This window comes from Oryzihumus sp. JJN4-3R (genome assembly GCF_057747915.1).
The window spans coordinates 1,813,333-1,869,076 of sequence record NZ_CM173229.1; the positions used below are offsets into that span (position 1 = coordinate 1,813,333).

The window sequence follows — 55,744 nt, forward strand, 5'->3', positions numbered from 1 at the left end:
TCCAGGACGCCGACCAGGAGCACCGACGTCGCCGGGGTGCCCTCCGCCGCCGCGTCCGGCAGCCAGGTGTGCACCGGCCACAGCGGAGCCTTGACCGCGAACGCGAAGAAGAAACCGAGGAACATCAGCCGCTCGACCGTGGGGTCGAGGTGCAGCCCGGTCAGGTGCGTCAGCAGGAAGCCCTCGGGCCCGCCGGGACCGTGCAGGTAGAGGGCGATGACCGCCACCAGCATGACCAGGCCGCCGAGCAGCGAGAACAGCAGGAACTTGACCGCGGCGTACTGGCGCTGGGGGCCGCCGAACGAGCCGATCAGGAAGTAGACCGGGACCAGCATGGCCTCGAAGAGGACGTAGAAGAGGAACACGTCCGTCGCCGCGAACACCCCGACCATGAACGCCTCGAGGACGAGCATGAGGGCGAAGTAGGTCTGCATCCGGCGACCGGGCTCGGGCACGTCACGCCAGGCGGCCAGCAGGCAGACCGGGGTCAGGATGACCGAGAGCAGGATCAGCACCAGCGAGATGCCGTCGACCCCGACCGCGTAGCTGACGCCGAACTGCGGGATCCACGAGTGCTGCTCGGCGAGCTGGAACCGCGCCGTCGAGTCGGCGTTGAACTGCAGGGCTGCCCCGACCGCGACCACGAGGGTCACCAGGGAGAAGCCGAGGGCGACCTGACGCGCCCTCGCCCCGGCACGCTCCGGCAGGAAGGCCACCACGAGCGCGCCGACCACGGGGATCAGCAGGGTCGTGGTCAACCACGGGAAGCTGGACATCACTGGACCACCCACACGGCACCGAGGATCACGACGACACCGGCGAGCATCGTCAGGGCATAAGAGCGAACAAAACCGTTCTGGACACGGCGGACCCGCGCGGACGTCCCCCCGATGAGGGCAGCCAGGCCGCCCACGGCACCGTCGACCCCCTTGCCGTCGACGAAGACGAGCGAGCGGGTGAGGTGGATGCCGGGGCGCATGAGCACGCCCTCGTTGACCACGTCCTGGTAGAGGTCCTGGCGCGCGGCGCGCGTCGCGAGCGAGCCGACCGGCGCCAGCACCGGCACCGGCTCCCGCCAGTAGCGCAGCCAGGCCAGGCCGACCCCGGCGGCGACGAGCAGCAGGGTCACGGTCATGAGGAGAGGGACGGCCACGACCGGACCCGCGCCCTCCTCCGGTGCGCCCACGACCGGCTCGAGCCAGCTGGTCATCACACCGGTCGGGCCGATGGCCAGGCCCAGCAGCGCCGAGCCGACGGCGAGCACCATCATCGGCACGGTCATCACCAGCGGGGACTCGTGCGGGTGCACGTCCTCGGTCCAGCGCTTCTTGCCGTGGAAGGTCATGAAGAACAGCCGCGACATGTAGAAGGCGGTGACACCGGCGCCGAGCAGCGCCGCGCCACCGAAGATCCAGGGCTGCCACCCCTCGCCCACGAAGGCGGCCTCGATGATCTTGTCCTTGGACCAGAAGCCGGAGAACGGCGGCACACCCAGGATGGCCAGCCAGCCGAGCCCGAAGGTGACCCAGGTGATCTTCATGACCCCGGAGAGCCGCCCGAAGCGGCGCATGTCGACCTGGTCGTTCATGCCGTGCATGACCGACCCGGCGCCGAGGAACATCCCGGCCTTGAAGAAGCCGTGCGTGAGCAGGTGGAAGATCGCGAACGCGTAGCCGACCGGGCCGAGGCCGGCGGCCAGCATCATGTAGCCGATCTGGCTCATCGTCGAGGCGGCCAGGGCCTTCTTGATGTCGTCCTTCGCGCAGCCGACGATCGCCCCGAACAGCAACGTGATCGCGCCGACGATGGCGACGACGAGCTGCGCGGTCGGTGCGCCGTTGAAGATCACGTGGCTGCGCACGACGAGGTAGACACCGGCGGTGACCATGGTCGCCGCGTGGATGAGCGCGGACACCGGCGTCGGGCCGGCCATGGCGTCACCTAGCCAGCTCTGCAGCGGGAACTGGGCCGACTTGCCGCAGGCGCCGAGCAGCAGCATCAGGCCGATCGCCGTGAGGACGCCCTTGTTGGCGGTGGCGGCGCCGGCGTCGACGCCGGCGAAGCTGACCGTCCCGAACGTGACGAACATCAGCATGATCGCGATGGACAGCCCGACGTCACCGACGCGGTTGGCCACGAAGGCCTTGTTGGCCGCCGAGGCGTAGGCCGGGTTCCAGTTCCAGAAGCCGATCAGCAGGTATGACGCCAGGCCCACGCCCTCCCAGCCCACGAAGAGCAGCAGGTAGGAGTCGGCAAGCACCAGCAGCAGCATCGACGCCACGAAGAGGTTCAGGTAGGCGAAGAAGCGCCGCTTGTCCGGGTCGTGCTCCATGTAGCCCAGGGAGTAGACGAGGATCAGCGACCCCACGAACGTCACCAGCAGGACGAAGGCCACCGACAGCGGGTCGACCAGCAGCCCGGCCTCCAGCCGGAACGACCCCGCCGGCACCCACGAGAACAGGTGCAGCGACTGGGCACGCTCCGCCGCCGGACGGCCGATCATCGAGATGGCGAGGATCGCGCCCACCACGAAGCCGGCCCACGACAGGCCGGTCGCCAGCAGCGGTCCGAACCGGTCGGTGCGACGGCCGCCGAGCAGCAGCACCGCCGCGCCGAGCATGGGGAGGGCGACCAGCAGCCACGCCAGTGACGTCACGCCACTGGCGCTCTGGACCGCGGCGGCGACAGTGCCCGCCGTTGCAGAGGAAATCACCTGGTGCGCTCCTTACAGCTTCAGCAGGTTGGCGTCGTCGACCGAGGCCGAGCGTCGGGCACGGAAGATGGCCATGATGATCGCCAGGCCGACGACCACCTCGGCCGCCGCCACGACCATCACGAAGAGCGCGACGACCTGGCCGTCGAGCGTCCCGTGCATGCGGGCGAACGTCACGAACGCGAGGTTGGTCGCGTTGAGCATGAGCTCGACGCCCATGAAGATGACGATGGAGTTGCGGCGCACGAGCACCGCCGCGGCGCCGATCGCGAACAGGATGGTCGCCAGGTAGATGTAGTTGACCAGGCTCATCGGGCCCGACCCTCCTCGATCTCTCGCTCGATGGCCTGCTCGGCCTCCTCGTAGCGCTCCGGGGTGAGGACCTGCTCGCGCGCGGTGAGCACGCGCGATACGGACAGCTCGCTCGGGGTGCCGTCCGGCAGGAGGGCGGGCGTGTCGACCGCGTTGTGCCGGGCGTAGACGCCCGGGGCGGGCAGGCCGGCGAGGTTCCGGCCCTCACGGAACCGGCGCTCGGACCACTCGCGCTGGGTGAGCTTCTCGGTGAGCCGCTCGCGGTGCGCGAGGACCATGGCGCCGAGCGCGGCGGTGATCAGCAGGGCGCTGGTGACCTCGAAGACCCACACGTAGGGGCCGAAGATCAGGTTGGCCATCCCCGTGACGTTGCCGTTGGCGTTGGCCCGGTCCAGCCCCGCCGGTGCGCCGAAGGCCACCTGGCCGATGCTGCTGGCCAGCAGGCCGCCGAGGCCCAGCGCGAGCAGCATCGCCACCCACTTCTGGCCCTTGATCGTCTCGACCAGGGAGTCTGCCGAGTCGACGCCGACGAGCATCAGCACGAACAGGAACAGCATCATGACCGCGCCGGTGTAGACGAAGATCTGCACGATGCCGAGGAAGTCGGCGTTCTCGGCGATGTAGAAGACCCCGAGGTTGATCATCACCAGGGCCATCGCCAGCGCCGCGTGGACCGCCTTCTTGGCGAACAGCAGGCCCAGCGCCCCGATCACGCTGATCGGGCCGAGGACCCAGAAGAGGAACGCCTCACCGCCGCTGGTCATCGGGTGACACCGCCTTCCTCGGCCGCGACCTCGTCGCGGGTGGTGTGGAGCTCGACCCACTGCTTCTGGGACGGCGTGGCCGTGGCGACCTTGCCTTGGTAGTAGTCGCGCTCCTCCAGGCCCTCGACCATCGGGTGGGGCGGCTGGAGCATGCCCTCCTGGAGCGGGGCGAGCAGCTGCTGCTTCTCGAAGATGAGCTTGCCGCGGGAGTCGTCGGCCAACTCGTAGAAGTTGGTCATCGTCAGCGCGCGGGTCGGGCAGGCCTCGATGCACAGGCCGCAGAAGATGCAGCGCAGGTAGTTGATCTGGTAGACGCGGCCGTAGCGCTCACCGGGCGAGAACCGCTCGTCCTCGGTGTTGTCCGCGCCCTCGACGTAGATGGCGTCCGCGGGGCACGCCCACGCGCACAGCTCGCAGCCGACGCACTTCTCCAGGCCGTCCGGGTGGCGGTTGAGCTGGTGCCGGCCGTGGTAGCGCGGCTGGGTCGGCCGCTTCTCCTCGGGGTACTCCTCGGTCTCCAGCTTGCGGAACATCGTGGCGAAGGTGACGCCGAATCCGCCGACGGGTGCGAAGAGCTCGGAGAGAAACCCCGGCTTCTTGTCCGTCTTGTCAGCCACGGTTGGCCTCCGGGTTGGTCGTGGACGTGGGGGCGGCCGTCGCGGCCACCTGCAGGCTGGGCTCGCGCAGTCGCTGACCGGGCAGCGGCGGCACCGGGTAGCCGCCCGCGAACGGGTCGATCTCCTCCGGCACCTCGACCACCGACGCGCGCTCCCGCTCGGCGCGGCGACCGTCCCACACCCAGGCGGCGGCCAGGGCCACCACCGCGATGACGCCGACCACGATCAGGGTGGCGGTGCGGGTGTTGCCGCCGAAGAACTCCAGCTGGGCGCCGCGGATGAAGGCCACGGCAACGACCCAGGCCAGGGTCACCGGGATGAGGAACTTCCAGCCGAACCGCATGAACTGGTCGTAGCGCACGCGGGGCAACGAGCCACGCAGCCAGACGAAGAAGAACATGAACAGCCAGAGCTTGACGACGAACCAGAGCAGGCCCCACCAGCCGTGGTTGAACATGCCGTCGTTGATGGCGGCGATGCCGGGAGGCGCCTGCCAGCCGCCGAGGAACATCGTCGTGGCCAGGGCCGAGACGGTGAACATGTTGACGTACTCGCCCAGGAAGAACATCGCGAACTTCAGCGAGGAGTACTCGGTGTGGAAGCCACCGGTGAGCTCACCCTCGCCCTCGGCGAGGTCGAACGGCAGGCGGTTGGTCTCGCCGACCATCGTGATGACGTAGACCCCGAAGGAGAAGAACGCCGGGATGATGAACCACAGGCTCTTCTGCGAGGCCACGATCTGCGAGGTCGACATCGACCCGGAGTACATGAACACCGCCACCAGCGACAGGCCCATGGCGATCTCGTAGGAGATGACCTGGGCGGTGGAGCGCAGGCCACCGAGCAGCGGGTAGGTCGAGCCGGAGGACCAGCCGGCCAGGACGATGCCGTAGACGCCGACGCCGGCCACAGCGAGCACGAGCAGCACCGCGACGGGGATGTCGGTCAGCTGCAGCGGCGTCCGGTGGCCGAACATGCTCACGGTCGGTCCCAGCGGGATGATCGCGAAGGACACGAACGCCATCGCGCCGGCGATGACCGGGGCGAGGATGAAGACCGCCTTGTCGGCGTTCTTGGGGGTCAGGTCCTCCTTCAGCGCCAGCTTCACCCCGTCGGCCAGGGTCTGCAGCAGGCCGAAGGGGCCCGTGCGGTTGGGGCCGGGACGCTGCTGCATGCGGCCGATCACGCGACGCTCGAACCAGATGACGAGCAGCGTGTTGACCAGCAGGAAGACGAAGACGAGCAGCGCCTTGACCAGCGACAGCCACCACGGGGTGTCGCTGAAGTCCGCGACCGGCTGGTCGAGGGTCGGGACGAGGGACGTCATGCCCGTCGTCGCGAACGCGCCGGCGAGGCTCATGCGGCACCACCCTTGGTCAGCGTGACGACGGCACCGGCGTCGACGCCCAGCGTCGAGCGGACGGCACAGCCGCGGGAGTTGGTCGGCAGCCAGACCACGTGGTCGGCCATGTCGGTGATCACCGCGGGGACGGTGATGGTGCCGCTCGAGGTCGACACGGTGAGCGGCTCTCCGTCGACGACCCCGACGACACCCGCCGTGGTCGCCGACACCCGCGCGACCGCGGCCGGCGCGGTGCCGGCGAGGAACGGCTCGCCGTCCTGCAACCGGCCCTCGTCGAGCAGGTGGTGCCACGTGGCCAGGACGGCCTGCCCGCCATCGGTCCACGGCACCTCGGCCGGGGCGACGGTCGGGGCAGCGGCGCGAGGGCCGCTCCACGGGCCGAGCCGCTCCATGTCGGATCGGGCCGCGGCCAGGGTCCGGACGTCGAGGAGCTCGCCGAGCTCGTCGCCCAGCAGGTCCAGCACCCGGTGGTCGCTCATCGCGTTGGTGTCCAGGGCCGCCTCGAACGGGCGGACCCGGCCCTCCCAGTCGACGAACACACCGGCCTTCTCGGCGTGCGGAGCCACCGGCAGGACGACGTCCGCGCGCTCGGTCACGGCGCTCTCGCGCACCTCGAGGGAGACGACGAAAGCGCGGGCCAGGGCGTCCAGCGCCTCGGAGGCCTGCGGCAGGTCCGCCGGGTCGACGCCACCGACCACCAGTCCGGAGAGGTTGCCGGCGAGGACCGCCGACAGCATCCCGGTGGTGTCGCGGCCGACGGCCTCGGGCAGGCCGACGACCCCCCAGGCCTCGCCGACCTCGGCGCGGGCGGCGCTGTCGGTGACCGGCCGGCCACCCGGGAGCAGGTTGGGCAGGGCGCCGGCCTCGAGCGCCCCGCGCTCACCGGCGCGACGCGGCACCCAGGCCAGGCGGGACCCGGTGGTGCGGGCCAGCGCGGCGGCGGCGGACAGGGCACCGGGCACGGAGGCCAGACGCTCGCCCACCAGCAGCACGGCACCGTCGGCGGACAGTGCCTTGGCGGTCTCGACGACCTCGATCCGCTCCTCGGCCAGCGCGGTCAGGACCTCGGCCTCGGTGCCGGGGGCCGCGGGGATCAGCGTGCCGCCGAGCTTGGCCAGGCCCCGGGTCGCGAACGGTGCCACGGAGAAGACGCGGGTCTTGTGCTTGCGGAACGCCTTGCGCAGCCGCAGGAAGACCATCGGCGACTCGTCCTCGGGCTCGAAGCCCACGAGGACCACGGTCGGCGCGGTCTCCAGGTCGGCGTAGGTGACCGCTCCCCCACCCGGACCGGTCGCGACGACGTGGTGGGCGAGGAACTCCGCCTCCTCCGCCGAGTGCGGGCGGGACCGGAAGTCGATGTCGTTGGTCTGCATCGCGATCCGGGCGAACTTGCTGTAGGCGTAGGCGTCCTCGCCGCTGACCCGGCCGCCGACGAGCACGCCGACGCCCTTGGCGGCGCGGGCCGCCTCCAGGCCACGGGCGGCGACGTCGAGCGCCTCCGGCCACGACGCGACGCGCAGGTTGCCGTCCTCGTCACGCACCAGCGGCTCGGTGATGCGGTCGGCCTGGGTGGCGTAGGTGAACGCCCACCGTCCCTTGTCGCAGTTCCACTCCTCGTTGACCGCCGGGTCGTTGACCGCCATGCGGCGAAGGACCGTGCCACGACGGTGGTCGGTGCGGGTGGCGCAGCCGCTGGCGCAGTGCTCGCAGACGCTGGGCGTGGAGACGAGGTCGAAGGGGCGCGACCGGAAGCGGTAGGCCGCGCCGGTCAGGGCGCCCACCGGGCAGATCTGCACGGTGTTGCCGGAGAAGTAGGACTCGAACGGCTTCTCCTGGTAGATGCCGATCTGCTGGAGCGCACCGCGCTCGACCAGCGCGATGAACGGGTCACCGGCCACCTGGTCGGAGAAGCGGGTGCACCGGGCGCACAGGACGCACCGCTCACGGTCGAGCAGCACCTGCGAGGAGATGTTGATCGGCTTGGGGTAGGTGCGCTTGACGTCCTCGAAGCGGCTGCGGGCGCGGCCGTTGGACAGCGCCTGGTTCTGCAGGGGGCACTCGCCGCCCTTGTCGCAGACCGGGCAGTCCAGCGGGTGGTTGATCAGGAGAAGCTCCATCACGCCCTGCTGCGCCTTGTCGGCGACCTTGGACGTGTGCTGGGTCTTGACCTCCATGCCCTCGCTGACCGTCATGGTGCAGGAGGCCTGCGGCTTGGGCATCGGGCGCAGCGAGCCGTCCGGACCGGGCATCGCCACGTCCACGAGGCACTGGCGGCAGGCGCCGACCGGCTCCAGCAACGGGTGGTCGCAGAACCGCGGGATCTGCACGCCCATCTGCTCCGCGGCGCGGATGACCAAGGTGTTCTTCGGGACGCTGACGGGCACCCCGTCGATGGTCAGGTTGACCAGGTCCGTGCTCGTGGTCGCAGTCATGCGGACACGGTCTCCTTCGCGAAGAGCGTCGAGGCCTTCCGGTCGAACGGGCAGCCACCGTGCTCGAGGTGGGCGAGGTACTCCTCGCGGAAGTGCTGGATGCTGCTGGTGATCGGGCTCGTGGCACCGTCACCGAGCGCGCAGAACGACCGGCCGAGGATGTTGTCGCAGATGTCGAGCAGCTTCTCGAGGTCCTCCTCGCTGCCCTCGCCGTGCTCCAGGCGGGCGAGGATCTGCTTGAGCCACCACGTGCCCTCCCGGCACGGGGTGCACTTGCCGCAGGACTCGTGCGCATAGAAGTCGGTCCACCGCTCGACGGCGCGGACCACGCAGGTGGTCTCGTCGAAGATCTGCAGGGCTCGCGTGCCGAGCATCGACCCGGCCGCCGCGACGGACTCGAAGTCCAGCGGCGTGTCCAGGTGCGCCTCGGTGAACAGCGGCGTCGAGGAGCCACCGGGGGTCCAGAACTTCAGCTTCTTTCCGCCGCGCATGCCGCCGGCCATCTCGAGCAGCTCGCGCAGCGTGATGCCGAGCGGCGCTTCGTACTGGCCGGGGTTGGTCACGTGCCCGGAGAGGCTGAAGATGCCGAAGCCCGTGGACTTCTCGGTGCCCATGTCGGAGAACCACTCGGCCCCGCGCAGCAGGATCGGCGGCACCGAGGCGATCGACTCGACGTTGTTGACGACGGTCGGCCGCGCATACAGGCCGGCGACGGCCGGGAACGGCGGCTTCAGTCGCGGTTGGCCGCGACGGCCCTCGAGGGAGTCCAGCAGCGCCGTCTCCTCGCCGCAGATGTAGGCGCCGGCGCCGGCGTGGACCGTGACGTCGAGGTCGAAGCCGGTGCCCATGATGTTCTTGCCGAGGTAGCCCGCGGCATACGCCTCCTCGACCGCGCGCAGCAGGCGACGGTAGACGTGGACGACCTCACCGCGCACGTAGATGAAGGCGTGGTTGCAGCCGATCGCGTAGGACGTGATCGCGACGCCCTCGATGAGGAACTGCGGCGCCGCCATCATCAGCGGGATGTCCTTGCAGGTGCCCGGCTCGGACTCGTCGGCGTTGACGACGAGGTAGCGCGGACCGCCGTCCGGCGGGGGCAGGAAGCCCCACTTCATGCCGGTCGGGAAGCCCGCGCCGCCACGCCCGCGCAGGCCGGAGTCCTTGGTCATCTGCACGAGGTCGGCCTGGGACATGCCCAGGGCCTTCTTCAGGGCCTTCCAGCCGTCGTGCTTCTCGTAGGTCGCCAGGGTCCACGACTGCGGGTCGTCCCAGAACGTCGTCAGGATCGGCGTCAGCTGCGTGCTCACTTCTCCGCCTTCCCCGCCTCGTCGCCCTCGTCGAAGAGGGTCGCCGGCTCGTCCGCCTTGCTGGTGGGCACCTCACCGGGCGCGTTGGCCGGGGTGTCCGTGGAGGTATGCCGTCCGGCCGCCGTCTGCGCCGAGCTGGCCGAGGTCTGCGCCTGGCTGCCGTCACCCGGCGCGGCCCAGCCGCGCTCGCGCGCGACCTGCAGGCCGCGCAGGGAGGCCGGGCCGGCCCCGATGCCCTCGTCGGCGAGGCCGTCGTGGAAGCCGGCGAGCACCCGGGAGACCTGCTTGAAGCTGCAGACGCTCGCGGGGCCGCGGGTCGGCCTGACCTCACGGCCGGCGCGCAGGTCGTCGACCAGTGCCTTGGTGGAGTCCGGGGTCTGGTTGTCGAAGAACTCCCAGTTGGCCATGACCACCGGGGCGTAGTCGCAGGCGGCGTTGCACTCGACCCGCTCCAGCGTGATCTTGCCGTCGGGGGTGGTCTCGTCGTGGCCGATGCCGAGGTGCTCGCTGACCTCGTCCCAGATCTGGTCGCCGCCCATGATCGCGCAGAGCGTGTTGGTGCAGACCCCGACGGTGTACTCGCCGTTGGGGTGGCGCTTGTACTGGGTGTAGAAGGTCGCGACGCCGCTGACCTCGGCCGTGGTCAGCTCCAGGACCTCGGCGCAGAACTCGATGCCGCGGGTGGAGACGTAACCGTCCACCGACTGCACGAGGTGCAGCAGCGGCAGCAGCGCCGAGCGCTTCACCGGGTAGCGCCCGATGACCTCCTGCGCGTCACGGTGCAGGCCGGCGAGGACGTCGTCCGCCCACGGCTCGGCCACCGGCGCCGGCACGGCGCCGTAGTTCGGGTTGCTCGTGGTGCCGCTCAACGGTCCACGCCTCCCATCACGGGGTCGATCGACGCGACGGCGACGATGACGTCGGCGACCTGGCTGCCTTCGCACATCGCGGCCGTGGCCTGCAGGTTGTTGAACGACGGGTCGCGGAAGTGCGCGCGGTAGGGGCGGGTGCCGCCGTCGGAGACGACGTGGCAGCCGAGCTCGCCCTTGGGGGACTCGACCGCGACATAGGCCTGCCCCGGCGGGACGCGGAAGCCCTCGGTCACCAGCTTGAAGTGGTGGATGAGGGACTCCATCGAGCTGCCCATGATCTCGCGGATGTGGTCCAGGCTGTTGCCCATGCCGTCGCCGCCGATGGCCAGCTGGGCCGGCCACGCGATCTTCTTGTCCTGCACCATGACCGGGCCGGGCGTGACCTGGAGCCGGTCGACGGCCTGCTCGGCGATCTTCAGCGACTCGTACATCTCGTCGATGCGGATCCGCAAGCGGCCGTAGGCGTCGCAGCTGTCGCGGGTGATGACCTCGAAGTCGTAGGTCTCGTAGCCGCAGTAGGGGTCCAGCTTGCGCAGGTCGTGCGGCAGGCCGGCCGAGCGCAGCACCGGGCCGGTGATGCCGAGGGCCATGCAGCCGGTCAGGTCGAGGTAGCCGACGTCGACGGTGCGGCCCTTGAGGACGGGGTTCTCGTTGAGCAGCAGCTCGAGCTCGCCGAGGCCCTTGCGGATCGCGGGGATGGCGTCGCGGATCTTGTCGATCGCGCCCGGGGGCAGGTCCTGGGCCACGCCGCCGGGGCGGATGTAGGCGTTGTTCATGCGCAGGCCGGTGACCATCTCGAAGATGGACAGGATCCGCTCGCGCTCGCGGAAGCCGACGGTCATGACGGTGGTGGCGCCCATCTCCATGCCACCGGTGGCCAGGGCCACGAGGTGGGAGGAGACCCGGTTGAGCTCCATCATCAGGACGCGGATGATGCTGGCCCGCTCGGGGATCTGGTCGGTGATGCCGAGCAGCTTCTCCACCGCGAGGCAGTAGGCCGCCTCGTTGAACAGCGGCGTGAGGTAGTCCATGCGGGTGCAGAAGGTCACACCCTGGGTCCAGTTGCGGAACTCCATGTTCTTCTCGATGCCCGTGTGCAGGTAGCCGATGCCGGCCCGCGTCTCGGTGACGGTCTCACCGTCGAGCTCGAGGATGAGCCGGAGCACGCCGTGGGTGGACGGGTGCTGCGGGCCCATGTTGACGACGATGCGCTCCTCGTGGAGCGCCGAGGCCTCGTCGACGATGGTGTCCCAGTCGCCGCCGGAGGCGTTGAAGACGCGCGCGCCCTCGGCGTCGGCCTCGTCGGCCACACCCGTCGCGTAGACGTCGCCTGCATGCATCTGGTCGGTGCTCATCAGTTGTAGGACCTCCGCTGGTCCGGCGGCGGGATGGTGGCGCCCTTGTACTCGACGGGGATGCCGCCGAGCGGGTAGTCCTTGCGCTGCGGGTGGCCGGGCCAGTCGTCCGGCATGAGGATCCGGGTCAGCGCGGGGTGACCGTCGAAGACGATGCCGAACATGTCCCACGTCTCGCGCTCGTGCCAGTCGTTGGCCGGGTAGACCGGCACGACCGAGGGGATGTGCCGGTCGTCGTCGGGGCAGGTGACCTCGACGCGGACGCGGCGCCCACCGTGGGTGATCGAGAGCAGGTGGTAGACGGCGTGCAGCTCGCGGCCGGTCTCGTGCGGGTAGTGCACGCCCGAGACGCCGGTGCAGATCTCGAACCGCAGCGCGGGGTCGTCGCGCAGCACCCGGGCCACGGCCAGCAGGTGCTCCCGGGCCACGAAGAGCGTCAGCTCGCCGCGGTCGACGATGATCTTCTCGATGGCACGGCTGAAGCCCCCGGCCCCCTCGAGCGCCCGCTCCAGGTGGTCGGCCACCTCGTCGAAGTAGCGGCCGTAGGGCCGCTGCGCCGGTGCCGGGAAGAGCACCGGGGCGACCAGCCCGCCATACCCGCTGGTGTCCCCGCTGCCCGAGGCACCGAACATGCCGTGCCGCACCGAGACGACCTCGGGGGTGCCCGGGGCGGTGGGCAGGTTGTCGCGCTCGGCCTCCGTGGCCGCGCCGCCGGTCTCCTGCGCCTTGTCGGCCGGGACCTTCTGCTCCTCGGAGCTCATGCGAGCAGCCCCTTCATCTGGTGCGTCGGCGTCGCCGTGAGCGCGGCCTCCTCGGCGGCGCGGGCGGCCTTGACGCGGTTGACGCCCAGCGGCGCGTTCTGGATCTGCTCGTGCAGCGTGATGATCGCGTTGAGCAGCATCTCCGGCCGCGGCGGGCAGCCGGGCAGGTAGACGTCGACGGGCACGATGTGGTCGACACCCTGGACGATGGCGTAGTTGTTGAACATGCCGCCGCTGCTGGCACAGACACCCATCGCGATGACCCACTTGGGCTCGGGCATCTGGTCGTAGACCTGGCGCACGACGGGGGCCATCTTCTGGCTGACCCGGCCGGCCACGATCATCAGGTCGGCCTGGCGCGGCGTCGCCGAGAAGCGCTCCATGCCGAAGCGCGCGATGTCGTAGTCGGGCGTGCCGACGGCCATCATCTCGATGGCGCAGCAGGCCAGGCCGAACGTCGCGGGCCACACCGAGCTCTTGCGCATGTAGCCGGCCAGCTGCTCGACCGTGGTGAGCAGGAAGCCCGCGGGGAGCTTCTCCTCGATACCCATCAGTCCCACTCCAATCCGCCGCGACGCCACACGTAGGCGTAGGCGACGAAGACCGTGATGATGAACAGCACCATCTCCACCAGCGCGAAGAGGCCGAGCTTGTTGAAGGCCACCGCGAACGGGTAGAGGAAGACGCCCTCGATGTCGAAGACGATGAAGAGCATCGCCGTCAGGAAGTACTTGACCGGCACCTTGCCGCGGCCGCTCGCATGGGGGCTGGGCTCGATGCCGCACTCGTAGGCGTCGAGCTTGGCGCGGTTGTAGCGCTTGGGTCCGGCGAGGGAGCCGGCGACGACCGAGAACACGGCGAAGCCGCCGCCGATCGCGGCCAGGAACAGCAGTGGGACGTAGGGGTTGGTCATCCCGACACGCTCCCCTTTCGGTGGGACGTAGTGCTCACGGCAGTCTGTCGGGAGTCGGCGGTGTTGGCGAGGCCAAATCGCCGCGTCCGCAGGAATCCCGGCCCAAACGCGTCGATGCGAGACGCGAGAACGGTGTTCATGCCGCCGGTGCCATCTTCGACAGGGCGTTGATCAGGTGGTCGCCCGCCGAACCGCCGTGCGGCTCGGCGAGGTTGGCCATGACCTTGAGCAGGAACTTCATGAGGGTCTTGCGCGGCAGGCCGTACTTCGTGGCCAGGCGCATGACCTCCGGGTTGCCGATCGCATGGGCGAACCAGCGGCCCAGCGTGAAGTAGCCGCCGAGCTCGTCCTTCATCACCGTGGCATAGGTGGCGAGGACGCGCTCCCGCCCGGCGTCGGTCGGGCGGGCCAGCGCCTGGGCGATGAGCTCGGCCCCCACGCGTGCGGCCTCGAGGGCGTAGTCGATGCCCTCGCCGTTGAACGGGTTGACCATGCCGCCGGCGTCGCCGACGAGCAGCAACCCGTCGGCGTAGAGCGGGCTGCGGTTGAAGCCCATGGGCAGCGCAGCGCCCCGGATCGGTCCGGCGGACTCGTCGTGCTCGAGGTGCCAGTCGGCGTCGATGTCCTCGACCCAGCGCCGCATGACGTCCTTGTAGTCGGTCTTCTGGAAGGCCGAGGTGGTGTCGAGCGTGCCGAGGCCGACGTTGGTGCGGCCGTCCTCGAGCGGGAAGAGCCAGCCGTAGCCCGGCATGAGGATCCGGTTGCCGGAGTCGTCACGCGTCCACAGCTCGAGGTGGGACTCGAGGTAGTCGTCGCGGCGCGGGGTGCGGTAGTAGGCGCGCACGGCCACGCCCATCACGCGGTCCTCGCGCTTGGGGCGACCGACCGCGGTGGCGAGGCGGCTCGAGACGCCGTCGCTGGCAATGACGACGGGGGCGCGGTAGGTGACGGGGTCACCGGCGGACCGGCCGCGCTCGTCCACCCTCTTGGCGGTGACGCCGACGACCCGGCCGGCGGCGTCACGGACGGGTCCGGTGACGCTGGTGTGCTCCTCGAGCCGGGCGCCGCGGGACTGGGCGTAGCGGGCGAGGGCCTCGTCGAGCTGGGCGCGGGTGCGGACCATGCCGTAGGAGGGGAAGGCGTCGGTCTCGGGCCAGTCGAGCTGCAGCGTGTGGCCGCCACCCTTGATGCGCAGGCCCTTGGTGCGCTGCCAGCCGCTCGTGTCGACGCCGAGGGAGATGAGCTCCTTGGTGGCGCGCGGGGTGAGGCCGTCGCCGCAGATCTTGTCGCGGGGGAACGCGGACTTCTCCAGGAGCAGGACGTCGAGGCCGGCCATGGCGAGGTAGGCAGCGGTGGCAGAACCCCCGGGCCCGGCACCGACGACGATCACGTCGGCGGTCTCGGTGGTGCCCCCGGGCACACCACCGTCCCGGATGTCGCTGCTGCTCGTGCTCACGGCTGTCTCACCATGCCCATCGCTCGCGCGCTTGTGAAGTTCTTCACTAATTTGTGCGGCACTCTACGCCCGCCCGGGGGTGACCTGAACCCGGGGTGGGGGGAGGCGCCGGCCCGACGCGTCGGGCGGGTGTGACAGGGGGCGGACGGGCCCGTCCGACCTGCGGGCGCCGGGACGCCGTGACGGCCGGCGGGGACGGCGCCGTGCGGGCGTCAGCCCGCCTTGGCCGCCCGGTGCAGCGCGACGACCCCGCCGGTCAGGTTGCGCCAGGCGACGTCCTGCCACCCCGCCTCGGTGACGGTGCGCGCGATACCGGCCTGGTCGGGCCACGCCTGGATGGACTCGGCGAGGTAGACGTAGGAGTCGGGGTTGGAGCTGACCCGGCGCGCGATCGGCGGCAGCGAGCGCATGAGGTACTCGCTGTAGACCTTGCGGAACGTCCGGTTCACCGGGTGGCTGAACTCGCACACCACGAGCCGGCCGCCCGGCTTGGTCACCCGCAGGAACTCCCGCAGCGCCGCCAGGGTGTCGGCGACGTTGCGCAGCCCGAACGACATGGTGACGGCGTCGAAGGAGTCGTCGGCGAACGGCAGCCGCAGCGCGTCGGCGGCGGTGAAGCCCAGGTCGGGCCGGCGGCGGTTGCCGACCCGCAGCATGCCCAGGGAGAAGTCGGCCGGCACGACGTGCACGCCGGCGTCGGCGAACGGCTCGCTGCTCGTGCCGGTGCCCGCGGCGATGTCGAGCACGCGCTCGCCGGGCACCGCGTCGACCGCCCGCACGACGGCCCGTCGCCACAGCCGGTCCTGCCCCAGGGACAGCACGTCGTTGGTCAGGTCGTACTTGCCCGCCACGTCATCGAACATGGCGGCGACGTCCTGGGGACGCTTGTCGAGGCTGGCGCGGATCATGGGCCCCATCCTCGCCCATGCCACCCCCGCGCGCGCACGGGCGGCCCACCGGTATGCCGGGTGGCCGGCCCGCGGCCCGCTCACCTCGGGTGGCGCGCCGGGCCGGCGACCGGCGTAGGCCGGGTCACCACGGTCGCGGACCCGGTGGGGAGGACGCAGTCGTAGGCTTGCTCGCCGTGACCCCTGATGCCGCCTCCGCCCCGACGCTGCCGGCGCCCGGGCCGCTCGTGGCGCGCACGATCGCGATCGAGGACCCGGGGGCGTTGCTGCGCCTGCTGCCGGACTCGGTGACCCCGGAGCTGGTCTCCTCGTGGGTGCGCCGCGGGGAGGGCCTGGTCGGCTGGGGACGGACGCTGACCTTCGAGGCGCAGGGCCCCGACCGGTTCGCCGCCGCCGAGCAGTGGTGGCGCGAGGTCGTCACCCACGCGGTGGTGCGCGACGACGTGGTGCTGCCCGGCACCGGCCCGGTCTGCTTCGGGTCCATGTCCTTCAGCGACGACTCCCCCGCCGGCGCGGTGCTCGTGGTGCCCGAGGTCGTCGTGGGTCACCGCGGCTCGCATTTTTGGCTGACCACCATCACCGACGGGTCCACGCTGCCGGGCCAGCACGTGCCCGCGCCTGCCACCGACCCGGACGCCCCCCGCGAGGTGGCCTTCGCCGACGGTGCCCTCTCCGGGGCCGAGTGGTCGGGGGCCGTCGCCGCCGCGGTCGAGCGCATCGCCGCCGGCGAGATGGACAAGGTCGTGCTCGCCCGCGACCTCGAGGTCGACGCCGCCGGGCCGATCGACCCCCGCTGGCTGCTGCACCGGCTGGCCGAGCGCTACGACAACACGTGGGTCTTCGCCGTCGACGGCCTGCTGGGTGCCACCCCCGAGATGCTCGTGCGCCTGGAGAAGGGCCTGGTCACCTCCCGGGTCCTCGCCGGCACGATCCGCCGGACCGGTGACGACACCCGCGACCTGGCCCTCGCCGCGTCCCTGGCCCGTTCCTCCAAGGACCTGGAGGAGCACGAGTACGCCGTGCGCTCGGTCGCCGAGGCCCTCGAGCCGCACTGCACGTCGATGAACGTGCCCGAGGCGCCGTTCGTGCTCCACCTTGCCAACGTGATGCACCTGGCCACCGACGTGGCCGGCGTGCTCGCCGACGGGACCACGTCGTTGGGCCTGGCGGCCTCGCTGCACCCCTCGGCGGCGGTCTGCGGCACGCCGACCCCGGTGGCGGCGGTCGCCATCGCCGAGCTCGAGCACATGGACCGCGGCCGTTACGCAGGGCCGGTCGGCTGGATGGACGCCAGCGGCGACGGCGAGTGGGGCATCGCCCTGCGGTGTGGGGCCTACGCCCCGGATGACGCCAGCCGGATGCGGCTGTTCGCCGGGTGCGGCATCGTCGCGGGCTCCGACCCGGACGCCGAGCTGGCCGAGTCGGACGCCAAGTTCGTCCCGATGCGCGACGCCCTCGACGCCTAGCGCAGCGGGCCGACGTCCGGCTCGGTGACCATGTGCGAGCGGGTGGTGACCGGCGCGGCATACCGCGCGAGCACCACGATGAGCGCGGCGAACCCCGCGACCAGCAGCAGCGCACGGTCCAGGCCGAAGCGGGAGGTGAGCAGGCCGATGCTGGGCGCGCCCAGCAGGAACCCGCCGTAGCCGATGGTGGAGACCACGCCGATCGCCCGCTGCCCACGACCGGGCACCTCGCCGGCGGCCGACATCGTGGCCGGGAAGACCGTGGCCAGCCCCAGGCCCCACAGCAGGCCACCGAGGACGGCGGCGGCGAGCCAGGGCACCAGGCAGACGAGCACCACACCGGTGAACGCGCACAGCCCGCTGACCCGCAGCACCCACACCCGGCCGAACCGCTCGATCGCCGGGCCGCCGGCGAGCCGCCCCACCAGCATCGTGAGGTTGAACGCCGCGAACGTCAGCGCCCCGAACGCCGCCGGGGCGTGCCGGTCGTCGACGAGCAGCAGCGCCAGCCAGTCGTTGGCCGCGCCCTCCCCCATCGCCGTGGACAGGGTGATCAGGCCGATGAGGACCTCCAGTCCGGTGATCCCGGACCGGAGCGGGGTGGTGGGCGCCTCGGCCTCCGGCTCCGGCGCCTCCTCGACCCCGACTTGGTCGCCGACGAAATGGCGCAGGGAGAGCAGCACGACCACGAGGACGACGACGCTCGCGACGGGAAGCTGGACCTTGAGCGGCACCCCGAGCTTGGCGGTGAGCACCCCGACGAGGGCACCCGCCAGCGTCCCGGCGGAGAAGCCGGCGTGCAGCCGTGGCATGAGTGACCGCCCCCGCAGGCGCTCGACGTGGTGGCCCTGCACGTTCATGGCGACGTCCCAGACGCCGGTCGTGGCCCCGATGAACACGAGGGTCGCGGACAGCGCGAGCGGCGACGCGGTCCAGGCCATGACGACCCAGGCGGTCACGTTGACCAGCGCGACGACGGTGATGGTCGCCCGGCTTCCCCAGCGCTCGACCACGCGCCCGGTCCACGGCATCGCCAGCACCGAGCCGATGCCGCCACCGACCAGGGCCAGGCCGAGCTGGGCGCTCGTGGCCCCGACCTGGTCCCGCAGCGCCGGCATCCGCGCATAGGCCTGCGCCATCAGCGCGCCGTTGATGGTGAAGACCGCGACGACGGCAGGGACCGAGCCCCTCACTGGCTGACGCATGGCACCAATCCTGTTGCATGGCCGGTCACGGGCGCGCAAGGCTCCGGCACATGGACAGTGAGCGTCCCACCACCGGCATCGACATCGTCCCGCTCGGCCCGGGCGACCGCGAGCGCCTCCTGGCGGTCGACGCCGCCGCCTTCTTCTTCGACCCGGCCCAGGTCGACCCGGAGCACGTCGTCGCCCACTTCGACTGGTCGCGGACGTTCGGGACCAGCCGCGACGGTGGCACGGGCCTGTGCGGGGTCTACACCGCCTACGACCTGGCGGTGACCGTCCCCGGGCCGCTCGACACCCTCGCCACGGTGCCGATGCCCGGGCTGTCGTGGGTCTCGGTCCACCCCGACCACCGCCGCCGCGGCGTGCTGCGCGCCATGCTCGGCCACCACTTCGGCCAACTGCACGAGCAGGGCGTCGGGCTCAGCGGGCTGCACGCCGCCGAGCCGGGCATCTACGGCCGGTTCGGGTATGCCGTGGCCTCCCTGGAGGCCCACCTGACCCTCGGGCGCGGGGCCACCTTCACGGCACCCTCGCTGGAGGAGGAGGCCGGGCGGCTGGAGACCTGGTTCATGCCGGCCGACTGCGACGAGGCGCGGGCGCGGATCCAGCGGGTCCACCTCGCCAGCGCCGCCCGCACGCTCGGCGCGGTGCACCGCTCGGAGCACCTGGCCGCCCACAGCTTCCGCGACCACCCCGCGGAGCGCGTCGGCCGGGAGCCGCAGCAGGTGATGTTCAGCCACCGCGACGGCGAGCCCACCGGCTACGCCCGGTTCAGCCGGACCCCCACTTGGGAAGCCGGCAGCCCGCGCGGCAGTGTCGAGGTCGTCGAGCTGGTGGCGCTGGACCCCGCCTCCCTGCTGGCGCTCGCCCGGCGCTTGGTCGACTTCGACCTCACGACCACGGTGTCGCTGTGGAACCGCTCGCTGGACGACCCGGTGCTCTGGTGGGCCGGCGGGCCGCGGGCGGTCGAGGTCCGCACCGCCGACGCCCTGTGGCTGCGGCTTGTCGACGTCGGGCGGGCCCTCTCGGAGCGCGGCTACGCGGCCGGCTGCGACGTGGTGCTCGAGGTGCTCGACGAGGTCTGTCCGTGGAACCACCGGCGCTGGCGCCTCGGCGTCGACGACCAGGGCGTCGGGCAGTGCACGCCGACGCAGGACCCTGCCGACCTGCGGCTACCGGAGCAGGTGCTCGGCGCGGCCTACCTCGGCTCGCGCAGCATCGCCGCCCAGGCCGGGCGCGGTCTCGTCGAGGAGCTGCGCCCCGGTGCGGTGCGCCGGCTGTCCCTGGCGATGCGGGCCGACCGCGAGCCGGTGCCCGGCATCTCCTTCTAGCCCAGCGCGGCCGCGGCAGCCTCGCGCAGCCGCGCGTGCAGGTCCCGGTGCCCCTCGCGCGGCACCGGGACCTCGACGACCCGGACCCTCTTGGGGCTCTCGGCAACCGCGGTCGCCAGCTGGTCGCGGGTCACGGCCAACGTGTGGGCCACCCCGTGCGCCCGGCAGAGGTCGGCCAGCGAGGTGCCGGTCGGCGTGCCGAAGATGCGCTCGAAGTCCGCGGCCCGGGCCGGCTCGCCCGGCTCGAGCAGGGTGAAGATGCCGCCGCCGTCGTCGTTGGGCACGACGACCGTCAGGTCGGGGCGCGGCTCCTGCGGCCCGATGAGCAGGCCGTTGCCGTCGTGCAGGAACGTCAGGTCCCCCATCAACGCGTATGCCGGCCGGCCCGGTGCCGCGAGCGCGATCCCCAGCGCGGTGGACACGCAGCCGTCGATGCCGGCCAGCCCGCGGCTGGCCACGACGGTGGTGCCCGGGTCCACCTGCGTGGGGTCCATCGCCAGGTCGACGTCGCGGGCGGCGTTGGAGGAGCCGACGAACAGGACGGCCCCGGCGGGCATCGCGGACAGCACGCTCGCGGCGACGCCCAGCCCCGACGGCCAGGCGGCGTCGATGACCGGCCGGGCGGCGGCGGTGACCCGCGTCGCGGCCTCGCGCCAGGCCCGGGCCCACTCCTGGTCGACGCTGAGGTGCTCGTGGCCGGCGAGCGCCGCCCACGGGTGCACGCGCTGCACCACGTGGCCGGGGTCGGGCCAGTCGGTGCCGCTGGCGACGGCCTCCACGCGCACCCCGGGGTGGCGCAGCAGCGTGGCGACCGCGCGGGAGAGCGTCACCCGCCCCACGAGGAGGACGCGGCGGGGCCGATGCTGTTCCAGCCACTCCCCGGCGGTCAGCAGCAGCGGGCCGTGGGGCAGCACGGCCGAGCGGTCGTAGCCCCCGAACGGCTCGGCGAGCAGCGGCCAGCCGGTGTCCTGCGCCAGCGCGGCGACCTTGGCGGCCGATGCCGGGTCGGGCAGGTCCCCCAGCAGCACGAGGGTCCGGGGCTCGTCCTCCAGCGGCTCGGCGACCGCGATGGAGCGGTCGGTGCGCACCCACGGCTCCCCGCCGGGCCTGCCGTCCAGCGGCTCCGGCCACGGCTCGGCCTCGACGGTCGGCACGAGCGGCTCGCGCAGCGGGACGTTGAGGTGGACCGGGCCGGAGACGCGGCCCAGCGTGCCGGTCGCGGCGGCGCAGGCGCGGCTGATGACCGAGCGCCACACCGCCACCTGGCCGACCCGGCGCTCGGGTGCGCCGAGGTCGTGGAGCCAGCGGACCGGCATACCGAACAGGCCCGGCTGGGTGGTGGTCTGGTTGGCCCCCGTCCCGCGCAGCTCCGGCGGGCGGTCGGCGCTGAGGACCAGCAGCGGGACGGCGGCGTGGTGGGCCTCGAGCACGGCGGGGTGCAGGTTGGCGACCGCGGTGCCGGAGGTGGTGACCACGGGGACCGGGCGCCGGCTGAGCTTGGCGAGCCCGAGGGCCAGGAAGCCGGCCGAGCGCTCGTCGACCCGCACGTGCAGGCGGATCCGGCCGGCCCGGTCGGCCTCCTGCAGGGCGTAGGCCAGCGGCGCCGAGCGCGACCCCGGGCACAGCACCGCGTCTCGGACGCCATGGCGCGCGAGCTCGTCGACGAGGACGGTGGCCAGCGCGGTCGAGGGGTTCACGTGCCCGATCCTGCCGCATCGCCTCGCCGGACGGCCGCGACCGGGCATGTTCGACGGGCAGATGGGTACGGGCAGCGGACCACCACACCGAAGGAGGACCCATGGCACAGCGTTCGGCAACCCGGTTCGGCTACACGCTGATGACCGAGCAGTCCGGCCCCCGCGAGCTGGTGCGCTACGCCGCACGGGCCGAGGAGGCGGGCTTCGACCTCGAGGTCATGAGCGACCACTACTTCCCGTGGCTCGAGGAGCAGGGGCACGCCGGCTACGCGTGGAGCATGCTCGGCGCGGTCAGCCAGGTGACCTCCCGGGTGGAGCTGATGACCTACGTGACCTGCCCGATCATGCGCTACCACCCGGCGGTCGTGGCGCAGAAGGCCGCCACGCTCGGGCTGCTGTCCGACGGCCGGTTCACCCTCGGCCTCGGCGCCGGGGAGAACCTGAACGAGCACGTCACCGGACAGGGCTGGCCCCCGGTCAACGTGCGGCACGAGATGCTCGCCGAGGCGGTGGAGATCATCGACGCGCTGCTCGACGGCGAGGACGTCAGCTACGCCGGGAAGCACTACCGGGTCGACTCGGCCAAGGTGTGGGACGTGCCCGAGCAGCGGGTGCCGATCGCCTGCGCCGTCTCGGGCCGGCAGTCGATCGAGACGCTGGCGCCTCGCTCGCAGGCCATGGTCGCGGTGGAGCCCGACGCCGACCTGGTGCGGGCCTGGGACGAGGTCAAGGGCGGGTCCTCGCGCAAGATCGGGCAGGTCCCCGTCTCGTGGGGCCCGTCGCGGGACGAGGCGATCGCCCGGGCCCACCGCGAGTTCCGCTGGTTCGGCGGCGGGTGGAAGGTCAACGCCGAGCTGCCGGGCCCGGCCGGGTTCGCCGGGGCGACGCAGTTCGTCCGGCCCGAGGACGTGGCGGCCTCGATCCCCTGCGGCCCGGACCTCGACGCGATCGTCGAGGCGGTGCGGCCGTTCTGGGAGGCCGGGTTCACCGACGTGGCGCTGGTGCAGGTCGGGGACGAGACACAGGAGGACTTCCTCAAGGTGGCCGAGGGCGAGCTGCTGCCGGCGCTGCGGGAGGCGGCCGGCTGAGGGTGTCACCGGGGGCGCGCACAATGGGTGACATGGCCCCGATCGAGGTGCTCCGCAGCCAGGTCCAGCGCGCCATCTTCGCCAAGGTCGCCGGCCCCGACGGCCCGGCCCTGCGTGACCGGATCCACGGCACGCCCGGCCCGCGCTGGTTCCCGCCCGGCTCACCGATCCGCCGGGTCCACGCCGACACGGCGATGTACCCCGGCGGCATCCGCGCCCTGCTCCTGCAGTCGCTGCACCCCCTGGCCATGGCCGCGGTGGCCGACCACTCGGGATACCGGTCCGACCCGTGGGGGCGCCTGGCACGCACGAGCGCCTTCCTCGCAGTGACGACCTTCGGGACCGCCGAGGACGCCGAGGCCTCGGTCGCGGCGGTGCGGCGGGTGCACTCGCGGATCAGCGGGGTTGCGCCGGACGGCCGCCCCTACCGCGCCTCCGACCCGCACCTGCTCGCGTGGATCCACGTCGCCGAGGTGGACAGCTTCCTCACCGCGCACCAGACCTACGGCCGCCACCCGCTCACGCCGCAGGAGGCCGACGACTATGTCGCGCAGGCCGGTGAGGTGGCCCGTCGCCTCGGGGCCGACCCGGCTGAGGTGCCCTCGAGCACGGCGGAGCTCGCCTCGCTGCTCGAGGCCTACCGGCCGGAGCTGGAGGGCACGCGGGCGGCGCGGGACACCGCGCGGTTCCTCATGGTCGAGGCGCCGCTGCCGCTGGTGGCCCGGCCGGCGTACGGCCTGCTGTGGGCCGCGGCGGTCGGACTGATGCCGACGTGGGCCCGCGCCCCGCTGCGGCTGCCGCACCTGCCGATCCTGGAGCACACCGCCATCCGTGCGGCCGGGCACACCATGGTCGGCGGCCTGCGCTGGCTGGCCGGGTCCGGGGGCGTCGTCACGGTCGACGAACAGCCGGCCGCCTGAGCAGCGCTCACGGTACGGTCAGCGACGGACCGGCCGGAGACCCCGGCCGCCAGGCCAGGGGGAGGCATGGGTGGACAGCGCGACGTGGACCGAGGTCGGCTCCGAGGAGGAGCTGCGGGAGCTGCTCGGCTCCCCGAGCCAGCGGGTCGCCGAGAAGGTGCGCCCGGAGCTGACCGAGCTCGACCGGCAGTGGCTGGCCACCTCGCCGCTGTGCGTCGTCGCCACCTCGGATGCCCACGGGCGCGTCGACGCCTCCCCCAAGGGTGACCCGAGCGGGCACCTCGTCCACGTCCTCGACGACCACACGATCGCCCTGGCCGAGCGGCCGGGCAACCGCCGCGCCGACGGCTTCCTCAACGTCCTGGAGAACCCGCACGTCGGGCTGCTGTTCCTCGTCCCCGGCCGCGGGGACACGCTACGGGTCAACGGCCGGGCCAGACTCGTGCGCGAGGCGCCGTTCCTGGACGACATGGCCGTCAAGGGCAAGCGGCCGTTCATGGCCATGGTGGTCGAGGTGGAAGAGGTCTTCTTCCACTGCGCCAAGGCCTTCCTGCGGTCCGGCCTCTGGCAGCCGGAGACGTGGCCGTCCGCAGAGGCGATCCCGTCGCGGGCCCGCATCGCCAAGGCGCTGGAGCGGCCGGACACCCCGCTCGAGGAGCTCGAGGCCTACTACGGCCCGGGCTACGCCCGGGACGAGAACCTCTACGGGGCCTGAACCCCGGCGAAGTGCAGCGGGTGCAGGACGTCAGCAGCGGTCGTCGGCACCGAGCACCTCCCAGCACCGCCGCACCCGCTCGGCCCACCAGTGCTGCCGATCCTCCGGTGCCGCCCACCGCCTCAGCAGCAGCGAGTCGACCTCGGCCCCGGCGACGGCCAGCGCTCCCCTGCGGGGCACCATCGAGGGCACCGCGACGTCGCCGGCCATGAGCTCGACGGTGCCCAGCCCGCAGGCGTAGGGCAGCGCGGGCAGCGCGGCCGCGAGCGCCACCCCGGCGGCGATCCCGACCGAGGTGTCGAGGGCGCTGGAGACCACCGTGGGCAGCCCGCACTCCTGCGCGATCGCGAGAGCGGCCCGCACGCCCCCCAGAGGGGCCACCTTGACGACCACCACGTCGGCGGCCCCTTCGCGCGCGACCCGGATCGGGTCGCTCGCCTTGCGGATCGACTCGTCGGCCGCGACGAGGACGTCGACCCCGTCCCGCGCCAGCGCGGTGCGCAGGGCGGTCAGCTCCTCGACGCTCGCGCACGGCTGCTCGGCATACTCCAGGCCGTGTGCCGCGAGCCGGCTCAGTGCCTCCCTCGCCTGCTCGACGTCCCAGCCGCCGTTGGCGTCGACCCGGATCCGCGCCCGCGGACCCATGACGTCCCGGGCCGCCGCCACCCGCGCGAGGTCGTCGGCGAGGTACTGCCCCCGCTCGGCGACCTTGACCTTGGCCGTGGTGCACCCGTCATACCGGGCGAGGACCGCGGCGACCTCGTCGGCGGGGACCGCGGGCACGGTGGCGTTGACGGGCACCGAGGAGCGGACAGGGACCGGCCAGCCCCGCCACCCGGCTTCCACGGCCGCGGCCAGCCAGCGCGCGGACTCGGCGTCGTCGTACTCCAGGAACGGCGCGAACTCCCCCCAGCCGAGCGGCCCGTCGAGCAGCGCCACCTCGCGCGCCATCACCCCGCGGAAGCGCACCCGCATCGGGATCCGCACCACGTGGAGGGCGCCGATCACGTCCTCGAGGCCGGGCGTCCACGGTTCAGCCATGCGCCTATCCTCACTCACGTGACGGACCAGCCGAGCAGCCACCACCGCCCCGACGCCGTGTCGGAGATCTTCGACCCGACCGCCTGGGAGGTCGTCGAGGGCTTCGACTTCACCGACATCACCTACCACCGCGCCGTGGTCGACGGCCCGGGCCGCGGCACGGTGCGGATCGCGTTCAACCGCCCCGAGGTGCGCAACGCCTTCCGCCCGCACACGGTGGACGAGCTGTACCGCGCGCTGGACCACGCGCGGATGACCCCGGACGTCGGCGCCGTGCTGCTGACCGGCAACGGCCCGAGCAGCAAGGACGGCGGCTGGGCGTTCTGCTCCGGCGGCGACCAGCGCATCCGTGGCCGCAGCGGCTACCAGTACGCCGAGGGCGAGACGGCCGACACCGTCGACCAGGCGCGGGTGAAGGCCGCCGGCGGCCGGCTGCACATCCTGGAGGTGCAGCGCCTGATCCGCACCATGCCCAAGGTCGTCATCGCCGTCGTCAACGGCTGGGCGGCCGGCGGCGGGCACAGCCTGCACGTGGTGTGCGACCTGACGATCGCCAGCCGCGAGCACGCCCGGTTCAAGCAGACCGACGCCGACGTGGGCTCCTTCGACGGCGGCTACGGCTCGGCCTACCTGGCCAAGATGGTCGGGCAGAAGTTCGCCCGCGAGATCTTCTTCCTCGGGCGCACCTACTCCGCCGAGGACATGCACCGCATGGGTGCGGTCAACATCGTCGCCGACCACGCCGACCTCGAGCGCGAGGCGCTGCAGGTCGCCGCGGAGATCAACGGCAAGAGCCCGCAGGCGCAGCGGATGCTGAAGTTCGCGTTCAACCTCACCGACGACGGGCTGATGGGCCAGCAGGTCTTCGCCGGCGAGGCGACCCGCCTGGCCTACATGACCGACGAGGCGGTCGAGGGCCGCGACTCCTTCCTGGAGAAGCGCGACCCCGACTGGAGCCCCTTCCCCTGGTACTTCTAGGGATCCGGACAGAACGCGAGGGACCGTGCGGCTGCCGCACGGTCCCTCACGGCGTATCCGCGGCCGGTTCAGTCCGCGACCCGGTGCACCTTGTGCTGGGCCGCCTGCGCCCGCGGCCGCACGACCATCCGGTCGATGTTGACGTGGGCCGGCCGGGTCGCCACCCACGCGACGCAGTCGGCGATGTCGTCGGCGGTCAGCGGCTCGGCCACGCCGGCGTAGACCGCGTCGGCCTTGTCCTGGTCCCCGCCGAAGCGCTTGAGCGCGAACTCGTCCGTGCGCACCATCCCCGGCGCGATCTCGCAGACCCGCACCGGCTGGTCGAACAGCTCCAGCCGCAGCGTGTCCACCACCGCGGTCGTGCCGTGCTTCGCCGCGACGTAGCCGCCACCGCCCTCGTAGGCCACCTGCCCGGCGGTCGAGCCCATCACGACGACCTGACCGCCCGCCGCGACCAGGGACGGCAGCAACGCCTTGACCACCGCGACCACGCCGATGACGTTGACCTCGTACATCGCCCGCCACGCGTCAAGGTCGGCGGAGGCCACCGGCTCCAGCCCGATCGCCCCGCCCGCGTTGGCCAGCAGCAGGTCGCACCGACCGCCCACGGCCGCGGCCAGGGCCGCCACGTCGGCGCTGGAGGTCACGTCGCACACCACCGCGCGGCCGTCGATCTCGGCCGCCAGCGCCTCGATCCTGTCGGCCCGACGGGCGGCGCACACCACCTCGTAGCCCGCGGCCGCGAGCCGGCGGGCCGAGGCCGCACCGATCCCGCTGCTCGCTCCGGTCACCACTGCCAAGGGTCGCGACGTCGACATGCCCGCGAGTATCGCAACCCCACGGCATACCCTCCTGACGTGACCCGCGCCCTCGCTCCGCTGGCCGTCCCGCCGGGGGCCGACGCCCTGCGCGTCCTGCACGGCCTCGCCCGGGCGCTCGACGGCAGCGGGCCGGCGCTGCTGCCCCACGCCGCCGACGCCGAGGCCCCCGCGGTCCCGGCCGACGCGGACGTCCCGGAGGACCTCGCGCTGGCGGTGGGCACCTCCGGCTCCACCGGCCGGCCCAAGCGGGCGCTGCTGACCGCCACCGCGCTGCGCGCCTCGGCGACCGCCACCCACGACCGGCTCGGCGGCCCCGGCCAGTGGCTGCTGGCGATGCCGGCGCACCACGTCGCCGGGCTCCAGGTTCTGGTCCGCTCCCTCGTCGCCGGCACCGCACCGCTGGCCGTGGACACCCGCGACGGCTTCACCGCCGCGGCCTTTGCCGCGGCCACCGCCCGCCTCGACCCCGCCGCCCGGCACTACACGGCGCTCGTGCCCACCCAGCTCGTGCGCCTGCTCCAGGACGCCGAGGGCCGGCAGGCCCTCACCCGGTATGCCGCGGTCCTCCTCGGCGGCGCGGCCACCCCGCCCAGCCTGCTCGCCGCCGCACGCGAGGCCGGCGTCACCGTGGCGACGACCTACGGGATGAGCGAGACCGCCGGCGGCTGCGTCTACGACGGGCGCCCGCTCGAGGGCGTCCGGGTCGACCTCGACGACGACGGCCGGGTCAGCCTGGGCGGCCCGACGGTGGCCCACGGCTACCTCGCCGAGCCGGAGCTGAGCGCCGCCTCCTTCAGCCGCGGTCCGGACGGCACCCGCTGGTTCCACACCGACGACCTCGGCGAGCTCGACGCCGACGGTGTCCTCCACGTGCGCGGGCGCATCGACGACCTGGTCAACACCGGCGGGCTCAAGGTCGCCCCGCGCCTGGTCGAGGACGCCCTGCTCGCGCACGTCGCGGGCGTGGCCGAGGCCGTCGTCGTCGGGGTCCCCGACCCCGAGTGGGGCGAGGCGGTGGCGGCCGCCGTCGTCCTCACCGGGACGGCGACCGCCCCGGAGGTGGGCGCCGTGCGGGACCGGCTGCACGGCATACTCCCCGGCCACGCCCTCCCCCGCCGCCTGCTGGTGGTGTCCGCGATCCCGCTGCGCGGCCCCGGCAAGCCCGACCGGGCGGCGGTTCGGGCGATGTTCGGGGACAGCGGCACGCGGTGAGAGAATCGGTGACCACAGGACCGAGGCCGGGGAGGCGACGAGGATGGGACGCGTGCTGCTGCCACTGCTGGGTCTCGCGCTGACCATCTACGCCGTCGTCGACTGCATCCAGACCGACCAGGAGCAGCAGCGCAACCTGCCCAAGATGGCGTGGGTCGTGCTGATCCTGCTGTTCCCGCCGATCGGCGGGATCGCGTGGTTCATCGCCGGCCGCCCGCGCCGGGGCTACGGCGACCGGGGCCGCGGTCCCGGGCGTCCGGGCACGCCGCTCGGGCCCGACGACGACCCCGACTTCCTGCGCAACCTCTGAGCCTGCCCCCGTCCGCACCCACCACAGAATCACGAGCACCCTCATGGCCACGTTGTCCCAGTGGGTCGCGGGCGCGCGCCCGAAGACCCTGCCCGCCGCCGTCGCCCCCGTCCTCGTGGGGACCGGGGCGGCCGCCGCCCTCGACCGCACCGACGCCGCCTCCGCGCTGCTGGCGTTGCTGGTCTCCCTCGCCCTCCAGGTCGGCGTCAACTACGCCAACGACTACTCCGACGGCATCCGCGGCACCGACGAGGAGCGGGTCGGCCCGGTCCGCCTCGTCGGGCAGCGCCTGGCCATCCCCGGCCACGTCAAGCTCGCGGCGATGTCCTCCTTCGGTGCCGCCGCCGTCTTCGGACTCGCCCTCGTCGCGCTGAGCGAGGCCTGGTGGCTGCTGCTCGTCGGCGCGGCGGCGATCGTCGCGGCCTGGTACTACACCGGTGGCAAGCGCCCCTACGGCTACGCCGGGCTCGGCGAGGTGTTCGTCTTCGTCTTCTTCGGGCTGGTGGCCGTGCTGGGCACGACCTTCACCCAGGCCCACCGGCTGAGCACCGCCGCGTGGGCCGGTGCCGTGGGGGTCGGCGCGATCGCCGCAGCGATCCTCGTGGCCAACAACCTGCGAGACATCCCCGGCGACACCGTCTCCGGCAAGCGCACCCTCGCCGTCCGCCTCGGGGACCACCACACCCGCACCCTGTATGCCGCGCTCCTCGCCGTCGCGCTCGTCGCGGTCGGCGTGGCCGCCCTGTCCGGCTGGACGGCCCTGCTCGCGCTGCCGGCGTTCGCGCTCGCCGTGCCGCTGGTGCGCACCGTCTGGGGCAACGCCAATGGCCGGGAGCTCATCCCGGTCCTGGCCGGCACCGGCCGCTTCGAGCTGGTCTACGCCGCGCTGCTCGCGCTGGGACTCACCCTGAGCTGAGCAGCCGGCCACCCGGCATACCCGGCCTTTCCGGACCGGACGCACCAAACGGCCCGTTTCCGGCCCCTCAGGGCGGTGAAACGGGCCGTTTGGTGCGTCCGGATGGGCGGGCGCCTACACGCGGGCGGAGCCGCCGTCCTCGTCGTCCTCGACCTGCTCGTCGCTCACCCGCTGCGAGGCCCGAGCGGCGCGCTGCTCGGCGCGCGCGGCGATCTTGCGGCTGAACTCCTCGCGCGGGCCGGCGAGGACGAAGTAGGACACGACCATCGAGCCGAGCGCGGCGACGACGACGAGCCAGATCTCACGCAACCCGAGCAGGTAGCCCAGGCAGATGAAGCCCAGGAACAGCAGCAGGCGCAGGACGGTGTAGCGGGCCATCGGTCACATTCCGGAGTAGGAGTGCTGGCCGACGAAGAACACGTTGACGACCATGTAGTTGACGAGGATGCAGCCGTAGCCGGCCAGGCCGAGCCAGGCGGCGCGGCGGGCGGACCAGCCGGTGGTGGCGCGGGCGTGCAGGTAGGCGGCGTAGACCACCCAGATCACGAAGGTCCACACCTCCTTGGGGTCCCAGTTCCAGTAGTGGCCCCAGGCCTGCTCGGCCCAGATCGCGCCGGCGATGAGCGTGAACGTCCACAGCGGGAAGGCCACGATGTGCAGGCCGTATGCCGTGCGGTCAAGCTGGCGCGCGGAGGGCAGGAAGGTGTTGACCCGGGACTGGGCCGCGCTGAGCTGCGCGGGCGCCAGGGCCTCCAGCCACGTCTTGACCAGGTAGAGGATCGTCACGCTGAACGCGATGGTGAAGATCGCGACCGACAGCGTGGCGACGGTGACGTGGATGACCAGCCAGTAGGACTTCAGCGACGGCAGCAGCTGGCTGGCCTGGGTGTAGAAGACCGTGACGGCCAGGCCGAGGGTCAGCAACACCGGGCCGACGACGAACAGGCCCAGCCATCGCAGGTCGCGGCGCAGCGACAGGCCGAGGAAGACCACCATGACGAACGAGCAGCCGACGAGGGAGAACTCGTACATGTTGCCCAGCGGCGGCCGCTCCACGGACAGGCCGCGCAGGGCGGTCGCCGCGACGAGCAGGACCGCGCCGAGCCACGACAGCGAGAAGCCGATGCCGGCGGCCTTGCGGCGACGCTGGGTGGGCTCGACGCCGGTCGCCGCGGTCGCGGCTGCGGTGCCTGCGCTGCCGGAGCCGGCCACGGCAGGGGCGCTGGCACCCGCGCCGACGAGCTCGCGCTCAGGCGTCTCCTGCTCGACCCGCGGCGCGAAGCCGGCGAGGTCGATCGCGAAGGAGATCATCGCGATGGTGAACACCGCCATGGCCGAGTAGAGGCTCAGGTTCGAGTACGACGCGAGCGTCTGGTTCGTCAGGATCTCGTTGCTCATGCTGTGCGCCCTGTCCGTTCTGCGATGGAGGCGAGCAGGTCCTCGACGGCACCCGCCAGCCCGGCGTCCTCACCCTTGGCGAGCCCACCGACGGTCACCACCGTACGTCCCGGCACCGCGCCGTCCGTCGCCGACCCCTGCTGACCTGCGGAGACCTCGCTGACCCGGACGAACACGCGCCGCCGGCGGATCATCAAGGAGGCGATCAGGCCGGCCAGGGCCAGCAGCGCACCCCAGAGGGCGAGGGCCTTGCCCGGGTCGTGGCGGATGGACAGGCCGGCGAAGCGCTGCACGCCGTCGAAGGTGATGCTGCCCCGTCCCCCGGGCAGCTGGTAGGTCTTGCCCGGCGTCAGCCAGATCCGCAGCGGCGCGCGCTTGGCGTCGGTCAGCTGGGTCATCTTCTCCGTGGAGAGGGTGTAGACCGACTGCGGCCGGCCGCCGGGGTAGAGCTCGCCCTCGTAGACGCCCAGCGCCAGGGCCGGGTTCTTCAGGTCCGGGAAGGCCGAGGACGGGCCGAAGGTCTTGTCGATGTAGGCCGTGGGCAGGAAGAAGCCGAAGAAGCCGAGCTGCTTGCGGCTGGCCGCCGACACCTTCACCGCACCGACCGACTTGTAGTTGTTGTCCTGGGTCAGGAACGGCGTGGCCTGGTGGTAGAGCACCTGGCCCTTGGCGTCGCGCACCGTGACGACCGGCGCGTAGCCGTTGCCGAGCAGGAACACCGAGGCGCCGCCGAGCGTCAGCGGGTGGTTGACCTTGAGCACCTGCTTCTGCGGCGCGGCGTCGGGGGTGTCGCGGGTGGTCGTGTATGCCGTGAAGTCCCGCGGTGCACCGCGCTGGGACCCGCCCGCCTTCTCCTCGAAGGACACGTCCAGCTTGTCGACCGCGACCGAGAACGGCGTGAGCGACTCGGGGTCGACCCACGGGCCGGGGTCGATCGTGTCGTACGCCGAGAGGGTGTTGGAGAACGTCTCCCCCGCCGGGACGATCACGTCGCCGCGCCACCCGAAGAGGTGACCGACCGCGATACCGACGATGACGACGATCAGGGCGAGGTGGAAGACCAGGTTGCCCGTCTCGCGCAGGTAGCCGCTCTCGGCGCTGAGCGACTCCGTGTCGTGGGCGTGGACCCTGAACCGCTTGCGGCGCAGCACCTCGCGGGCGGCGGCGAGGGCCTCCGTCGGCCCCACGGCGACGGTGACCTCGGCGTGCTCGGGCAGCCGGTCCAGGCGCCGCGGCGCCTTCGGCGGCCGGGCCCGCATGGCGTGCCAGTGGATCTTCGAGCGCGGCACGACACAGCCGACCAGGGAGATGAACAGCAGCAGGTAGATCGCCGCGAACCAGGGCGAGGAGTAGACGTCGAAGAAGCCGAGCTTGTCCAGCCAGGGCCCGATGCTGCGGTGTTGGGCGAGGTAGTCGGCAACCCGGCCGGCGTCGATGTTGCGTTGGGGCCAGATCGATCCGGGGACGGCGCCGATCGCCAGCAGCAGCAGGAGGAACAGCGCGGTGCGCATGCTGGTCAGCTGGCGCCACGCCCAGCGCAGCAGGCCCAGCGGGCCGAGCCGCGGCAGGGTAACGCCCCGCTCGTCCGCGTCGTCGGGGCGGGTGTCCAGGCGCTCGTCGGAGACGTTGCGGCTCATCTACAGGACCGTCCTGAAGTTCTCGACCAGTCGGGTCTGGAAGGTGGTGGTGACGGTGTCCCACAGCCCGGTCACGAGCAGGACGCCGACGGCGAGCAGCAGCACGCCGCCGGTGATCTGGATGCCGCGGTGGTGGCGCTTGAGCCAGCCGGAGGCGCGTCCGGCGCGGCTGTAGCCGAGGGCGATCAGCAGGAACGGCACGCCGAGCCCGAGGCAGTAGGCCAGGGCGAGGACGACGCCGCGGGCGACGGCGTTCTGGTCCCCGCTGGTCGTCGCGAGGGTCATCACGGCGCCGAGCGTGGGGCCGGTGCACGGCGCCCAGCCGAGGCCGAAGACCATGCCGAGCACGGGGGCGCCGATGAGCCCGGCGCGGGGCCGCCACCGGGGGGCGAAGGTGCGCTGGGTGCCCAGGCCGCCGACGCCGAGGAAGACCAGCGCCATGAGGATGACCAGGACGCCGCCGACGCGCATCAGCGCCGTGCGGTGCTCGACCAGCAGGGCGCCGACGGAGGCGAAGAAGGCGGCCCCGGCGACGAACACCAGCGAGAAGCCGAGGACGAAGAGCACGGCGCCCAGGAACAGCCGGCCACGGCCGCGTCTGGCCAGCGCCACGTCGGACAGACCGGTGACGTAGCCGAGGAAGCCCGGCACCAGCGGCAGCACGCACGGTGAGGCGAAGGAGACGAGACCGGCGACCAGCGCGACCGCGAACGCCACCGGCAGGGCACCGGTGGCGACGGTCGTGCCGGCGTCCGCGAGGACGGACGTCGCCACGGACGCAGCGAGGGTGGCCGAGCCGGTCATCGGGTGGCCTCAGGCCTTCTCGGCGAGGACGTCGTCGACCAGACCCGTCAGGGTCGAAGGGTCGACCGGGCCGAGGACGCGCGCGGCGATCCGGCCACGGGGGTCGAGGACGAGGGTGGTGGGCACGGTCGGCGCCTTGCCCCGCAGCGCGAGGACGGGCAGGCCGCCGTCGTAGGCCAGGGAGGGGTAGGTGATCCCGCGCGAGCGCAGGAAGGCGGCCCCGGCGTCGGGGCCCTCCTTGAAGTCGAGCCCGAGGAACTGCACCGGCTTGCCGCTGGTGGAGTAGGTCTTCCACACCTTCTGCAGGTCGGCGGCCTCGGCCACGCAGGGACCGCACCAGGAGCCCCAGACGTTGACGACGAGCACCTTGCCCCTGGCCTGGTCCATCGCCCACGGCTTGCCGTCGACGGTGGTCCCCTTCAGGGAGATCGCGTCCTCGCGCTTGTCCGCCGAGATCCGCTGCACGGACCCGTCACCGGAGATGAAGCCCTTGCGGTCGCCCGACTTCGCCTGGGCGGCGATGGAGTTGGGGTCGGCACCGCAGGCCGAGACCCCGAGGGCCAGGGCGGCCGCCACCCCGAGTGCTACCAGCCTCACGCGCCCGCCTTCCTGGCCGCGTGGGCCAGCAACGCGCCCGCGGGCTCGCTGTAGGTGATCGACTCGAGCTGGTCGCCGAGGAAGCTCAGCGTCGTCAGGGAGGCGAGGGAGCACTGGCGCTTGCGCGGGTCGTGCCACAGGCGCCGGCCCTCGAGCTTGTTGCGCAGCGTCCACACCGGCAGCTGGTGGGAGACGACGACCGCCTCGTGGCCGCGGGCCGCGGCGCGCGCGTCGGTGACGGCCGCGACCATCCGGGCGGCGATCTCCGCATAGGGCTCGCCCCAGGAGGGGCGGAACGGGTTGACCAGGCGGGGCCAGTGCTCGGGGTGGCGCAGCGAGCCGTCGCCGACGCCGAACGTCTTGCCCTCGAAGTAGTTGCCGGCCTCGATGACCCGGTCGTCGGTGGTGATCGCCACGTCGTGCGCGGTCGCGATCGGGGTGGCGGTCTCCTGGGCGCGCTCGAGCGAGGAGGCGACCACGTGGGTCACGTCGTGGCCGGCGAGGTGGTCGGCCACCGCCTGGGCCATGTCGCGGCCGAGCTCGGACAGGTGGAAGTCCGGCAGCCGGCCGTAGAGCACGCCCGTGGGGTTGTGCACCTCACCGTGGCGCATGACGTGGACGACGGTGCGCACGCCGGAGGCAGACGTCTCGGGGGTCATGCCTCGATTGTCGCAAACGACTCTGTGACGGCCTTGGCCGCGGCAGGCAGGGCGGAGATGACCTTGTCGACCGCCGCGTCGTCGTGGGCGGCGCTGACGAACCACGACTCGAACGCGCTCGGCGGCAGGTGCACGCCCTGGCTGAGCATGGAGTGGAAGAACGCCGAGAACGCCTGGGAGTTCTGGGCTTTGGCGTCCTCGTAGTTGTGGACGGGCTCCTCGCGGAAGAACACCGAGAACATGCTCCCGGCCCACTGCACGACGTGCGGTATGCCGTGCCGGTCCAGCTCCTGGGTGGTCGCCGTCGCTATGGCGGAACTCACGTCCGACAGGCGCTGGTAGACCTCCGGCGTGCAGCCCCGCAGGGTGGCCAGCCCGGCGGCCGTGGCCACGGGGTTACCCGAGAGGGTGCCGGCCTGGTAGACGGGACCGGTCGGCGCGAGCATCGCCATGACGTCGGCGCGGCCGCCGAACGCCGCTGCGGGGAAGCCACCGCCCATGACCTTGCCGAAGGTGAACAGGTCCGGCGCGCCCCCGTCATATGGGCCCTCAACGCCGTACCAGCCCGAGGCGCTGCACCGGAAGCCGGTCATGACCTCGTCGGAGATGAGCAGCGCGCCGTGCTCGCGGGTGATGCGGCGCATCGCCTGGGTGAAGCCGGGCAGCGGCGGGACGACGCCCATGTTGCCGGCGGCGGCCTCGGTGATCACGGCGGCGATCTCGGGGCCGTGCTCGGCGAAGGCCGCCTCGAGGGCCGCGACGTCGTTGTAGGGCAGCACGATCGTCTCGCCGGCGCTGGACGCGGGCACCCCGGCCGAGTCGGGCAGGGCGAAGGTGGCCACACCGCTGCCGGCCGAGGCGAGCAGGGCGTCGACGTGCCCGTGGTAGCAGCCGGCGAACTTCACCACCTTGGACCGGCCGGTGAAGCCGCGCGCCAGCCGCAGGGCGCTCATGGTGGCCTCGGTGCCGCTGCTGACCAGGCGCACCTGCTCGACCGGCTCGACCCGCGCGACGATCTCCTCGGCGAGGGCGACCTCGTTCTCGCTGGGCGTGCCGAAGCTGAAGCCCCTGGTCGCCGCATCCTGCACGGCGGCCAGCACCGACGGGTGGGTGTGGCCCAGGATCATCGGCCCCCACGAGCAGACGAGGTCGACGTACTCGCGCCCGTCGACGTCGCGCAGCCACGGTCCCTGCGCGCTGGCCATGAAGCGCGGGGTGCCGCCCACCGCGCGGAAGGCGCGGACCGGGCTGTTGACGCCGCCGGGGGTGACCCGGGACGCGCGCTCGAGCAGGCTCTGGGACTTCGGGGCCTCGTAGGGGTAAGCCGTCATGCCCCGATTGTCTCAGGCCGGCAGGGCCCCCTCGGCCACCTCCTCGCACGCCCCGGTGGCCTCGATGCCGTCGGCGATGGCCTGCATGGCCGCCCCCATGGCCAGCAGCTGGGCGCGGGTGAGGTGGTCGGTCAGCGCAGCCCGCACGCTCGCGACGTGAAGGGGCGCGATCGCCTGCACCGCGGCATACCCCTCATCGGTGAGGACGAGCTCGACGCCGCGGCGGTCGCCCTCGCACGGCTGGCGGCGCACGAACCCGCGCTTCTCGAGGCGCGCGGCGGTGTGCGTCAGCCGGCTGCGGGACTGCACGACGAGGCTGGCGATCTCGGACATGCGCAGCCGCCGGTTCGGGTTCTCGCTGAGCATCGACATGATCTCGTACTCGCTCAGCTGCACCCCGTGGGCCAGGAGGTCCCGGTCGAGGGCCACCTCGAGCAGGCGGCTCGCGCGCAGGTAGGAGCGCCAGGCCGACTGCTCCTCCTCGTCGAGCCAGCGTGGTGCGGTCAGGTCAGTGGTCATGGAATGTAGTTTACCGTTCAGTGGTTGAAGATTAAACAAAGTCGTCGTACAGTCGACATCAGACGCCACAGGCAGACCCTCACAACCGGCCTGGGACGTGACACGGCAACACAGCAATCACCTCAAAGGGAGTATCTCGATGACCACCTTCTCCGACCTCACGCCCGGCACCTGGGACGTCGACGCCTCGCACAGCGAGCTCGGCTTCGTCGCCCGTCACCTGATGGTCACCAAGGTCCGCGGCCAGTTCAAGGACTTCCGGGCCACTGTCGTCGTCGGCGACCAGCTCGAGGACTCCTCGGTCGAGGCCACCGTCCAGCTCGCCTCGGTCGAGACCGGCAGCCCGGACCGCGACGGCCACCTGCGCTCGGCGGACTTCTTCGACACCGACAACAACCCCGAGATGACCTTCCGCAGCACCAAGGTCACCGCCGACACGCTCGAGGGCGACCTCACGATCAAGGGCGTCACCCGGCCCGTCGTCTTCGACCTCAGCTTCAACGGTGTGGCGAAGGACCCGTGGGGCGGCACCCGCGCCGGCTTCGAGGCCTCCGCGGAGATCAACCGCAAGGACTTCGGCCTGACCTGGAACGCCGCGATCGAGGGCGGCGGCGTCCTCGTCAGCGACAAGGTCAAGATCAACCTCGACATCCAGCTCGTGGCGGCCCAGGTCCCCGCGACCGTCTGACCCGGCGCTGACATCGAAGGGCCGCACCCGATCCTCCCGGGTGCGGCCCTTCGTCATGCCCTCGGCTCAGCCCAGCGCGCGGGCGGCCTCGACGGCGTAGTAGGTGAGGATGTTCTGGGCGCCGGCCCTCCGGATGGAGGTCAGCGACTCCAGGACGACGCGCTCCCGGTCGATCATCCCGGCCGCGGCGGCCGCCTCGATCATGGCGTACTCCCCCGAGACCTGGTAGGCGCTCACCGGCACCTCCGACTCCGCCGCCACGGCGGCGACGATGTCCAGGTAGGGCAGCGCCGGCTTGACCATGACCATGTCCGCGCCCTCGGCGATGTCGAGGCGCACCTCGCGCAGCGCCTCCACCGCGTTGGCCGGGTCCTGCTGGTATGCCGACCGGTCACCTTGCAGGGTCGACTCCACCGCCTCGCGGAACGGGCCGAAGTAGCCCGAGGCGTACTTGGCGGCGTAGGCCAGCACGATCGTGTCGAGGTGGCCGGCGGCGTCCAGGGCGGCCCGGACGTGGCCGACCTGGCCGTCCATCATCCCGGAGAGCCCCAGCACGTGCGCCCCGGCCTCGACCTGCGCGAGACCCATCTCGGCATACCGCTCCAGGGTCGCGTCGTTGTCCACCCGGCCGGCGGCGTCGAGGACCCCGCAGTGGCCGTGGTCGGTGAACTCGTCCAGGCACAGGTCGGCCATGACGACGGTGTCGTCGCCGACGGCGTCCCGCAGCCGGCGCAGGCCGACGTTGAGGATGCCGTCCGGGTCGTCCGCGCCGGAGCCGACCGCGTCACGGGTGGCCGGGACGCCGAAGAGCATGAGCCCGCCGACGCCGGCCTGCACCGCCTCGACCGCGGCCTTCTCCAGCGAGTCCAGCGAGTGCTGGACCACGCCCGGCATCGAGCGGATCGGCTGCGGCTCGGTCGCGCCCTCGCGGACGAACATCGGCAGGATCAGCTCGGCCGGGTGCAGCCGGGTCTCGGCCACGAGCCGGCGCACGGCCGGGCTCTGGCGGAGCCGGCGCGGGCGCTGGGTGGGGAAGCCCATCACTTGGCCTTCCGGCGCGCGGAGGCCTTCCGGGCGCTGGGGCGCAGGACCGGCTCGCCGGCCTCGGCGGCGGCCAGCGCGAGGCCGAGGCCGTACTCGGCCAGCGCGTCGACGAGGGACTCGGCCGACGCCTCGGCGGCCAGGACGTCGACCCGCAGGCCGTGCTCCTCGGCGGTCTTGGCGGTGGCGGGGCCGATGCAGGCCACGACGGTGGCGGTGTGCGGCTTGCCGGCGATGCCGACGAGGTTGCGCACCGTCGAGCTCGAGGTGAACACGACCGCGTCGAACTTGCCGGTCTTGATCGCCTCGCGCACCGGGGCGGCCGGCGGGGCGGCGCGCACGGTCCGGTAGGCCGTGACGTCGTCGACCTCCCAGCCCATCTCCTCCAGGCCGGCCACCAGGGTGTCGGTGGCGATGTCGGCGCGCGGCAGGAAGACCCGGTTGATCGGGTCGAGCACCTCATCGAAGGGCGGCCACTCGGCCAGCAGGCCCTGGGCTGACTGCTCACCGGAGGGCACGAGGTCGGGCTCGAGGCCCCACTCACGCAGCGCGGCGGCGGTGACCCCGCCGACGGCGGCGATCTTCAGCCCGGCGAACGCGCGGGCGTCCAGGCCGAACTCGGCGAACTTCTCCTTGACCGCGCGCACGGCGTTGACCGAGGTGAAGCCGATCCACTCGTAGCGACCGGTCACCAGGCCCTTGATCGCGCGCTCCATCTGCTGGGGCGTGCGCGGCGGTTCGACGCTGATCGTCGGCACGACGTCGCTGGTGGCGCCGTAGGTGGCCAGGCGGTCGGTCATGGGGCCGGCCTGGTCCTTGGTCCGCGGCAGGAGGATGTTCCAGCCGAACAGCGGCTTGGTCTCGAACCAGGACAGCTGCTCGCGCAGCGCCACGGTGGAGCCGACGACGGCCAGGGTCGGGAACTCGACCTGGGCGGACTTCATCGTCGCGGCGACGGTGGCCAGCGTCGTGGTGTGGGTGCGCTGGGTGATCGTGGTGCCACGCTCGGTCAGCGCGACCGGGGTCTCCGGGTCGCGCCCGGCGGCCAGCAGCTCGGCCAGCGCGCGGCCGAGGGACTCGGGGGTCCCGAGCACCACGACGGTCACGTCGGAGGCGACCGAGCGGGACCAGTCCACCTTGGTGTTGTCGCCGGAGACGACGTGCAGCGTCGGCGAGCCTACGGACGTGAGCGGCACCCCGGCATACGTCGGGACGGCGCTGACAGCGCTGACGCCCGGCACCACCTCGAAGCCGACACCGGCCTTCTTGCAGGCCAGCGCCTCCTCGGCGAGGCCGTTGAAGGTCGCCGGGTCGCCGTCCATGAGCCGCACGACGAGACCGCCGTGGGCGCCGTGGGCGCCGGCCGACTTGGCCGCCTTGACCACGAGCTTGGCGCGGGAGGCGTGGGTCAGCGCCTGGCCGTGCTCGCCGTGGCCGGCGTCGACGACCTCGACGCCCTCACGGACGAACGGGGCGATGAAGTCCTCGCGGGCGACCTGGTCGATGACGACGACGTCGGCGGCGGCGAGCAGGTCCAGGGCACGCCTGGTCAGCAGGCCGGGGTCGCCGGGGCCGGCGCCGACGAACGCGACCCGGCCCATCGGCTTGCTGGGACGGCCGGGGTTGGTGGTGGTCGTCTGGCTGGTGGGGACTGAGCGCGTGGGGCTCACAGGGCACGCTCCGGAGCTGTTGGTTCGGGTCGGTCGGAGGGGTCGTGGGGGCGGTCGTCCTCGGGGGTGTGGTGGACGCCCGCCCCATCTGGGTCGGGTGGTCGGTCCTCGCTGGTCGGCGGTCGGAGCCCGACCGCGACGATGTCGTGGGCGCCGTCCTCGAGCAGGACGGCGGCCAGCTCCCGGCCGAGCCGCTCGGCGTCGGCCACGGGGCCGGTGCTCGAGCGGCGCAGCTCGGCGGAGCCGTCCTCGGCGCCGGCGAAGGCGCGCAGTGACAGCTCGGGGCCGTCCTCACCCTCGACGACCTCGGCGAGGGCGCCGATGGGAGCGGTGCAGCCGGCCTCGAGGGCGGCGAGCAGGGCCCGCTCCGCGGTGACGGCGGCGCGGGTGTCGGCGTGGTCGAGCGGGCCCACCGCCGCCGTGGCGACGGCGTCGTCGGTGCGCACCTCGACCGCCAGGGCGCCCTGGCCGGGAGCCGGAAGCATCTGCAGCGGGTCGATCAGCTCGGTGGCCTCCCCCAGCCGGCCCAGCCGGGCCAGGCCGGCGGCGGCGAGGACCACCGCGTCGACCTTGCCGTCGTGGACCAGCGCGAGGCGCGTGTCGACGTTGCCGCGGATGGCGCGCACGTCCAGGCCCAGGCCGAGGGCGCTGAGCTGGGCCGCGCGGCGCGGCGAGCCGGTGCCGACGACGGACCCGGCGGGCAGCTCCCCGAGGGTGAGCCCGTCACGGCCGACGAACGCGTCGCGGGGGTCCTCCCGGCGCGTCACCGCGGCGACGGTCAGCCCGGGCTCGGGCGCCACCGGCAGGTCCTTGAGCGAGTGCACGGCCAGGTCGACCTCGCCGCGCAGCAGCGCCTGGCGGATCGCGGCGGCGAACACCCCGGTGCCACCGATCGTGGACAGAGGCTGGGTCGAGGTGTCACCGAAGGTCGTGATCTCGACCAGCTCGACCTCGTGGCCGAGGGCGCGCAGCTGGTCGGCGACCCAGCCGGACTGGGTCGTGGCGAGGGCGGAGCGACGGGTGCCCAGGCGCAGGCGGCTCATGCGAGGGCACCACCGTTCTCGGGCGGGACGGACACGGAGGCCACGTCGTGCGGGTCCAGGTCGAACAGCTCGCGCAGGGCCTGGGCGTAGTCCCCGCCCTGACCCTCGCCGGCGAGCTCCTTCACCCGGACGGTCGGGGTGTGCAGCAGCTTCTCCACCACCCGGTGGACGGCGAGCTGGACCTCGCCACGGGTGGCCTCGTCGAGCTGGGGCAGGCGCTGCTCGAGCCGCGAGAGCTCGGCGGCCACGACGTCGGCGGCGCGCGAGCGCAGCGCCGCCACGGTCGGCGCCACGGCCTGGGCGCGGCGGCCGGTCAGGTAGGTCGCGACCTCGGCGACGACGAGGTCCTGCACCTGCTGCACCTGCGGGTTCACCGCGCCGGGGGCCAGGTCGTGGCCGAGCTCCTCGAGCCCGACGACCTCGACGGCGGGCACGTCCCCGGCCCGCGGGTCGACGTCGCGCGGCAGGGCGAGGTCGACGAGCACCTGCGGGCGACCGGAGCGCGCCACGGATGCCACCGCGACGGCCTCCGCCCCGATGACGTGCCCGACGGCGCCGGTGCAGGAGATGACCAGGTCGGCCTCACGCAGCGCCTGCTGCAGGTCCTCGAACGGCAGCGACCGGCCGCCGGTGGTGGTCGCGAGGCGCTGGGCCTTGCTGCGGGTGCGGTTGATGACGACGAGGTCGAGGGCACCGGCACGGGCCACGGTCGTGGCGGCCAGGCTGCTCATCGACCCGGCGCCGACGACGAGGACGCGGGTCTGCTCCAGCGGCCCGAGGACGGCCGCGGCACGGGCCAGGCCCGCCTCGACGAGGGACACGCTGACCGTGTCGAGATCGGTCTCGGAGTGGGCGCGCTTGCCCACGCGCAGCGCCTGCTGGAACAGGCTGGCCAGCGTGCCGCCGGCCTGCCCGGCGGACTGCGCCGAGCGCAGCGCCTCGCGCAGCTGGCCGAGGATCTGCCCCTCGCCGACGGCCATGGAGTCCAGGCCGCAGGCCACGGTGAAGGCGTGGGCGATCGCGCGGTCCTCGTAGTGGACGTAGAGGTGCTCGCGCAGGTCCGCCAGCGGCACCCCGGAGGTGGCGGCGAGCGCCTCGCCGATCTCGGTGACGGCGCCGTGGAAGGTCGCCGCCTCGGCGTAGACCTCGAGCCGGTTGCAGGTGGAGACCACGACGGCCTCGTTGACGCTCTCCCCGGAGCGCACCGTGGTGGCGAGCGCCGCCACGCCGTCGGCGTCGAGGGCGACGGACTCCAGCACGGGGATGGGGGCGCTGCGGTGGGACAGGCCGAGGACGACGACGCTCACCGGACCACCTCGCGCAGCGGCGTGCGGCGGGCGGCGAGGGCCTTGCGTTGCTCGTGGAAGGCGAGGATCTGCAGCTCCATGGACAGGTCGACCTTGCGCACGTCGACGCCGTGGGGCACGACCAGGACGCAAGGGGCGAAGTTGAGGATCGAGCGCACCCCGGCCGCGACGAGCCGGTCGCACACGCCCTGGGCCGAGGCGGCGGGCGTGGCGATGACGCCGATCGCGATGCCGTCCTCGTCGGCGATCTGCTCGAGGTCGTCCATCGGGCGCACGCTGACGCCGGCGATGTGCTGCCCGACGACCTCGGGGTCGTGGTCGAGCAGCGCGACGACGCGGAAGCCGCGCGTGACGAAGCCGGAGTAGTTGGCCAGGGCGTGACCGAGGTTGCCCAGGCCGACGATCGCCACGGGCCAGTCCTGGGTCAGGCCCAGCTCGCGGGAGATCTCGTAGGCCAGCAGGTCGACCTCGTAGCCGACGCCGCGGACCCCGTAGGAACCCAGGTGCGAGAGGTCCTTGCGCAGCTTGGCCGAGCGCACCCCCGCCGCGGTGGCGAGCTCCTCGGAGGAGACCGAGGTGATGCCGCGCTCCGCGAGGTCGGTGAGTGCCCGCAGGTACTGCGGTAGCCGGGCAACGGTCGCGTCGGGGATTCCTCGACGGGCTGCGGGGTCGGCGGTCACGTTCGCACCGGCTCCTTCCGTACAGGTCCGGACTTCACAGGCCGGACTGGAGCGCGTGGGTTCACCTCAGGGTAGGTCTTTGTGAACACACGCACAAAGTCGCGAACCGACCCCGCCGTCTGGTAGGTGAGGGACGTCACCGACAATGCGGCGTTCAGGCCCCCAGCGCGGCGCGCAGGCGGCGTTCGTCGACCCTCCAGTAGTCGTGCTGGCGGCCGTCGACGAGGGTCACGGGGATCTGCTCGGCGTACTCCGCCATGAGCGCCTCGTCCTCCAGGATCGAGCGCTCCTCCCAGCCGACGCCCAGCTCGGCGGTCACGCGGGCGATGACCTCGCGGGCGTCGTCACACAGGTGGCAGCCCGGTTTGCCGATCAGGGTGACCCGCAGCGGGGGGGAGACGTTCACCACCCCACTGTATGCCGGGCAGCCGCCCCTTCCGTCCCGGTTTAGTCTGGGTGCCATGGAGCTGCCGGCAGGGTCCGACCAGCAGGAGACCGTGGCAGCTGCCGTGCACCTGCCCGACGGGCTGGAGGGTGCCCTCGCGGTGTCGGTCGACCCGACCGCGGCGGCCTTCTTCGACCTCGACAACACGCTGCTGCGCGGCGCGAGCATCTTCCACGTCGCCCGCGGCCTCTACCGCCGCAAGTTCTTCGGCGCCCGCGACATCGCCGCCATGCTGTGGAAGCAGGCCTGGTTCCTCACCGTGGGCGAGAACCTCACCCACGTCGCGAAGATCCGCGAGCAGGGGCTGGCCTTCGTCGCGGGGCACTCCGAGGCCGAGCTGCGGGCCATCGGCGAGGAGGTCTACGACGAGGCCATGGGCGCCAAGATCTGGCCCGGCACCCACGCCCTGGCGCGGATGCACCTCGAGTCCGGCCAGCGGGTGTGGCTGGTGACCGCGACGCCGGTCGAGGTGGCCGAGGTGATCGCCGGACGGCTCGGCCTCTCCGGCGCGCTGGGCACCGTGGCGGAGACGGAGGACGGGGTCTACACCGGGCGGCTCGTCGGTGAGCCCCTGCACGGTGAGGCCAAGGCGGTGGCGGTGCGTGCCCTCGCCGAGGCGGAGGGCCTGGACCTGTCGCGGTGCTCGGCCTACTCCGACTCTGCCAACGACATCCCGCTCCTGTCCCTGGTCGGCCACCCGTGCGCGATCAACCCCGACGGCCGCCTCCTCGAGCACGCCCGTGCCCAGGGGTGGCAGGTCCGCGACTACCGCACCGGGCGCAAGGCGGCCAAGGTCGGCCTCCAGGCGGCCGGCGCCACGGCCCTGGCCGGGGTGCTCGCCGCCGCCTCCGCCCGCCGGCGCCGGCGCTGAGAACGAGGCCTGCGTCACCCCATCGGGGGAGATCCCGGCCGACCCCCTGACATTTCGGGGCGTTTTGGGGAGACTGTCGGCCGAGGAGGTTCCCCCATCGCCACCCGGACACGTCAGGGCAGCGCGAGCATGCTCGCGCTGCTGCGTCGTGCCCGCATCCTTCGCGGGCCGGTGCCATGGGGCGTCCCGGCGCTGGCCGGGCCGGCCGTCGCACTGCCCGACCACGGGATGGCCGAGGCGACCCGCGACTTCCTGGCGACCCTGCGCGTGCTGCTGGCGCTCGCCGATGGTGGGACGCCTGGCGGTTCCGGTGGCAGCGGCACCGCGCTCCAGCCGCCCGGGGGCGTCCCCGAGGACATGGACCGGGTCGCCGCCCTCGTGGAGCTGGCCCAGGGAGGCGACGCCGAGGCGTTCGGCCTGCTCTACGAGCGCTACGTCGACCTGGTCTACCGCTACATCTACGTCCGGGTCGGCTCCCCGCACCTGGCGGAGGACCTCACCTCCGAGACGTTCATGCGCGCCCTGCGCCGCATCGACTCCTTCTCCTGGCAGGGCCGCGACATCGCGGCGTGGTTCGTGACCATCGCGCGCAACCTCATCACCGACCACGCCAAGTCGGCCCGCTTCCGCCTCGAGGTCACGACCGCCGACATGCTCGACGCCGACCGGGCCGTCGCGGCGCCGGAGGCCGAGGTCCTGCAGCACCTGCGGGACGCCCGCCTGCTGGAGGCGGTCCGCGGGCTCAAGCCCGAGCAGGCCGAGTGCGTGGTGCTCCGCTTCCTGCAGGGCCTGTCGCTGGCCGAGACCGCTGCGGTGATCGGCAAGTCCGAGGGCGCCGTCAAGCAGCTCCAGCTGCGGGCGGTCCGGGCCCTGCACCGTGCCCTCGACGGTGAGGAGCTCTGACCCATGGGCCCTGACCTTCGCCACCGTAACCTCGGCCGTCATGTCTCGTTCTCACGCCGAACGACCCGCGCCACCCGGCGCGCGTCGCGGGTGATCGGGGAGGGAGCGTCGTCATGCGCCTGTTGAGCCGCCGTCGCGCCGACCTCTTCCAGGACGCGCTCGAGGGCGCGGCCCCCGTCGACGACGAGATCGCCGACCTGGTCGCGGCCGCGTCCCGCATCCCGGCCCTGGCCGGCCCCTCCTGCACCCCGCGTCCCGAGTTCGTCGACGCCCTGGGCGCCAGGCTGCGCGCCGAGGCCCTCACGCTGCCGTCCAGGCCCCCGAGGGCGGCCGCCCGCCCTGCGCCGGCCGGCAAGCCCCTGGTCCTCGTGGTCGGCCGCGGCCTGCCCCGGGCGCTCGCCGGTGCCGCCGCCACCGTGCTCATCGCCTCGACGGTTGTCGGGGTGGCCTCGCGCAGCGCCCTGCCGGGCACGGCGCTCTACCCGGTCAAGCAGCTGCTCGACTCGGCCGCCGTCCAGCTCGCCGGCTCCGACCACGACAAGGGCATGACGCTGCTCGCCCAGGCCCAGCAGCACATCTCCGAGGCGGTCGACCTCGTCGACGCCGGCAACCCCGACCCCGCCCTGGTCAACGAGGCGCTCGGCAACGCCTACGACGCGACCCTGGACGGCCAGCGCATCCTCTTCGCGGTCTACGACCGGGACCACGACCAGCAGTCGCTCATCGCGACCCAGGACTTCGCCGCCCGGGCCATCCCGCAGCTGCAGGCCCTGCGTGACCGGGTGCCCGCCGCCAGCGTCCCGTCCGTCGACCGCCTTCTGGCGCTGCTCCAGCTCGGCGACGAGGCGGCCGCGCGCAAGCTTGCCGCCTGCGGCGCCCCGTGCGCCTCCGCGTCGGCACCGGCGACCGGGCCCGGACCCTCCTCGCTTCCCTCCCTTCCCTCGGTCCCGGTGCCGAAGGGGCTGCCCACGACGGCGTCCCCGCACCTCAGCCTGCCCAGTGGCGCGACGTCGATCCCCGGTGCCCCGCTGCCCGGCGGCAGCCTCCAGATCGGCGGCGGCAGCCTGGGGGCCTCGCTCCCCGGCGGCTCGGTGTCGGTCCCGCTCCCGGGCGTCTCGGTTGGTGGGGGCGGCACCAGCTCGGCCGGCATCAGTGCCAGCGTCCCCGGTGTCGGTGGCGCCAGCGTGAGTGGCAGCGGCCTCAAGGTGCAGCTTCCCGGCGCCGGCGTCAGCGCGGGGACCGGCGGCGCCGCGGTCAGCACGTCGGGCACCACCCCGGTTGTCATCCCCAACCCCGGTGGCCTGACCGACGTGCTCCCGTCGGTGACGTCCGTGCCCAAGCTGCCCTGAGCACCTCCCCGTCCAACCGGGGGGCTGCACGCCGCGCGGTTCAGCACGGCCGCCCCGGCGCACGTCGCAAGGGTGCGTGCGCGCCGGACGACTGACCCTCCCCGACCGACGACCGGGCTGGCAGGGGTCTAGAAGAAGACCGAGCGGCGACGCATCAGCAGCGAGTACAACGTCTGCTGGATCGTCTCGCGCACCTGGTCGGTGAGGTCGAAGACCAGCATCGGGTCGTCGGCGGCCTGCGGCCCGAGCGATGCCGTCTCCACCGGGGTGCCGAACTCGATGATCCACTTGCTGGGCAACGGGACCAGACCGAGCGGCCCGAGCAGCGGCCAGGTCGGCGTGACCGGGGCGTAGGGCGAACCCAGCAGGCGCGCCACGGTCTTCATGTTGCCGATGATGGGGTAGATCTCCTCGGCGCCCACGATGGAGCAGGGGATGATCGGGACCCCGGTGCGCAGGGCCGCCGAGACGAACCCGCCACGGCCGAACCGCTGGAGCTTGTAGCGCTCGCTGAACGGCTTGCCGATCCCCTTGAACCCCTCCGGCCAGACGCCGGCGAGCTCACCGGAGGACAGCAGGCGCTCGGCGTCGGCGTTGGCCGCCAGCGTCGAGCCGCTCTTGCGGGCCACGTCACCCACGACCGGCGTCTGGAAGACCAGGTCGGCGCCGAGCATGCGCAGGTGCCGGCGGGCCGGGTGCTCGTCGTGCACGGCCACCTGGGTCATCAGCGAGTCCAGCGCGATGGTCCCCGAGTGGTTGGCGACCACGAGGGCACCGCCCTCGGAGGGGATGTTCTCGATGCCCCGGACCTCGACCCGGAACCACGAGCGGTAGAGCGGGCGCAGCAGCGGCAGGTAGACGTGCTCGGTGAAGTCGGCGTCGAAGCCGAAGTCGTCCACGGTGTAGTCGCCGGTGAGGCGGCGACGCAGGAAGGCCAGGGTGCCGGCGACGCGGTGCTCGACCTCCTCCCCCGAGAGCCCTGCCGCCTCGGCGGCGGTGCGCAGCAGCCCCACCGCGGCAGCGACGAGCTCCTCGATGCCGGAGACGTGCACGCGGTCAGGAGCGGCCTGCACCGGGGCAGCCGCGGCCTCGGTCTCTTCCGGAGCCGGTGCCTCGACGGCCGCCACGACCTTGGGACGGCGCGGCGCGGGCTTGCGCCGGGTCTCGGTCCGGGCCGGTGTAGCCGCGCGGACCGGGCGGGGCTTGGCGACCGGCTTGGGCCGGTGGGTGCCGGCCGGTGTCGACGCCTGTGCCTGGGCCTCGGCCGCGTCACCGGAGTCGGGCAGCAGCGGCGTGCTGCGCCGCTTGGCCCGCTCCCCGCTGGCCCGCGCCGCACCGGCGGCGAGGGCGTCCACGCCGGAGGGGCGCGGCCGGGCGGTCTTGCCCGCGCCGTCGCCGGCGGTCTTGGCCTTGCCCTTGCCCTTGCCCGTCCCCGGACGCTTGTCCTGGGACGCGGCGCGCAGCGGCACGACGTTGGGGTCGGCCATCAGCTCTTCCTCCCGGTGCCCAGGGCGTGCGTCATCAGCCCGGCAGCGGAGCCGGCGAGCTGCTCGACGGCCGCGGCCGCCATGTCGGCCCCGGGGATGGCCGGACCGACGTGCCGGGCGAAGTCCTCGAACGCGGTGCGGGTGGTGAAGCGCGGCTCCAGGTGGAGGACCTCGCGCATCCGCGTGGTGTCCATGCCCCGGCCGAAGGCCAGGAACTGCATCTGGTCCGGGGAGAAGTCGGCCAGCCCCGCGCGGCGGACGAACTGACCCAGGAAGCCGCCGGCCGAGATCGGCACCGGCACGCTGGGGCGGCCCACCAGGCGCGCAGCCTGCTGCACCGTGACGACCCCGTCCCCGGCGACGTTGACGATGCCGACGGAGGGGCCGGTGGTGGCCAGCAGCAGCGCCTGCAGGGCGTCGTCCTCGTGGACGAACTGCAGGCGGGCGTCGAAGCCCAGCGGCACCGGGACCAGGGGCAGGGTGAAGTAGTCGGTCAAGCTGGTGTTGATGCCGGGGCCGATGATGTTGGCGAAGCGCAGCATCGAGATCTCGACGTCGGGGCGCCGGCGCGAGAACCCCCGCACGTAGCCCTCGACCTCGACCGAGTCCTTGCCGAAGCCGGCCCGGGGCAGGGACTTAGGCCCCATGTCCTCGGTGAACATCGCGGGGTCGCGCGGCGAGGAGCCGTAGACCGCTGCCGAGGACTTCACGACGAGCCGCTTGATGCTGGGCGCCTTCTGGCACGCGGCGAGCAGCTGCATCGTCCCGATGACGTTGATCTCCTTCTGGGAGACCCGCCCACCGGCCGAGACCGGCGTGGCGATGACGTTCATGTGGACGACGGTGTCGACCTCGGCCTGGGCGATGATCTTGCCGATCATCGGGTTGCGGATGTCGGCCCTGACGAACTCGGCGGTGCCGATGTCGTGCGGCGGGGGGATGACGTCGACCCCGATGACACGCTGGATGTCCGGCTGCGCGGTGAGCAGCCGGGCGAATCGCCCGCCGAGGTAGCGCGAGACCCCCGTGACGAGCACGACGTTCGCCACCGCTCACCTGCCCTGGTATCGACTCGCGCCCCACCGACGCCTCGCTGCACCGATCCTACCGACGCCCGCGCGGATGGGGACAGGACGTCAGGAGTCTCACATGTGTCCGTCACCGGAAGGCTGTCCCTGGTCCACCTCGACGCCCCCTCCTCACGCCCCTGCGACGGGCACGGGCAGGCCCCCGGACAGCACAGGACCCCCGTCCCGGTGAGGGGCGGGGGTCCTGTGGCCGGAGGTACTTCCCGGCTTACTTCTTGTTGCGACGCTGGTGACGCGTCTTGCGCAGGAGCTTGCGGTGCTTCTTCTTCGCCATCCGCTTGCGGCGCTTCTTGATGACTGAGCCCATGTCTGTCCTTGCCTTGTCCTGCCGGTCGCACGCGGCTCACCCGCGCAGGACCAGCCGAAATTGGTGGTTGGTGCGTGTGCCGACGCCGGGCACGTACTCCGCACCTCGCCGAACAGTCCGGGTCAGCCTACCGCCCCAACACCGATGGGCAGAAATCGGCGCGTAACCCCGGGCTCCCGCACCTCGTTCTGCTGCCAACGGGGGTGATCACCCCCCTCACCCCTGGAGCGGCTCGTGACTCGAGTTCCCGGCTTCCGCGGGCGCCTGCGCGCCCCCCGTGCCACCGCGTTGGGGGTGTGCCTGCTCGGGGGCACCCTCGTCGCAGCACCCATGGCCCACGCCGTCGCGCCCGCCGCGACCTCCCCGGTGCTGCCGGCTCTCGGCGACGTCGCACCGGCCCTCGACGCGGTGCTCGACACCCGGGTCGTGACCGGCGCCGTCCGCCCGACCCCGTCCGCGACCGACGCCGTGCGTGCCCTGCTGGCCGACGCCGGGGCCGGCACCCGGGCGACCTGGGACAAGCGGTTCGGGACGCTGCGGTCCCTGCGCAAGGCCGACGGCTACCTCACGGCGCCGCGCAGCGGCAGCCCCGTCGACGTCGCCCGGGCGTTCCTCGCCGCGCACCCGTCGGCCTTCGGCCTGACCGCGGCGCAGGTCGCCTCGCTCGCCGTCGTCCGCGACCACGAGCTGCCGGTCACCGGCACGCACGTCGTGGACTTCGTCCAGGTGTATGACGGGGTGCCGGCCGCGCGCGGCAGCCGCCTCAACGTCGCGGTCACCAGCGACGGCAGGGTCCTCTCCTACGCCGGTGACCCGACGCCCGGGACAGGTCTGACCGGGTCGTGGTCGCTGTCCCCCACCGAGGCTCTGCTCAAGGCCAGCGGCGCGCTGGCCAAGGGGGTCGCGTTCGTGCCGTCGCTGGATGGCACTCAGGCCGGCTACACCCGCTTCGCCCGTGGCCCGTTCGCCGGTCCCTCCTACGTCAAGAAGGTCACCTTCGGCACCCGCTCGGGTGCCGTCGCGGCATACAAGGTCTATTTCGTGAAGGACCTCGACCAGGCTTGGGAGGTCATCCTCGACGCCGCCACCGGCGAGACGCTCTACCGGGCCTCCGTCGTCGACCACGAGTCCGACCCGCAGGGCACGGTCTACGACAACTACCCGGGGGCGCCCGCCGGCGGCCAGCCACGGCAGCAGTCCTTCGGCCCGACAGCCGCGTCGCCCAAGGGCTGGGTCGACCCGACCGGGCTGCTCGGAACCGGCGTCACGACGCTGGGCAACAACGCCGACAGCTACGCCAACTGGAGCAACTTCGAGGTGCCGGCCGACCAGGGCCCGCGCCCGGTCTCGCCGACCGGCAACTTCAGCTACGCCTACACCAACCAGTGGAAGGCCACGAGCGGCGCGACGGTGCCGCCTTCCTACGCGCAGGACCTCGACCCGGCGGCGACCAACCTGTTCTTCCAGCACAACCGGATCCACGACGAGTACTACGGCTACGGCTTCACCGAGTCGGCCGGCAACTTCCAGGTCGACAACGGCGGCAACGGCGGCATGGGCGGTGACCCGGTCCTCGGCCTGGCCCAGGCCGGCGCGGCCAGCGGAGGGTCGCCGACCTACACCGGCCGCGACAACGCCTACATGCTCACCCTCGACGACGGCATCCCGCCCTGGAGCGGGATGTTCCTGTGGGAGCCGATCAACGACGCGTTCGAGGGGCCCTACGCCGACGGCAGCTTCGACATGTCCGTCATCCAGCACGAGTACACCCACGGCCTGTCCAACCGCTACGTCGCCGGCGGGTCGGCACTCGGCTCGCAGCAGTCAGGCTCGATGGGCGAGGGCTGGTCGGACTGGTACGCCCTCAACCACGGCTTCGGCGCCGGGCTGATGAGCAAGCCGGTCGTCGGGCAGTACGTCACCGGCAACACGACGCGGGGCATCCGCAACTGGGACTACGACCACAACCCGACCACGTTCGGCGACATCGGCTACGACCTGCCCGGCCCGGAGGTCCACGCCGACGGCGAGATCTGGACCGCCACGCTGTGGGACCTGCGCAAGGCGCTCGTCGCGAGGTACGGCGCCGCCAAGGGCGGGGAGGTCGCGGCGCGCATCGTCACCGACGGCATGCCGCTGACCGCGCCGGACCCCTCGTTCCTCGACGCCCGCGACGGCATCCTCGCCGCCGACCTCGACCGGTACCACGGCGACGACACCGATCTGATCTGGTCGGTGTTCGCCAAGCGCGGGGCGGGTGCGTCGGCTGCCTCCGACACCGGCGACGACGTCGACCCGACGCCGGCCTTCGACCACCCGGCGGCTTCGCGCAACGGCACGGTGGCATTGACCCTGGTCAACGCCACCACCGGGCAGAAGATCCCCGGGGCCAAGGTCATCCTCGGCCGGTTCGAGGCACGGGTCACCCCGCTCGGCCGGACCGGGTCCACCGGCGGGTTCACCGTCAAGGCCGTCTCGGGGACCTACCCGCTGACGATCCAGGCTCCCGGCTTCGGCGTGCAGACGATCGAGGGCTTCACCGTCACCGCGGGGCAGAAGGCCAGCCGGACGATCTCGTTGGCCCCCAACCTCGCCTCGACGTCCGCGGGGGCTCAGGTGCTCTCGGCCTCCAGCGAGGACCCGGGCAGCCCCGCGAGGTTCGCCTTCGACGACACCGCCGCCTCGGTGTGGTCGACCGCTGACTCCGGCACGGCATACAACGCGGGCCCCGACCAGCGGGCGACCGTCAAGCTGGCGGCGCCGGCGACGGTCTCCTCGGTGCGGATCAGCGCCTACAAGGCCACCAACGCCTCACGCTTCGCGGCGCTGAAGGACTTCACGGTGCAGACCTCCACCGACGGCGTCACCTGGACGACGGCACGGACCGGCTCGTTCGGCTACCAGACCCCGCGGCCGACCGCGCCGGACCTGAACTTCACCACGTTCACCCTGGCCAAGCCGGTCAAGGCCGGCTATGTGCGGTTCTTCATCGACTCGGTCCAGGGCGACACCACGACGTATGCCCAGGTCGCCGACGTCGAGGTGTTCGGCTCCGGCGCCACCGTGGCCAACGGGTCGGTCGCGACCGACCCGCCGTTCACCGACTCGGGCACGATCGTGGCCAACAACCCGGCCGCCGGGGACCCGACCGGCCTGCAGAACGTCTTCGGCGTCACCGGGACCGAGATGAACACCGCGTGCACCTTCCCGCCGGCCTCCCAAGGTGCAGACGGCTGGGTGAGCAAGCTGCCGTCGGGCTTCGGTGACGGGCTGCACTCGGTCACGGTGAAGGGGACCAGCGACAACCCGGCCGGGTGGGACCTGGATCTCTACTTCCTGGACAGCGCGTGCCAGCTGACCGGCTCGTCGGCCACGGCATCGGCCGACGAGTCGGCGACCATCCCGCCAGGCACGGTCTACGTCCTGAGCCAGCTCTACACCGGCGCGAACGTCAAGGTCGCCGTCACCGCGGTCGACAGCCGCTGACCTCAGGCGCGTGAGCGCTCCCCCCGACCACGGGGGCTGTCCGGGGTCCGGCCGGGCAGCCCCCGTGCTGCCTCCCCACCCCCGCCAGCCCCCGCACGGTCCGGGCCAGGCCGTCAGGACCGGGCAGCCCGTGCTGCCCCCCGCCAGCCCCCGTGCTGCCTCCCCGGACGCAGGTGGGGCGGGCCGGATCTGGTCCGGCCCGCCCCACTCCTGTCGCGTGCTCACGCTCACGCGGTGTCGATGTATGAAGTCCGCAGGTACTCGTGGACCGCGTCCTCCGGCACCCGGAAAGAACGACCCACGCGGACCGCGGGCAGCTCACCGCCGTGGACCAGGCGGTAGACGGTCATCTTCGACACGCGCATGATCGAGGCGACCTCGGCGACGGTCAGGAACCGCACCTCGGAGAGCTGGCGCTCAGTAGCCATCGTGGACCTCGATCCTCGGGACGGGGCGATGCCGCCGCCCGGCTCGCCGGCGACCCTTCCCGTCAATGCACCAGTCACGATAGGGGCTGGTGTGACTCGTGGGAAGCGACTTGGAGCGTATATCCGGCCCTTGTCCACCCGACACGCCGGTATTGCACCGATATGTTGTCAACCTCCCCCACCGGCGCTCCCCGTCGGACGCGCCGAGGGGACCTGGGGCAGGTGCGCCAGGCGACCCGCCGCCGCTGACGATGGCGGCCCGCAGCCGCGGGATCAGTCGAAGTAGACGTCGAGGCCGTGCAGGGGGAAGACCGCCTTGCGGGTCGCCATCACGGCCTGGTCCACCGGGTCCTCGGGGTCGTAGCCGACCTCCCACGAGCGCCACCACATGGCACCACCCTCGGCGACGCCGTCACCCATGTGCATCGGCGCGACCCGGCCGTACTCCATCCGCACGTGCTCGCGCCAGTCCTCGGGCACCTCGGCGTCCAGCGGGATCGGCTGGTGCGCGGCGATCGCGGTCAGGTGGGTCCACGCCCGGGGCACCACGTCGACGAGCTCGTAGCCCCCACCGCCCAGCGCCACCCACCGGCCGTCGCACTCGGAGTGCGCCAGGCGGTGCAGGCTCTCGTAGGAGGTCCGCTGCGCGTCCACCGACAGGGCCAGGTGCGCCAGCGGGTCCAGGAAGTGGGAGTCGCAGCCGTGCTGGCTGACCAGCACCTGCGGGCGAAAGGCGCGCAGCAGCGGAGGCACCACCGCGTGGAACGCCCGCAGCCAGGCGGCGTCGCCGGTGCCCGGGGGCAGCGCCACGTTGACCGCGCTGCCCTCGGCCGCCGGGCCGCCGATGTCGGTGGGGAAGCCGGTGCCGGGGAAGAGCATCCGGCCGCTCTCGTGCAGCGAGATGGTCAGCACGCGCGGGTCGTTCCAGAACACCCGCTCCACGCCGTCGCCGTGGTGCACGTCGACGTCGACGTAGGCCACCCGCTCGGCGCCGTGGTCGAGCAGCCACTGGATCGCCACGGCCGCGTCGTTGTAGATGCAGAAGCCGGAGGCGTTGCCGGGCATGGCGTGGTGCAGCCCGCCGCAGAAGTTCACCCCGTGCGCGGTCTCCGCCCGCCACACCGACCGGGCGAGCTCGACCGAGCCGGCCACGACCCGGGCGCTGCTCTCGTGCATCCCGGCGAACGCCGGGTCGTCCTCGGTCCCGAGCCCGCGGGACAGGTCCGCCGAACGGGGGTCGGCCGAGGCGCGGTGCACCGCCTCGACGTAGGCGGCGTCGTGCACGGTGAGCAGCAGTTCGTCGTCGGCGACCGGGGGGTTGACCACCTCGATCCCGGGCTTGCCGAACAGGCCGAAGGCGTCACAGAGCCGGGCGGTCAGCTCGAGGCGCAGCGGGTTCATGGGGTGGGAGGCGCCGAAGTCGTATGCCGTGAAACTCTGGTCCCAGATCACGCGCGCCTGTGTGGGCATGACTGGCACGCTACCGGCAGCAGGCCCCTCCCGGGGGTGTGCATCGCATCACCGACCACGGAGGCGGACAAGACCCATGGCACGCAACAGGCTCTACGACGAGGACGTCCTCGTGATCGGCCTGGGCCGCTTCGGCGCCGCGGCGGCGGTGGAGCTCCACCGGCTGGGCCACAAGGTCCTCGTGGTCGAGAAGGACCCGGCCGTGGCCGAGCAGTACACCGGCACGGTGGGCAAGGTCGTCGTCGGCGACGCCTCGCACCCGGCCGCCATCGAGTCCACCCGGGCCGGCAGCTTCCGGATCGCCGTGGTCGGCATCGGCAGCTCGGTCGAGGCCTCGATCCTGGCCTGCGCCAACCTCGTCGACGCGGGCGTCCCCTCGGTGTGGGCCAAGGCCATCAGCGCCGAGCACGCCCGGATCCTCACGCGCATCGGCGTCCACCACGTCATCCGCCCCGAGGCCGACTCCGGCCGGCGGGTGGCCCACCTCGTCAACGGCAAGCTGCTGGACTACATCGAGTTCGACGACGGCTACGCCATCGTCAAGATGGCCCCGCCGCGCGAGACGGTCGGCTTCACCCTCGCCCAGAGCCAGATCCGCAGCAAGTACGGCGTGACCGTCGTCGGGGTCAAGGCCCCCGGCGAGGACTTCACCCACGCGGTGCCGGAGACCAAGGTGACCGCCCACCACACGCTGATCGTCAGCGGGCCGACCGAGCTGCTGGAGCGCCTCGCCTCCCGCCCGTGAGGTGAGGCTGCCCGGTATGCCGGCGACGCGGCATACCGGGCAGGCTCACCGCAGCCAGGGGCTGGGGACCGAACCGGGGTCGGCGACCAGGGGCAGCACCATGGCCATCTCCTCGTCGCCCTCCTCCTCGCTCACCACGCGCATCGGGCGGCGGTAGTCGGTGGTGCGGAAGCCGAAGCTGCTGGCGAAGGCCACGCCCCGGCCGTTGTCGGTGCCCACCCAGTAGACGAGGTGCTCCTTGCCCTCGACCCGGGCCTGGTCGGCGCCGGCCTGGACGAGCTTCCATGCCACGCCGGAGCCGCGGTCCTGGGGCGTGAC

At 72.7% G+C, this 55,744-nt stretch carries 54 protein-coding genes (2 of these 54 running past the window's edge); 15 read left to right on the forward strand and 39 right to left on the reverse strand.

The window, feature by feature from the left end; translation table 11 throughout:
- The 15 genes from AC3ANM_RS08350 to AC3ANM_RS08420 form a co-directional block, all read right to left on the reverse strand.
- Positions 1–776: the 5' portion of an NADH-quinone oxidoreductase subunit M gene (locus tag AC3ANM_RS08350; protein WP_488287662.1), read on the reverse strand. Its footprint begins 760 nt before the window's first position; the window shows 776 of its 1,536 coding nt (coding positions 1–776); the start codon lies at positions 774–776; its stop codon lies beyond the left edge, outside the window.
- Positions 776–2,713 carry an NADH-quinone oxidoreductase subunit L gene (gene nuoL / locus AC3ANM_RS08355; protein WP_488287663.1) on the reverse strand — a complete coding sequence of 646 codons (1,938 nt, stop codon included), beginning with the start codon at positions 2,711–2,713 and terminating at the stop codon, positions 776–778. The genes AC3ANM_RS08350 and nuoL overlap by 1 nt, the downstream gene beginning before the upstream one ends.
- A 12-nt stretch (positions 2,714–2,725) precedes the next feature.
- Positions 2,726–3,025 carry an NADH-quinone oxidoreductase subunit NuoK gene (gene nuoK / locus AC3ANM_RS08360; RefSeq protein ID WP_488287664.1) on the reverse strand — a complete coding sequence of 100 codons (300 nt, stop codon included), beginning with the start codon at positions 3,023–3,025 and terminating at the stop codon, positions 2,726–2,728.
- The gene (locus tag AC3ANM_RS08365) at positions 3,022–3,789 is read right to left on the reverse strand and encodes an NADH-quinone oxidoreductase subunit J (RefSeq protein ID WP_488287665.1); all 768 of its coding nucleotides are present in this window, start codon (positions 3,787–3,789) and stop codon (positions 3,022–3,024) included. The genes nuoK and AC3ANM_RS08365 overlap by 4 nt, the downstream gene beginning before the upstream one ends.
- On the reverse strand, positions 3,786–4,406 hold the full coding sequence (nuoI, locus tag AC3ANM_RS08370) for an NADH-quinone oxidoreductase subunit NuoI (protein ID WP_488287666.1): 621 nt from the start codon (positions 4,404–4,406) through the stop codon (positions 3,786–3,788). The genes AC3ANM_RS08365 and nuoI overlap by 4 nt, the downstream gene beginning before the upstream one ends.
- Positions 4,399–5,766 carry an NADH-quinone oxidoreductase subunit NuoH gene (gene nuoH, locus AC3ANM_RS08375; RefSeq protein WP_488287667.1) on the reverse strand — a complete coding sequence of 456 codons (1,368 nt, stop codon included), beginning with the start codon at positions 5,764–5,766 and terminating at the stop codon, positions 4,399–4,401. Before nuoH ends, nuoI begins: the two co-directional genes overlap by 8 nt.
- Positions 5,763–8,201: an NADH-quinone oxidoreductase subunit G gene (locus tag AC3ANM_RS08380; RefSeq protein ID WP_488287668.1), complete on the reverse strand. Its 2,439-nt coding sequence runs from the start codon at positions 8,199–8,201 to the stop codon at positions 5,763–5,765. The genes nuoH and AC3ANM_RS08380 overlap by 4 nt, the downstream gene beginning before the upstream one ends.
- Complete coding sequence (nuoF, locus tag AC3ANM_RS08385; protein WP_488287669.1) at positions 8,198–9,508, reverse strand: NADH-quinone oxidoreductase subunit NuoF; 1,311 nt, start codon at positions 9,506–9,508, stop codon at positions 8,198–8,200. The genes AC3ANM_RS08380 and nuoF overlap by 4 nt, the downstream gene beginning before the upstream one ends.
- Positions 9,505–10,377, reverse strand: a complete 873-nt coding sequence (gene nuoE, locus AC3ANM_RS08390) for an NADH-quinone oxidoreductase subunit NuoE (protein ID WP_488287670.1) — start codon at positions 10,375–10,377, stop codon at positions 9,505–9,507. The genes nuoF and nuoE overlap by 4 nt, the downstream gene beginning before the upstream one ends.
- The gene (locus AC3ANM_RS08395; RefSeq protein ID WP_488287671.1) at positions 10,374–11,735 is read right to left on the reverse strand and encodes an NADH-quinone oxidoreductase subunit D; all 1,362 of its coding nucleotides are present in this window, start codon (positions 11,733–11,735) and stop codon (positions 10,374–10,376) included. Before AC3ANM_RS08395 ends, nuoE begins: the two co-directional genes overlap by 4 nt.
- Positions 11,735–12,496: an NADH-quinone oxidoreductase subunit C gene (locus AC3ANM_RS08400; RefSeq protein ID WP_488287672.1), complete on the reverse strand. Its 762-nt coding sequence runs from the start codon at positions 12,494–12,496 to the stop codon at positions 11,735–11,737. The genes AC3ANM_RS08395 and AC3ANM_RS08400 overlap by 1 nt, the downstream gene beginning before the upstream one ends.
- Complete coding sequence (locus AC3ANM_RS08405) at positions 12,493–13,047, reverse strand: NuoB/complex I 20 kDa subunit family protein (RefSeq protein ID WP_488287673.1); 555 nt, start codon at positions 13,045–13,047, stop codon at positions 12,493–12,495. Before AC3ANM_RS08405 ends, AC3ANM_RS08400 begins: the two co-directional genes overlap by 4 nt.
- On the reverse strand, positions 13,047–13,409 hold the full coding sequence (locus AC3ANM_RS08410; protein WP_488287674.1) for an NADH-quinone oxidoreductase subunit A: 363 nt from the start codon (positions 13,407–13,409) through the stop codon (positions 13,047–13,049). The genes AC3ANM_RS08405 and AC3ANM_RS08410 overlap by 1 nt, the downstream gene beginning before the upstream one ends.
- 136 nt (positions 13,410–13,545) lie before the next feature.
- Entirely contained in the window at positions 13,546–14,865 is a 1,320-nt protein-coding gene (locus AC3ANM_RS08415; RefSeq protein ID WP_488287675.1) for a geranylgeranyl reductase family protein, read from the reverse strand.
- Between the two features lie 212 nt (positions 14,866–15,077).
- Entirely contained in the window at positions 15,078–15,773 is a 696-nt protein-coding gene (locus tag AC3ANM_RS08420) for a demethylmenaquinone methyltransferase (RefSeq protein WP_488287676.1), read from the reverse strand.
- A gap of 176 nt (positions 15,774–15,949) precedes the next feature.
- Between AC3ANM_RS08420 and AC3ANM_RS08425 the strand changes: the two genes are divergently transcribed.
- Entirely contained in the window at positions 15,950–17,239 is a 1,290-nt protein-coding gene (locus tag AC3ANM_RS08425; protein WP_488287677.1) for an isochorismate synthase, read from the forward strand.
- Here AC3ANM_RS08425 and AC3ANM_RS08430 read toward each other — a convergent pair.
- Entirely contained in the window at positions 17,236–18,444 is a 1,209-nt protein-coding gene (locus AC3ANM_RS08430; protein ID WP_488287678.1) for an MFS transporter, read from the reverse strand. The two genes, AC3ANM_RS08425 and AC3ANM_RS08430, sit on opposite strands and share 4 nt — an antisense overlap.
- A 50-nt stretch (positions 18,445–18,494) precedes the next feature.
- Between AC3ANM_RS08430 and AC3ANM_RS08435 the strand changes: the two genes are divergently transcribed.
- Positions 18,495–19,775, forward strand: coding sequence for a GNAT family N-acetyltransferase (locus AC3ANM_RS08435; RefSeq protein ID WP_488287679.1), 1,281 nt, complete (start codon positions 18,495–18,497; stop codon positions 19,773–19,775).
- On the opposite strand, the gene menD is transcribed toward AC3ANM_RS08435, so the two are convergent.
- Positions 19,772–21,472: a 2-succinyl-5-enolpyruvyl-6-hydroxy-3-cyclohexene-1-carboxylic-acid synthase gene (gene menD, locus AC3ANM_RS08440; RefSeq protein WP_488287680.1), complete on the reverse strand. Its 1,701-nt coding sequence runs from the start codon at positions 21,470–21,472 to the stop codon at positions 19,772–19,774. The genes AC3ANM_RS08435 and menD overlap by 4 nt on opposite strands.
- 101 nt (positions 21,473–21,573) lie before the next feature.
- On the opposite strand from menD, the gene AC3ANM_RS08445 reads away from it, so the two are divergent.
- The 3 genes from AC3ANM_RS08445 (at position 21,574) to AC3ANM_RS08455 (ending at position 24,195) form a co-directional block, all read left to right on the forward strand.
- Positions 21,574–22,560: a TIGR03557 family F420-dependent LLM class oxidoreductase gene (locus tag AC3ANM_RS08445; protein WP_488287681.1), complete on the forward strand. Its 987-nt coding sequence runs from the start codon at positions 21,574–21,576 to the stop codon at positions 22,558–22,560.
- A gap of 32 nt (positions 22,561–22,592) precedes the next feature.
- A complete protein-coding gene (locus tag AC3ANM_RS08450) occupies positions 22,593–23,480 on the forward strand; it encodes an oxygenase MpaB family protein (RefSeq protein WP_488287682.1) in 888 nt (295 codons plus the stop codon).
- 70 nt (positions 23,481–23,550) lie between these two features.
- On the forward strand, positions 23,551–24,195 hold the full coding sequence (locus AC3ANM_RS08455; protein ID WP_488287683.1) for a pyridoxamine 5'-phosphate oxidase family protein: 645 nt from the start codon (positions 23,551–23,553) through the stop codon (positions 24,193–24,195).
- Positions 24,196–24,225: 30 nt separating this feature from the next.
- On the opposite strand, the gene AC3ANM_RS08460 is transcribed toward AC3ANM_RS08455, so the two are convergent.
- The gene (locus tag AC3ANM_RS08460) at positions 24,226–25,236 is read right to left on the reverse strand and encodes an o-succinylbenzoate synthase (RefSeq protein WP_488287684.1); all 1,011 of its coding nucleotides are present in this window, start codon (positions 25,234–25,236) and stop codon (positions 24,226–24,228) included.
- A gap of 18 nt (positions 25,237–25,254) precedes the next feature.
- Here AC3ANM_RS08460 and AC3ANM_RS08465 point away from each other — a divergent pair, with 18 nt between their 5' ends.
- Positions 25,255–26,214 (forward strand): 1,4-dihydroxy-2-naphthoyl-CoA synthase, encoded by a 960-nt coding sequence (locus tag AC3ANM_RS08465; protein ID WP_488287685.1) that lies wholly within the window; start codon positions 25,255–25,257, stop codon positions 26,212–26,214.
- 68 nt (positions 26,215–26,282) lie between these two features.
- Here AC3ANM_RS08465 and AC3ANM_RS08470 read toward each other — a convergent pair whose 3' ends face one another.
- The gene (locus AC3ANM_RS08470) at positions 26,283–27,032 is read right to left on the reverse strand and encodes an SDR family NAD(P)-dependent oxidoreductase (protein WP_488287686.1); all 750 of its coding nucleotides are present in this window, start codon (positions 27,030–27,032) and stop codon (positions 26,283–26,285) included.
- 39 nt (positions 27,033–27,071) lie between these two features.
- On the opposite strand from AC3ANM_RS08470, the gene menE reads away from it, so the two are divergent.
- From menE to AC3ANM_RS08485, 3 genes are read left to right on the forward strand one after another with little or no spacing between them, the layout of a single operon-like run.
- Entirely contained in the window at positions 27,072–28,247 is a 1,176-nt protein-coding gene (gene menE / locus AC3ANM_RS08475) for an o-succinylbenzoate--CoA ligase (protein WP_488287687.1), read from the forward strand.
- Positions 28,248–28,290: 43 nt separating this feature from the next.
- A complete protein-coding gene (locus tag AC3ANM_RS08480) occupies positions 28,291–28,557 on the forward strand; it encodes a PLDc N-terminal domain-containing protein (protein WP_488287688.1) in 267 nt (88 codons plus the stop codon).
- 43 nt (positions 28,558–28,600) lie between these two features.
- On the forward strand, positions 28,601–29,473 hold the full coding sequence (locus AC3ANM_RS08485; RefSeq protein ID WP_488287689.1) for a 1,4-dihydroxy-2-naphthoate polyprenyltransferase: 873 nt from the start codon (positions 28,601–28,603) through the stop codon (positions 29,471–29,473).
- Between the two features lie 114 nt (positions 29,474–29,587).
- On the opposite strand, the gene AC3ANM_RS08490 is transcribed toward AC3ANM_RS08485, so the two are convergent.
- From AC3ANM_RS08490 to AC3ANM_RS08525, 8 genes are read right to left on the reverse strand one after another with little or no spacing between them, the layout of a single operon-like run.
- On the reverse strand, positions 29,588–29,851 hold the full coding sequence (locus AC3ANM_RS08490) for a DUF4229 domain-containing protein (protein WP_488287690.1): 264 nt from the start codon (positions 29,849–29,851) through the stop codon (positions 29,588–29,590).
- 3 nt (positions 29,852–29,854) lie between these two features.
- Positions 29,855–30,871, reverse strand: coding sequence for a c-type cytochrome biogenesis protein CcsB (gene ccsB, locus AC3ANM_RS08495; RefSeq protein WP_488287691.1), 1,017 nt, complete (start codon positions 30,869–30,871; stop codon positions 29,855–29,857).
- On the reverse strand, positions 30,868–32,508 hold the full coding sequence (gene resB, locus AC3ANM_RS08500; protein WP_488287692.1) for a cytochrome c biogenesis protein ResB: 1,641 nt from the start codon (positions 32,506–32,508) through the stop codon (positions 30,868–30,870). Before resB ends, ccsB begins: the two co-directional genes overlap by 4 nt.
- Positions 32,509–33,282: a cytochrome c biogenesis CcdA family protein gene (locus AC3ANM_RS08505; RefSeq protein ID WP_488287693.1), complete on the reverse strand. Its 774-nt coding sequence runs from the start codon at positions 33,280–33,282 to the stop codon at positions 32,509–32,511.
- Between the two features lie 39 nt (positions 33,283–33,321).
- A complete protein-coding gene (locus AC3ANM_RS08510; protein ID WP_488287694.1) occupies positions 33,322–33,909 on the reverse strand; it encodes a TlpA family protein disulfide reductase in 588 nt (195 codons plus the stop codon).
- Positions 33,906–34,568 carry a histidine phosphatase family protein gene (locus AC3ANM_RS08515; protein ID WP_488287695.1) on the reverse strand — a complete coding sequence of 221 codons (663 nt, stop codon included), beginning with the start codon at positions 34,566–34,568 and terminating at the stop codon, positions 33,906–33,908. The genes AC3ANM_RS08510 and AC3ANM_RS08515 overlap by 4 nt, the downstream gene beginning before the upstream one ends.
- Positions 34,565–35,899, reverse strand: a complete 1,335-nt coding sequence (gene hemL / locus AC3ANM_RS08520; RefSeq protein WP_488287696.1) for a glutamate-1-semialdehyde 2,1-aminomutase — start codon at positions 35,897–35,899, stop codon at positions 34,565–34,567. Before hemL ends, AC3ANM_RS08515 begins: the two co-directional genes overlap by 4 nt.
- Before the next feature lie 12 nt (positions 35,900–35,911).
- Positions 35,912–36,418: a MarR family winged helix-turn-helix transcriptional regulator gene (locus AC3ANM_RS08525; RefSeq protein WP_488287697.1), complete on the reverse strand. Its 507-nt coding sequence runs from the start codon at positions 36,416–36,418 to the stop codon at positions 35,912–35,914.
- A gap of 139 nt (positions 36,419–36,557) precedes the next feature.
- On the opposite strand from AC3ANM_RS08525, the gene AC3ANM_RS08530 reads away from it, so the two are divergent.
- The gene (locus tag AC3ANM_RS08530; protein WP_488287698.1) at positions 36,558–37,106 is read left to right on the forward strand and encodes a YceI family protein; all 549 of its coding nucleotides are present in this window, start codon (positions 36,558–36,560) and stop codon (positions 37,104–37,106) included.
- A gap of 66 nt (positions 37,107–37,172) precedes the next feature.
- Here the strand turns inward: AC3ANM_RS08530 and hemB are convergent, their stop codons facing one another.
- The 6 genes from hemB to AC3ANM_RS08560 all read right to left on the reverse strand — a co-directional run bounded on the left by hemB (position 37,173) and on the right by AC3ANM_RS08560 (position 43,256).
- Positions 37,173–38,147, reverse strand: a complete 975-nt coding sequence (hemB, locus tag AC3ANM_RS08535) for a porphobilinogen synthase (RefSeq protein WP_488287699.1) — start codon at positions 38,145–38,147, stop codon at positions 37,173–37,175.
- Complete coding sequence (locus AC3ANM_RS08540) at positions 38,147–39,748, reverse strand: bifunctional uroporphyrinogen-III C-methyltransferase/uroporphyrinogen-III synthase (protein ID WP_488287929.1); 1,602 nt, start codon at positions 39,746–39,748, stop codon at positions 38,147–38,149. Before AC3ANM_RS08540 ends, hemB begins: the two co-directional genes overlap by 1 nt.
- Positions 39,749–39,813: 65 nt before the next feature.
- Positions 39,814–40,860 carry a hydroxymethylbilane synthase gene (gene hemC, locus AC3ANM_RS08545; RefSeq protein ID WP_488287700.1) on the reverse strand — a complete coding sequence of 349 codons (1,047 nt, stop codon included), beginning with the start codon at positions 40,858–40,860 and terminating at the stop codon, positions 39,814–39,816.
- On the reverse strand, positions 40,857–42,167 hold the full coding sequence (locus AC3ANM_RS08550) for a glutamyl-tRNA reductase (RefSeq protein ID WP_488287701.1): 1,311 nt from the start codon (positions 42,165–42,167) through the stop codon (positions 40,857–40,859). Before AC3ANM_RS08550 ends, hemC begins: the two co-directional genes overlap by 4 nt.
- Complete coding sequence (locus tag AC3ANM_RS08555; RefSeq protein WP_488287702.1) at positions 42,164–42,847, reverse strand: redox-sensing transcriptional repressor Rex; 684 nt, start codon at positions 42,845–42,847, stop codon at positions 42,164–42,166. Before AC3ANM_RS08555 ends, AC3ANM_RS08550 begins: the two co-directional genes overlap by 4 nt.
- A gap of 154 nt (positions 42,848–43,001) precedes the next feature.
- Entirely contained in the window at positions 43,002–43,256 is a 255-nt protein-coding gene (locus AC3ANM_RS08560) for a glutaredoxin family protein (RefSeq protein WP_488287703.1), read from the reverse strand.
- A gap of 52 nt (positions 43,257–43,308) precedes the next feature.
- On the opposite strand from AC3ANM_RS08560, the gene AC3ANM_RS08565 reads away from it, so the two are divergent.
- The 3 genes from AC3ANM_RS08565 to AC3ANM_RS08575 all read left to right on the forward strand — a co-directional run bounded on the left by AC3ANM_RS08565 (position 43,309) and on the right by AC3ANM_RS08575 (position 46,415).
- Complete coding sequence (locus tag AC3ANM_RS08565) at positions 43,309–44,163, forward strand: HAD family hydrolase (protein WP_488287704.1); 855 nt, start codon at positions 43,309–43,311, stop codon at positions 44,161–44,163.
- A gap of 129 nt (positions 44,164–44,292) precedes the next feature.
- Positions 44,293–45,066, forward strand: a complete 774-nt coding sequence (locus AC3ANM_RS08570) for a sigma-70 family RNA polymerase sigma factor (RefSeq protein WP_488287705.1) — start codon at positions 44,293–44,295, stop codon at positions 45,064–45,066.
- A 113-nt stretch (positions 45,067–45,179) separates the two neighbouring features.
- Entirely contained in the window at positions 45,180–46,415 is a 1,236-nt protein-coding gene (locus AC3ANM_RS08575) for a DUF5667 domain-containing protein (RefSeq protein WP_488287706.1), read from the forward strand.
- Positions 46,416–46,543: 128 nt separating this feature from the next.
- Here the strand turns inward: AC3ANM_RS08575 and AC3ANM_RS08580 are convergent, their stop codons facing one another.
- The 3 genes from AC3ANM_RS08580 to AC3ANM_RS08590 form a co-directional block, all read right to left on the reverse strand.
- Complete coding sequence (locus AC3ANM_RS08580; protein ID WP_488287707.1) at positions 46,544–47,902, reverse strand: lysophospholipid acyltransferase family protein; 1,359 nt, start codon at positions 47,900–47,902, stop codon at positions 46,544–46,546.
- On the reverse strand, positions 47,902–48,951 hold the full coding sequence (locus AC3ANM_RS08585; RefSeq protein ID WP_488287708.1) for an NAD-dependent epimerase/dehydratase family protein: 1,050 nt from the start codon (positions 48,949–48,951) through the stop codon (positions 47,902–47,904). Before AC3ANM_RS08585 ends, AC3ANM_RS08580 begins: the two co-directional genes overlap by 1 nt.
- A 247-nt stretch (positions 48,952–49,198) precedes the next feature.
- A complete protein-coding gene (locus AC3ANM_RS08590; protein WP_003792170.1) occupies positions 49,199–49,297 on the reverse strand; it encodes a 30S ribosomal protein bS22 in 99 nt (32 codons plus the stop codon).
- A gap of 234 nt (positions 49,298–49,531) precedes the next feature.
- On the opposite strand from AC3ANM_RS08590, the gene AC3ANM_RS08595 reads away from it, so the two are divergent.
- On the forward strand, positions 49,532–52,783 hold the full coding sequence (locus AC3ANM_RS08595; RefSeq protein WP_488287709.1) for a M36 family metallopeptidase: 3,252 nt from the start codon (positions 49,532–49,534) through the stop codon (positions 52,781–52,783).
- Between the two features lie 227 nt (positions 52,784–53,010).
- Here AC3ANM_RS08595 and AC3ANM_RS08600 read toward each other — a convergent pair whose 3' ends face one another.
- Entirely contained in the window at positions 53,011–53,211 is a 201-nt protein-coding gene (locus AC3ANM_RS08600) for a helix-turn-helix domain-containing protein (RefSeq protein WP_141789486.1), read from the reverse strand.
- A 273-nt stretch (positions 53,212–53,484) separates the two neighbouring features.
- A complete protein-coding gene (locus tag AC3ANM_RS08605) occupies positions 53,485–54,681 on the reverse strand; it encodes an acetoin utilization protein AcuC (RefSeq protein WP_488287710.1) in 1,197 nt (398 codons plus the stop codon).
- A 76-nt stretch (positions 54,682–54,757) separates the two neighbouring features.
- Between AC3ANM_RS08605 and AC3ANM_RS08610 the strand changes: the two genes are divergently transcribed.
- Positions 54,758–55,426: a potassium channel family protein gene (locus AC3ANM_RS08610; RefSeq protein WP_488287711.1), complete on the forward strand. Its 669-nt coding sequence runs from the start codon at positions 54,758–54,760 to the stop codon at positions 55,424–55,426.
- 45 nt (positions 55,427–55,471) lie between these two features.
- On the opposite strand, the gene AC3ANM_RS08615 is transcribed toward AC3ANM_RS08610, so the two are convergent.
- Positions 55,472–55,744: the 3' portion of a GNAT family N-acetyltransferase gene (locus AC3ANM_RS08615; RefSeq protein WP_488287712.1), read on the reverse strand. It continues 264 nt past the right edge of the window; 273 of the gene's 537 nt are visible here — the last part of the coding sequence; its start codon lies off the right edge, out of view — the gene reads right to left on this strand; its stop codon occupies positions 55,472–55,474.

Coding starts and splice junctions, on each gene's coding strand:
- hemB (WP_488287699.1), bottom strand. CDS start 38,147: ATGGGCTTCCCCACCCAGCGCCCGCGCCGGCTCCGCCAGAGCCCGGCC.
- hemC (WP_488287700.1), bottom strand. CDS start 40,860: ATGAGCCGCCTGCGCCTGGGCACCCGTCGCTCCGCCCTCGCCACGACC.
- ccsB (WP_488287691.1), bottom strand. CDS start 30,871: ATGAGCAACGAGATCCTGACGAACCAGACGCTCGCGTCGTACTCGAAC.
- AC3ANM_RS08420 (WP_488287676.1), bottom strand. CDS start 15,773: ATGATCCGCGCCAGCCTCGACAAGCGTCCCCAGGACGTCGCCGCCATG.
- AC3ANM_RS08490 (WP_488287690.1), bottom strand. CDS start 29,851: ATGGCCCGCTACACCGTCCTGCGCCTGCTGCTGTTCCTGGGCTTCATC.
- AC3ANM_RS08410 (WP_488287674.1), bottom strand. CDS start 13,409: ATGACCAACCCCTACGTCCCACTGCTGTTCCTGGCCGCGATCGGCGGC.
- AC3ANM_RS08570 (WP_488287705.1), top strand. CDS start 44,293: ATGCTCGCGCTGCTGCGTCGTGCCCGCATCCTTCGCGGGCCGGTGCCA.
- AC3ANM_RS08445 (WP_488287681.1), top strand. CDS start 21,574: ATGGCACAGCGTTCGGCAACCCGGTTCGGCTACACGCTGATGACCGAG.
- AC3ANM_RS08565 (WP_488287704.1), top strand. CDS start 43,309: ATGGAGCTGCCGGCAGGGTCCGACCAGCAGGAGACCGTGGCAGCTGCC.
- AC3ANM_RS08525 (WP_488287697.1), bottom strand. CDS start 36,418: ATGACCACTGACCTGACCGCACCACGCTGGCTCGACGAGGAGGAGCAG.
- AC3ANM_RS08610 (WP_488287711.1), top strand. CDS start 54,758: ATGGCACGCAACAGGCTCTACGACGAGGACGTCCTCGTGATCGGCCTG.
- AC3ANM_RS08395 (WP_488287671.1), bottom strand. CDS start 11,735: ATGAGCACCGACCAGATGCATGCAGGCGACGTCTACGCGACGGGTGTG.
- AC3ANM_RS08530 (WP_488287698.1), top strand. CDS start 36,558: ATGACCACCTTCTCCGACCTCACGCCCGGCACCTGGGACGTCGACGCC.
- nuoH (WP_488287667.1), bottom strand. CDS start 5,766: ATGAGCCTCGCCGGCGCGTTCGCGACGACGGGCATGACGTCCCTCGTC.
- nuoK (WP_488287664.1), bottom strand. CDS start 3,025: ATGAGCCTGGTCAACTACATCTACCTGGCGACCATCCTGTTCGCGATC.
- AC3ANM_RS08580 (WP_488287707.1), bottom strand. CDS start 47,902: ATGGCCGACCCCAACGTCGTGCCGCTGCGCGCCGCGTCCCAGGACAAG.
- AC3ANM_RS08605 (WP_488287710.1), bottom strand. CDS start 54,681: ATGCCCACACAGGCGCGCGTGATCTGGGACCAGAGTTTCACGGCATAC.
- AC3ANM_RS08590 (WP_003792170.1), bottom strand. CDS start 49,297: ATGGGCTCAGTCATCAAGAAGCGCCGCAAGCGGATGGCGAAGAAGAAG.
- AC3ANM_RS08485 (WP_488287689.1), top strand. CDS start 28,601: ATGGCCACGTTGTCCCAGTGGGTCGCGGGCGCGCGCCCGAAGACCCTG.
- AC3ANM_RS08405 (WP_488287673.1), bottom strand. CDS start 13,047: ATGGGTATCGAGGAGAAGCTCCCCGCGGGCTTCCTGCTCACCACGGTC.
- AC3ANM_RS08435 (WP_488287679.1), top strand. CDS start 18,495: ATGGACAGTGAGCGTCCCACCACCGGCATCGACATCGTCCCGCTCGGC.
- AC3ANM_RS08460 (WP_488287684.1), bottom strand. CDS start 25,236: ATGGCTGAACCGTGGACGCCCGGCCTCGAGGACGTGATCGGCGCCCTC.
- AC3ANM_RS08450 (WP_488287682.1), top strand. CDS start 22,593: ATGGCCCCGATCGAGGTGCTCCGCAGCCAGGTCCAGCGCGCCATCTTC.
- AC3ANM_RS08400 (WP_488287672.1), bottom strand. CDS start 12,496: ATGAGCTCCGAGGAGCAGAAGGTCCCGGCCGACAAGGCGCAGGAGACC.
- AC3ANM_RS08470 (WP_488287686.1), bottom strand. CDS start 27,032: ATGTCGACGTCGCGACCCTTGGCAGTGGTGACCGGAGCGAGCAGCGGG.
- AC3ANM_RS08575 (WP_488287706.1), top strand. CDS start 45,180: ATGCGCCTGTTGAGCCGCCGTCGCGCCGACCTCTTCCAGGACGCGCTC.
- hemL (WP_488287696.1), bottom strand. CDS start 35,899: ATGACGGCTTACCCCTACGAGGCCCCGAAGTCCCAGAGCCTGCTCGAG.
- AC3ANM_RS08380 (WP_488287668.1), bottom strand. CDS start 8,201: ATGACTGCGACCACGAGCACGGACCTGGTCAACCTGACCATCGACGGG.
- resB (WP_488287692.1), bottom strand. CDS start 32,508: ATGAGCCGCAACGTCTCCGACGAGCGCCTGGACACCCGCCCCGACGAC.
- AC3ANM_RS08365 (WP_488287665.1), bottom strand. CDS start 3,789: ATGACCAGCGGCGGTGAGGCGTTCCTCTTCTGGGTCCTCGGCCCGATC.
- AC3ANM_RS08540 (WP_488287929.1), bottom strand. CDS start 39,748: ATGGGCCGGGTCGCGTTCGTCGGCGCCGGCCCCGGCGACCCCGGCCTG.
- AC3ANM_RS08600 (WP_141789486.1), bottom strand. CDS start 53,211: ATGGCTACTGAGCGCCAGCTCTCCGAGGTGCGGTTCCTGACCGTCGCC.
- AC3ANM_RS08430 (WP_488287678.1), bottom strand. CDS start 18,444: ATGCGTCAGCCAGTGAGGGGCTCGGTCCCTGCCGTCGTCGCGGTCTTC.
- AC3ANM_RS08515 (WP_488287695.1), bottom strand. CDS start 34,568: ATGACCCCCGAGACGTCTGCCTCCGGCGTGCGCACCGTCGTCCACGTC.
- AC3ANM_RS08480 (WP_488287688.1), top strand. CDS start 28,291: ATGGGACGCGTGCTGCTGCCACTGCTGGGTCTCGCGCTGACCATCTAC.